Source organism: Robertmurraya beringensis (assembly GCF_042433785.1).
Classification (GTDB): Bacteria; Bacillota; Bacilli; order Bacillales; family Cytobacillaceae; genus Robertmurraya_A; species Robertmurraya_A beringensis.
The window spans coordinates 1-41825 of sequence record NZ_JBHLUU010000106.1; the positions used below are offsets into that span (position 1 = coordinate 1).

Sequence of the window (41825 nt, forward strand, 5' to 3'; positions counted from 1 at the left end):
TATAGTGGATTTGGACGGGTTACCACCTGACTTATCCATTATAAAGGACTTTTTCTTTGCACAAAATAATAAAATTGAACATTTTAAGTATTTCCAATAGTCAAATTAAATTAACGCAACACTAGTGGAAAAATGTTATAATATTATTGTTATACAAATTTGTGAGGTGGCGAACATGCAACGAACTGCAGAAAATATATCAGAACAAAAAAAGGAAGAGACTATGGCTTATTCTAGAACAAATCCATTTCAAGCAAAGGTTCTTAAAAATATTAATATAAATGGACCTGCTTCTAATAAAGAAACAAGACATATAGAGTTGTCATTAGAAAATTCCGGCCTTTCATACGTACCGGGAGATTGCCTTGGGATTTTTCCGCAAAATGATCCTGATTTAGTTGCGTCTATCCTTGAAGAAATGAAGTGGGATGCAGAAACGCCTGTAATTGTTGATAAGATTGGTACAACTTTACCACTGAAAGCAGCTTTATCCACTCACTTTGAAATTACGTTATTAACAAAGAAAATTTTACAACAAGCTGCTGAACTAACTGAGAACACGGAGTTAAAAAGGCTAGTAGCAGCCGAAAATATTGCTGAATTAAAGGAATATGTGGATGGTCGTGATTTACTTGACTTGTTGCATGACTTTGGACCATGGACCGGATCAGCTCAAGAAATTGTATCTCTTTTAAGAAAATTGCCACCACGTCTGTATTCTATCGCAAGCAGCTTTGTTGCTCATCCTGGGCAAGTACATTTAACCATTGGTGCCGTACGATATACAGCCCATGGACGTGATCGTAAGGGAGTATGTTCAGTACAATGTTCAGAACGTCTTGAAGAGGGCGATAGCATTCCTGTATTTATTCAACAAAACAAGCATTTTAATCTTCCTGAATCTGACGAAGCAGATATCATTATGGTTGGACCTGGAACAGGTATCGCCCCATTCCGTTCATTCATTCAAGAACGTGCCGTGGGTAAAGCAGCAGGTAGATCTTGGTTGTTCTTTGGAGATCAGCATGCGGAAACAGATTTCTTATACAAAGAAGAGTTAGAGGGCTATGTAAAGGAAGGTTCTTTAACAAAATTAGAGACCGCGTTCTCTCGTGATTCAGAACAAAAAGTGTATGTCCAACACAAGATGCTTGAAAACAGTAAGGAAATTTATGAGTGGCTAGAAAAAGGTGGATATTTCTACGTTTGTGGAGATAAGACTTATATGGCTAAAGATGTGCATGAAGCACTGATCACGATTATCGAAACAGAAGGTTCGCTTTCACGTGAAGAGGCTGAAAGTTATTTAAATGATTTAAAAAAGCAGGGTCGATACCAGCGTGATGTATACTAATAGTAAGAGAGCTATTCGAACATTCGAATAGCTCTTTTTTTATATATTTTTTAAACGAGACAAAAGCTCTAATATTGGAATAATATCTTTAGGGTAACATTATCAAAATATACACAGTCCTTTTCTAAAAGAAAAACTTACTTGACACTACTCTGTAGTGACATTATAGTTACTTACATAAAGTAACTAAGTGATAATTATTGAGGAGAATATGGTAATGCAGGTGAAAAACGCAGGAATTGAAATTGGTCTATATACGCTTGGTGATATTATACCAGATCCTCATACAGGAAAAGTGATTAGTCCAGGTAAAAGATTGAAGGAAATACTCGAGGCAGCAAAGCTTGCTGATGAAGCAGGGCTTGATGTCTTTGGGGTTGGAGAGCATCACCGTTTAGATTACGCAATATCTTCTACGCCAGTTGTACTATCAGCAATGGCTCAACTAACCAAAAATATCAAATTAACGAGTGCAACTACTGTTCTAAGTACCGTTGACCCTGTTCGTTTGTTTGAGGATTTTGCAACATTGGATTTACTTTCTAATGGACGAGCAGAAATCATTGCTGGGCGAGGGGCTTTTTTAGAATCGTTCCCACTCTTTGGTTTTGATATTAATGAATATAATGATTTATTTTTAGAAAATATGGATCTATTTTTACAGTTAAATCAACAAGAGAAGATCACTTGGAAAGGCCAATTTCGATCATCATTATGGAACGCAGAAATTTCTCCAAGACCGCTCCAAGATAAGCTACCCATTTGGGTTGGTGTTGGTGGTTCACCAGAAAGTGCTGAACGTGCAGGTATGCTTGGGGTTGGAATGGCTGTAGCGATTTTAAGTGGAGATTCGATGAGGTTTAAGCCATTAGTTGATTTGTACCGACAAGCTGGTAGTAAGGCAGGACACTCATCGGATAAACTAAGAGTAGGAGTTACTGGCCATGGGTATTTTGCAAGTACCAGCCAAAAAGCAAGAGATGAATTTTACCCTTATTATTCTGTATACAAGTCATATGTCAATCAGCAATTAGGCAAAACAGGAAAATTATCAAGAGAAGAATTTGATCAATTGACAGATCCTGACACAGCCCTTTTTGTGGGTAGTCCGCAACAAATCGTGGAGAAAATTCTCCGTCAACATGAGCTTTTTGGCCATCAGCGCTTTATAGCGCAAATTGATATTGGTGGGTTACCGTTCGAAAAAGTAGCGGAAGGGATCGAGATATTAGCCACAAAGATAGCTCCAATCGTGAGGAGAGAAATAAGTAAGTAGAAGTGAAAATAATAATGAAAAGAGGTTACCTTTTTGACACAGACAAAATTTGATTCAAAAGTTCTTTCTGTTTTAGAAGACAAAATTCAATTAATTAAAACAGGTAAAGGAGCCATCTATTTAGTTGGTCCAATTAAACTACCTGTTAACCTTTACGGTGAAACAGTTGTTTTTCAATGGTATTGTTGGTTAAATTGTGATGAAGTAACAGAAGACTTTGAAAAAATTATCAACAAATTATCTTCTGTTAACTTAGCCGAACTACAACAATCCAGCGTTCTAGCATATGGAGATTTTTCTTATGGGGAAGATGCCATTATTCGAATGCATTCTATCTGTCATACAGGTGATATTTTTGGAAGTAAGAGATGTGATTGTGGATATCAATTAAAACAATCGATGAAGATGATTGTTGACCATGGAACAGGTGCATTATTTTACTTGGCTAATCATGAAGGGAGAGGGATTGGTTTATTTAGTAAAGCAATGGCCTATATTCTCCAGGAAAATGGCTACGATACAGTCGATGCAAACGAAAGTCTAGGTTTTGTAGATGATTCTAGAAATTATTCAGATGCGATTCAAGTACTAAAGGCACTTCGCTCAAAACCAGTTACCCTTATGACAAATAATCCAAAAAAGCTTGAGGCATTAAAAAATGCAGGGCTAACAGTCTCAGATAGAAAACCATTATGGGGAGATATATCCGAATACAATGAAAATTATCTTCAAACAAAAATTAAACGTTCTGGCCATTTAGAAGAAGAAGGGAATTGTCCAAATGACTAATGATGAATTTTATATGGACTTGGCATTGAATAATGCCTTAGCCATGAAAGGACAGACAGATCCAAATCCATTAGTCGGGTCTGTAATCGTCAATAATAATCGGGTAGTAGGAATTGGGGCGCATTTAAAAGCGGGCGAACCACATGCGGAAATTCACGCCATACGGATGGCTGGTGATCAGGCGAGAGAGGGAACCATCTATGTAACCCTTGAACCTTGCTCTCATCACGGGAGAACGGGTCCTTGTGCAGTAGCGATTGTAGAAGCAGGTATTAAGAAGGTAGTTATTGCGACACTCGATCCAAACCCCGTAGTTTCAGGAAACGGTGTAAAAATCCTTAAGGATGCGGGTATTGAAGTAGTTGTTGGGGTAGGAATGGAAAAATCTCAACGAATGAACGAAGTGTTCAATAAATTTATTGTTCAGAAAAAGCCGTTTGTCACATTAAAATCAGGTATTACACTTGATGGAAAGATCGCCACACACACTTCCGATAGCAAATGGATTACTTCTGCAGAGGCTAGAGAAGACGTTCACCATCTCAGAAATCAAAATATGGGTATATTAGTAGGAGTAAATACAGTGATTAAGGATGATCCGGAATTAACTGCTCGTATTCCTAATGGAAGGAATCCAATTCGAGTGATAATGGATTCAACTTTAAAACTTCCACTTGATTCAAAGGTTGTAACAGATAAAAAGGCAGAAACATGGATTTTTACTAGTGACACCTACGATAGAGAAAAGAAACAAACATTAGAGAGTATGGGAATCAATGTATTTCATACATCTGGAAAAAAACAAGTAGACCCTACCGAAGTGGTAAGTATATTAGGTGAAAAGCTTGTATCTTCTCTACTAATTGAAGGTGGAGGAGGAATTAATGCGTCCTTCTTTGAAAATCAGCTGATAGACAAAGTTGTTCTCTATATGGCTCCAAAGTTAATCGGTGGGAGTATGTCTCCATCGTTTCTTGGAGGGAGCGGTGTAGAAAAAATGAAGGATGCTGTGGAACTTTCAGATGCATCGATTACCCAAATTGGGAAAGATTTTAAATTTGTTGGTTACCCAATTTATAAATGAGGTTGATTTGCTCGTAACTCATGAAATATAGTAAAATGAATGGAGTTCATTCATTTGAGGTGGTAATGATGAGTCACACCAATGAAAAATATGATAAAATTTTACAAGCTGCCATTGAAGTTATTTCTGAAAAAGGTCTAGACAAAACATCTATTTCCGATATTGTAAAGAAAGCTGGCGTTGCACAGGGGACTTTTTATCTCTATTTTCGATCAAAAAATGCACTAATTCCAGCCATTGCTGAAAACTTACTTATGTATTCACTCAGCAATATAAAAAAGAGAGTAGTAGAAACGACAACTTTTTGGGAAAAAATAAAGGTGTTTATTGACGAAACCTATCGTATAACGGATGAATACAAAGATGTGCTTGTTCTTTGCTATTCGGGTCTTGCATTAGAGTATTCTTTAGAAACCTGGGAAACGATTTATACACCTTATTATCATTGGTTCGAGGAGATCTTACAAAATGCGATCGTACATGAAGAAATTATTAGTAATTTCCATGTAGAGTGGACATCAAAAATGATTATTAATCTTGTCGAAAATGCAGCTGAGCGTTTTTACATAGCTAAAGATCAAGACATGGAATTAGAAGACTCGAAAGAAGAACTATTCCGATTCCTAGAGAGGTCATTATCAATAAAATAAGAAAATGATTCTATCAAAAACGACAAACAACACACTGTGTTTGTCGTTTTTTATTTACCTTAAAAAATAGATTCTTGTTTAAAAATATCTTGCATTCTCTTCCATCATGAAATAAGATAGTCTCAGTTGAAAGCGATTTCATTAAATATCTGTTCGATTTATGTCAGATCATCTAACGAGGAAGTGGAAAGAATAGAAAAGTATGAGTATATTAACTAAGAAGGAAGGTTTCTGAATTTACAGTTATATGAATGACGATCAGTCATTTTTAGTAAATAGAAGGGAGGTTATTAATTTTTTACATGTAGAGAAGAGCACATGTAAAAAATTATCTAAATATTGAAAAAATATTCTGTTTGGGGGAAGATACATGCCGGCTGAAAGAATTGAATTAAGAAGGTCACTTAAGCTATCGCATATTGTGTTAATGGGTATTGGGTATATGACACCTATGGTTGTTTTCGATACCTTTGGTATTGCTTCCGAAGCTACAGCAGGTCATGTTCCTACAGCATATATCCTAGCCTTGGTTGCAATGTTGTTAACGGCACTTAGTTATAAACAGATGATTCAAGTTTATCCAACCGCTGGATCTGCTTATACGTACACTCAAAAGTCAATTAATCCACATTTAGGATTTTTAGTTGGATGGGCAGCGCTAATGGACTATTTATTTTTACCGATGGTCAATGCCCTTATTTTTCAAATCTATTTATCTTCTATCTTTCCAGAGGTACCTGAGTGGATATGGGTGGCAGGATTTGTTATTGTGGTGACCTTCTTTAACTTAATGAGTATCAATTCAACGGCAAATTTTAATACTTTCTTAGTTATTCTACAAGGAACGATTATTTTATTGTTTATTGGTGTCGCTATTAAATATTTATTAAGTGACGGCGGTGTAGAACAAGCATTCTCCATTCAGCCATTTTTTGAACAAGGGTTAGATTCATCACTTCTAATAGCCGGTGCGACGTTAATGTGTTTTTCATACTTAGGATTTGATGCGGTGGCAATGCTAGCAGAAGAGACACCACACCCAAAAAAGACTATTCCAAAGGCCATTTTTCTTACTGCGTTACTAGGTGGATTGATGTTTATTGTCACCTCCTATTTTATTCAGCTCCTTTTTCCTAATCCTCAAAACTTTACTGACCTAGAAGCATCATCTCCAGAAATCGCTGCCTCAATCGGAGGAGCTATATTTCAGATTATCTTTATTGCTGGGGGAATAGCTGGCACACTTTCGTCTGGTATTGCTTCACATGCGAGCGTATCGAGACTGTTATATGTTATGGGGAGAGATAAAATCCTACCGGAGAGAATCTTTGGATATGTACATCCCAAGCTTAGGACTCCAGCTTTAAACATTATTATAGTAGGAATTGCTTCTCTATCTGCGATCTTTTTCAGCCTGGCGACGGCTGCTTCATTTATTAATTTTGGAGCATTAATTGCTTTTACATTTGTAAATTTATCAGTCATTGCACATTATGCCTTTAAAAACAAACAATACACAACATTAAAGGGCTTGTTTTCATATGTCATTATGCCATTGCTAGGTGCGGGAGCAATTTTTGTTTTGTGGTTAAACCTTGAAAAGAGTTCTATTATTCTTGGTGCCACATGGCTTGCCTTCGGACTTTTGTACCTAATATATCTTACGAGAATGTTTACTAGAAAGATTAGTAATATCGAATTTAATGAAATGGAAGAGCTTGAACCAACTACGTTAATAAAGATGTAAGTCTTTTATAAAAAATAGAAGGGGTGCGAGAAGAACAACATGCACCTACACGGAATAACAACCCCCCTTCCTAATTGGAAAAAAGATGGAGATATTCACTTGATCTTTTTTTGTTTTTCACTTATATTCAGATTATTAAAATAATTTTGTGTTATTTTATTTTTTAGGATTAATAATGAATGACAGTCATTCATAACATTTAACAGAAAGTTGAGGCGATAAAATGAACATGTTACATTTTTTGATTCCAGTACTCCTTTCAATGGATTTATTTTTGAATGTGACTCAACCATTCAAAATAAATTACAGGAGGAAAATAAAAAATGAAATATCCATTATCGCCCGAGGTCAAACCTGAATTTTGTACAACAGGATCTTTTGTGAGACTACCAGAACAAAGAGAGAATGCCAAACTAGCCATAATTGGCATGCCTTTTGATACAGCTGCTTCCTTTCGGGTAGGAGCGCGTTTTGCTCCTCAGGCTATTCGACAAGCATCTATGACTTTGTTTCCGTACCATCCTATTCACAAGGTGTATCCTTTTGATGAAACAAATGCCATTGATATCGGAGACGTTTCTGTCATCCCTCATAATATTCATAAAAGCTACGAACTTATGGAAGAAGCAGTTAAAGGACTTATGGAAAAGGGGATCATCCCTATTGGACTAGGAGGAGATCATTCAATTACTCTTGCAAGTTTACGTGCCGCAGCAAAAGTCCATGGACCCGTAGCGTTGATTCACTTTGATTCCCACACGGATACTTGGGATACGTATTACGAAGAAAAGTATTGGCATGGTTCTCCTTTTATACGTGCACATGAGGAAGGTTTGGTTGATCCGTCCAAGGTCTTTCAAATCGGGATAAGAGGTACGCTCAACCATCCTGGCGACGTTCAAGAGAGCTATGAATTAGGATATAACGTCATAACTACTCACGATCTAGAACAAATGGGATTTGAGAGCGTGCTTACAAAAATGCGAAATGTCATTGGTGATACTCCCGTCTTTTTAACCTTTGATATCGACTTTGTTGACCCCTCCTGTGCCCCAGGGACAGGTACGTTAGAGGTAGGTGGGTTCAGTAGTAGAGAAACATTACAAATGATTCGATCTCTTACTGGATTCAACTATATTGGATTTGATGTAGTAGAAGTGCTGCCTCAGTATGATCAAACGCAAATCACCGCTTTATTAGCAGCTACTATTGTGCATGATTTTGCTAGTTTGGCTGCGTTGAAGATAAAAGAGCAGAAGGAATAGAATGTGAGAGAGGGAGTTGAAGTACTTCCTCTTTTTTTGTTGTTTGAAATAATAATTTGCTTGTTTATAAAAAAATCTCTTGCAATAATTGCTAATTTATATAAAAATTAAGTAAGCGCTTAACTAAATAAATTAGTGCATCTCAGATTTAAATTTAGGAGTGGAACGATGAAAGTAACTATATATGATGTTGCCAGGGAGGCAAACGTATCAATCGCAACTGTCTCTAAAGTAATTAACAATACAGGTAGAATAGGAGAAAAAACAAAAAGAAAAGTAGAAGAAGTGATGAAGAGGTTGGATTATCAACCCAATATGATGGCTTCTGCTTTAATGGGGAAACAAACGAAAACAATTGGACTTCTTATTCCTGATTTAGCAAATCCATTTTTTTCTGAGCTTGCACGAAGTATAGAGGACCGTGCCCATGAGTTTGGATACAATTTAGTGATCTGTAGTACAGATTATTTGCCAGAAAAAGAAAATAAATACCTTAATCTGCTTAAAAGAAAGAATGTAGATGGATTTATTTTAGCGTCGGGCTTTGAAAACTTAGAAAAAGTAGAAGAAATGGTGAGGGAACACGTGCCTGTGGCCATTGTTGCTAGAGACTTCCCCATGTTTTCAATCAATACAGTTGCCCTAGACGATTTTATGGGGGGGTATTTGGCAGCTTCTCATTTGATGAAGCTTGGGCATCAAAAGATTGCTGTTATTGCTAGGGATGTATGGAGTAATAGGGAAAGACTTCGTGGGTTTAAACAAGCATTAGAAGAGAAAAACATCAAGTTTATGGGGAATTTTGAATATATTGATGGTCCGAGCCATGTGGAGCCAGGTAAGAAAATGGCACTTAAATACCTTACAGATGATGATGCTCCTACGGCTATTTTTGCTTGCAATGATTTATTGGCGATCGGTGCTATCCAGGCTGTAAAAGAACTTGGAAAAAGCGTTCCTGATGATGTTTCTATTATGGGGTTTGATAATACACTTATTGCAACTATTGTGGAGCCACCATTAACTACCATTGCACAACCCATTCAGAACATGGGAAAAGAGGTTTTGGATCTAATTATATCTATGATCAATGGGGAAAAAAAGGAGGTAATGCGCTTAACATTATTGCCTTCGCTTGTAGAAAGAAACTCAACGTCACCATTGTAGCAAGCTAATGGTATAGTAATATAATAGTATAAAATATTCAAAATTTTTTAATAAAACGGTTGATTTTTTATAAAGTATTGAATACAATTTAACCATCGAGAATTTGATAAAGCGCTTAACTAAAAATGAGTATCTTTGTTAGCTTAATAAACTAATAGAATAAAAGAATTATTTTTGACTCTAAAAGTAAGCGCTTAACACACTTGATTTAGCAACTATACATATCAGCATATTACGTATTTTTTTTGAAAATTAGAGTAAGCGCTTTCTGGAAGAAAAGAAAGGAGCCGATCAGTTTGAAAGCATTAGTAAAAGTAAAAGCAGGCGTAGGTAATGTTTCTTTATTAGACATCGATGATCCACCATGTCAAGCAGATAAAGTTAAAGTAGAGGTGAAATACACCGGAATTTGTGGAACGGATCTACATATCTACCATGAAACGTTTAAAAACTATCCTCCTGTCATTATGGGCCATGAGTTCTCTGGTATTGTTTCCGAGGTAGGTACCAACATTACCAAGGTAAAGGTTGGAGATCGAGTCACAGTTCTTGGTTCCACTGCCTTAACCTGTGGAGATTGTCACTATTGTAAAACTGGCCATTATATGTTTTGCTCCAATCGAAGAGGGATGGGACATGGGGTCGACGGAAGTTTCACGAAATATGCAGTTGTTCGGGAAGATATGATTTACAAGTTACCTGACCATGTGAGTCTTGTGGAAGCTGCGATGTCTGAACCACTTGCTTGTGCCGTGCAGGCTATTGAAGAATTAACTACGATTCAAGTGGGTGATACCGTTTTACTATCTGGCCCAGGTCCAATAGGATTGATTTGCTTATCTCTTCTAGCAGTTAAAGGGTGCAAGGTGATTGTAGCAGGTACATCATCGGATGCATTGCGATTGAAGATTGCAAAAGAATTAGGTGCTGATGTCGTCGTCAATATTGATGAACAGAATCTTGACAAAATTATTGAGGACGAAACCAAGGGTTTAGGAGTAGATGTAACAGTTGAGTGTGCTGGTGCTGGTCCATCCATAAAGAGTTGTTTGAAGTCACTAAAAAAGTTAGGAAAACATATACAAGTTGGCATAGCTGGTAGAGAAATTACTTTAGATTTTGACTTAATTCTTTATAAGCAAATCAAGGTATACGGATCACTCGCACATTCGATGAAAACGTGGGATCGTGTCATCCAAATCTTAGAACAGAGGAAGGTCAACTTAACCCCAATTATTACTCATAAGCTTCCACTGTCTGAATGGGAAGAGGCATTTCAATTATGTGAGGATAAACAATGTGGAAAAGTATTACTAAGCCATGATTAAGTGGCAATTAATCCTATGATTCAATATGGAATAAAGGAGGAGAGTTGGGATGTCTAGTATAAAAGTAGAGTCTTCAGATAATCTAGACTTGGCTATTCCTAAAATTATGAGTGTAGCTTATCTACAAAAACCATTGGAAGTGAGTATTGAACAAGAGGATGTTCCGTCCGTCTCTGGGAGAGAAGTGCTTGTCAAGGTGATGGCTGTAGGGATTTGCGGATCTGATGTGCATTACTATGCTCACGGCAGGATTGGAAATAGACTTGTTACCTATCCGCATATTCAAGGACATGAATGTGCTGGAATTGTCGTTGCAACAGGAGACAAAGTGACTCGGTTTAAAGTCGGCGACCGTGTTGCGGTTGAACCAGGTGTTGCCTGCATGTCTTGTTCGTGGTGTAAGGAGGGGAGGTATAATCTCTGCCCGGATGTACAGTTTTTATCTACACCACCAGTAAAAGGGGCATTTGTTCAGTTTTTAAAGCATCCTGAAGAATTTCTATTTCCTATTCCAGAGTCACTTTCATTTGAACATGCGTCCTTAGCAGAACCTCTTTCGGTAGCCATTCATGCAGTCAACAGAGGGAAGTTAAAACCCGGATCAACTGTAGTCATTACAGGAATGGGGCCCGTTGGGTTAATGACGGTAGTAGCTGCTAAAGCTTATGGTGCAAAAGAGATTATTGTAACGGATATGGAGCCCTTACGACTAGAGACCGCTCAAAAGCTTGGTGCTACCCAAGTCATTGATATATCAAGTACAGATACAATTAAAGAGATAATGCAAGTAACCTCAGGGTTAGGGGCTGACCTAGTCTTTGAAACTTCTGGTAATGTAAGAGCCTTGCAATCTACTATAGAGATGGTCAAGCGAGGTGGTTCAGTTGTAACAATAGGCTTTCCAAATACAGAGGAAGTCCCATTGAATGTGACACTTATGCTGCAGAAGGAAATAGATCTTTTCTCTGTGTACCGATATACCAACACGTATCCATTAGCCATTAATATATTGGTAGACTTAGGCAGTCAAATCGAGCCCATTATTACGGATCGATATTCTTTAGAACAAATAAACGAGGCAATGTATCAAGCTTATGCGAATAGAAGTAATAGCTTGAAGGTAATTGTTTTTCCAAACTAATTTTTTAACTAATAGATAGTGGGCACAAGGGGAGAAGAGAAAATTTCAATAAATATTACTTATTAAAATAAAGGGGGAAATAGAAATGAAGAAACTGGTAAAAGGGACTACACTGGCAGCTGTACTAGCAATGACGTTAGCAGGATGTGGGGGTGGGGCAGAAACTCAGTCTGCCAATGCTGATGCTTCAGAAAAAAAACAAATCGTATTGGATTTAAGTATACCTGAGCCAGAAGGCGCAAAGTTCGATGTGGCAGCAAAGGCTTTCAAAGATGAATTAGAAGAATTAACCGACGATCAATTAACCGTAAAAATTCACTATAATAACTCGCTTGGTGGAGAACGAGAAGTGTTTGAATTAATGGGTATGGGCTCGTTGGATATGGCTGTTCAATCTGCTGGGCCAATGGGTAACTGGGTTTCAGAATTTAATATGTTTGATCTTCCTTTCCTTTTTGATAATCTTGAACACGCTCGAGCTGTATTAGATGGTGAAATAGGGGATGAACTTGCTCAAAAATTTGAAACAGAAACAAATGTAAAAGTACTTGGTTGGGTTGAAAATGGTTTTGTTGCAACATCTTCAAATAAACCTATTAATAGTGTGGAAGACGTAAAAGGTTTAAAAGTTCGTGTGCAGGAAAATGAGTTGCAGATTGATGCATGGAAAGCATATGGAGCGGATGCTACACCAATGGCATGGACTGAGGTGTTTACCGGATTACAACAAGGGGTTATTGATGGTCATTCTAACTCATTAGCAACCATTCAAACATCAAAGATCTTCGAAGTTCAAAGCCATGTCGCTTTATTAGGAGACCGCTATTCTCCAGGTCCGATTTCTATTAGTAAGAAAACGTTTGATAGTCTTACACCAGAGCAACAAGAGGCTGTTATTAAGGCAGCTGAGCATGCAGAACCAATTGGAAGACAAGCAAACGATGACAAAATTAATGCAGCAGCTGATTTCCTTAAAGAACAGGGCTTGGAGTTAACAGAACCTGATAAGGAATCGTTTAAAGCAAAGACCGATTCTGTATATAAGAAATGGGCACCTAAAATTGGTGAGGAAATGATTGAAAAGGTAAAGAATTTTAAGTATTAAGATCCTCTTGAGGGCAATATGAACGGTGAAAATATTGTCCTCCCCTTTAAGGAGTTGAAAAAATGAAGAGCATAAGTGGAATGTATATTCGAACCATCGATAAGTTAAACAAATTTTTTGGCTATGCCTTAGCCTGCATATTGGCATTTATGACGATTATTATCTTCTGGCAAGTAGTTGCAAGATACGTAGTAGGCTCCTCGCTGGCTTGGTCAGAGGAACTGTCACGATTCTTGATGATTTTAATGATTTTAATTGGCTCTTCCTTAGCTCTTAGAGATAACGAGTTAATATCCGTGGAAATTCTTCCGGAAGTTCTAAAAGGAAAAGCTAAAAAATGGCTAATTATCTTAGTGCATTCCATATCGACTTTCTTTTATATCGTCTTAATGTTCTATGGGTGGAAAGTAGCGCAAAGTTTCGGAAATCAAATCGCCCCTGGAACAGGAATTTCAATGTTTTTTATTTACCTTTCCTTACCTCTTGGAGGCTTACTGCTTCTATTAAATACGATTACATGTATCTTAGAACAGTTTCTAGGAAGAAAGGAGTGATGGGATGTTACCAGTATTTTTTGTGTCTCTATTTGTCTTCATATTTTTAAGCGTACCGATCGCGTTTTCTTTGGGTCTGTCAACTGTATTAGGCGTGTGGATGCATGATACCCTTCCTTTGGAGATTGTTCCTCAAAGAATATTTGTTTCTATGAATTCCTTTCCTTTGATGGCGATCCCTTTCTTTATTCTTGCTGGAAATTTAATGGGTGCAGGGAGTATGTCAAAGAGACTAGTTAATTTCGCTAGTTCACTAGTTGGCCATTTTACCGGTGGATTAGCCATGGTGGCAATTGTTACATCCATGTTTTTTGCAGCTATTTCTGGTTCGGGAGCAGCAACTACGGCGGCTATTGGATCCATACTGATTCCTGCCATGGTAGCCAGAGGTTATAAAATTGAATATGCAGCTGCCAACCAGGCGGTAGCTGGTGCTCTAGGTATTATTATTCCACCGAGTATCGCGATGATATTATATGGAGTAGCAGCTGAGGTTTCAATTGGCGATCTTTTCATAGCTGGAATTCTTCCAGGATTATTGATTACTTTTTCTCTACTGATAAGTGCCTTAATAATTGCAAAGCGAAGAGGTTACGTTGGAGAAGAACGTAAAACTTTTCCGGATATAATTAAATCGTTTAAGGAATCTATTTTAGCCTTGTTAATGCCTATTATCGTCTTAGGAGGAATCTATTCAGGAATATTCACACCAACAGAAGCATCGGTCGTTGCGGTTGTATATTCTTTTGTAGTCGGGTATTTTGTTTACCGAGATCTGACCATACAACAAGTGGCTGATACATTAAAGAAATCCGCTATAAGCAGTTCTGTCATTATGATTGTAATTGGGACTGCTGGATTATTTGGGTTCTTTATTGAAATGAATGGTGTACCGGGTATGATTTATAGTTCTATATCTGATGTCATAACAAATAAATATATCTTCTTAATTATCGTTAATATCATTTTATTTGTGGCTGGGATGTTCCTAGAGGGTGGAGCAGCAATACTAATATTTGTGCCATTATTATTAGGTACTGCAGTTAATTTAGGAATTGATCCTGTTCACTTTGGGGTCATAATGGTGTGTAACTTAGCGATTGGCCTAGTAACACCACCGGTTGGCATTGATTTATTTGTGGTATCACAGCTAACGAAGTTATCGATTGTAAGAATTGCCAAAGCAGTCATTCCATTAATTTTTATATTAATCGTAGACGTGCTAGTGATTTCTTTCTTCCCGCCACTTTCTACTTGGCTGCCATCTTTATTAAAATAGCATGATTGTTTGATTAAAAAGCAAGATAAGTTCATCTTCTTATCTTGTTTATTTTTCTCTATTTGGTAAAGCGCTTAACTAAATATAATCATTTGAACTAAAGGAGGATTTTATTATGAATTCATCGTTAAGTAAGGAAAAAATAATGCTTCTAAAAGAGAAAGCATCTGAGGCTAGGAAACTGATTATCGAGACCGTTCATCATGCAGGTGCAGGTCATATTGGTGGTCCAATGTCAGCAACCGATATTCTAACCAATTTATATTTTCATGAAATGAATATCGATCCAGATGATCCAAAAAGTGAGGAAAGAGATCGATTTGTATTGTCAAAAGGACATTCAGCGATTGGTCTCTATGCAGTTTTAGCATTGAGAGGCTATTTACCAGTTGAGGAACTCCAAACCTTTGATTCATTAAATTCCCGTCTACAGGCTCATCCAGATATGAACACTCTACCTGGTCTTGACATGTCTACTGGTTCTTTAGGTCAAGGAATCTCTGCGGCTGTTGGAATTGCGTTAGGGGCAAAGCTTCAAGGTAAAAGGTACCGAACGTTCTGCATGATTGGAGATGGAGAATCTCAAGAAGGGCAAGTATGGGAGGCTGCGGATATCGCTTCAAAATATGAACTCGATAATTTAGTTGGCATCCTTGATTATAACAAGTTGCAGCAATTTGGTTGGTGTGGAGAAGAGAAGTCTAGAAAGAGTCCAATTCATGACCCAAAAGAAAGATGGGAATCCTTTGGCTGGCACGTGATTGAAATTGACGGACATAACCAAGAGGAAATAGAGAAAGCATTCAATGAAGCAAGAGAGGTAAAGACAAAACCAGTTATGATCATTGCTAACACAGTAAAAGGTAAGGGTGTTTCATTTATGGAAAACCAATATCTATGGCATTCGCGTATCCCGACAGATGCTGAGCTAAAACAGGCGAAAAAAGAACTTGAAATGGGGGCATTGTAATGAAAAGTGTAGTTCCACAAAAAAATGTATCAATGAGAGACGTGTTTGGCGATACACTGCTTAAATTTTCATTGGAATCCAGTCGAGTGTATGCGATAGATGGTGACTTAGCGAACTCTACCAAACTAGATACAGTGGCTAATGGCAATCCAAAGAAGTTTCTACAAATGGGAATTGCTGAACAGAATATGATGAGTGTTGCTGCTGGCCTTGCGACAACGGGCTTACAGCCATGGGCATGTACATTCGCTGCCTTTTTGTCCAAACGGGCAATTGACCAAATACAAGTTCAAATTGCACAGCCAAAGCTAGATGTAAAAATGATTGGTGCTTATAGCGGTTTATTAACTGGTGTTACAGGAAAAACACACCAGGCACTTGAAGATATTGCGATCTTCCGCGCTCTTGCCAATATGGTTGTTCTTGCACCTGCAGATGCCATAGAAATGAAGCAAATGATGGAGTTTGCACATAAGTACGAAGGGCCTGTCTATATACGAATCGCACGTGATCCGTATCCTGTAATTGTTGATGGTAAATATCAATTTGAATTCGGGAAAGCTGCTACCTTAAAAGATGGAAAGGATGTAACGATTATTTCGACGGGGACACAAACATGTCGTTCATTAGCTGCTGCGGAACAATTAGATACAGAAGGGATTTCAGTCGCGGTTGTTCATATGCCTACGATCAAACCTTTGGATACTGCTGCAATTATTAAAGCAGCAAAAAGCACAGGAGTTATTGTAACCGCTGAGGAACATAGTATTTATGGTGGATTAGGAAGTGCAGTGGCAGAGGTACTAGTTGAAGAATGTCCAGTACCGATGTTACGTGTAGGTGTAAGAGATGTAAACTCTGAATCTGCGAATAATGACGACTTGCTTGAAAAGTATGGGCTTTCTGAAGGACATATTGTAAGAACAGTGAAAGAAGCATTGAAGAAGAAACAAAAATAAACAAATGAGAGGGGACTGGAAAGGATGCAAACGAGTATCGTAACGGAAAAGCTTTTTATAGATGGAAAGTGGATCGAAACGTCAAACACACACAAAGTGTATAACAAATTCACGGGTGAGCTTTTTTCAGAAATTTGTGTAGCTGATGAATTGAGAATAAATCAGGCAGTTGAAGCAGCGGTCCATGCACATAAACATACGCAGTTTCCAGCCGATTTCCGCTACCAAGTATTGATGAAAACGGCTGAACTATTGTTACAGGATGTTGATGCTTTAGCAGAGATTATTGCGAAGGAAGGGGGAAAGCCGATCACTGATGCTAAGGCAGAAGTGAGACGTTCAGCCTCTACCCTACAGATCGCTGCAGATGAAGCAAAAAAGCTAGTGGGTGAAATCATCCCGAACTACAATGTACAAGGCCGCTTTCTTTATACAATTAAAAAACCGGTCGGAGTAGTCGCAGCGATTACACCGTTTAATTTCCCACTGAATTTAGTAGTTCATAAAGTTGCACCTGCACTTGCAGCAGGTAATCCAGTGATTCTAAAACCAGCATCCGACACAGCCACCATTGCTATTAAACTATGTGAATTGTTAGAACAAGCCGGTGTTCCTAAAGGTTACTTACACTGTGTAATAGGAAGCGGTGGAACTGTAGGGGAACAGCTTTTAAACGATGAAAGAATTTCTCATTATACATTTACTGGATCACCAGCAGTAGGAAAGCATATACAAAAAACGATTGGTTTAAGAAAAGCGACATTGGAGCTTGGGTCAAACTCTGCTACGATCGTTCATGGAGATGCGGACATTTCGAAAGCAGCCGCAAAACTTGCTAAGATGGCATTTGCACATGCTGGACAAATATGTATTTCAGTACAGAGAATATTTGTTCAAAACTCAGTAAAGGAAAAGTTTCTTGAACTATTTTTAAACGAAGTATCTCGCCTAAAGGTAGGAGATCCTCTCGACCCAGAAACCGTTGTTGGTCCGATGATAAGTGTAAAAGAAGCGAAGCGAATTGAGCAGTGGGTAGAGGAAGCTGCATCTGCTGGTGCAGAAATACTAACAGGCGGAAAACGTGAGGGAAGTATTTATTATCCGACAGTCATTACAAATATAAAAAAGGGAATGAAAGTGGCAGACGAAGAAGCATTCGCTCCAGTAGTAACTGTGACCACGTACGAAACCTTAGAAGAGGCGATTGAATTGGTGAATGATTCAAAATATGGCCTTCAAGCTGGTATTTACACATCTGATTTAAGTCTTTCTTATAAAATTCCATACCTTCTTGAAGTTGGTGGAGTTGTAATCAACGATACTTGCTGTTTCCGGACAGATCAGATGCCATATGGTGGAGTAAAAGAAAGTGGGAATGGCAAGGAAGGTCCAGCTTACGCCATTCAGGAACTTGTTGAAACAGTAACTGTCGTAGTAAACCTCGAAGATTAATATAATCTATAAATAAATATTTTAGAAGGGTTGGTTAAAAATGAAAACCTTTAAGATTGCCGTCATCCCAGGTGATGGAATCGGTCCCGAAGTGATTAATGAAGGAATCAAGCTGATGACTCGAATCGCTGAATTGGACGGACGAATGAAATTCCAATTTACACATTTCTCATGGGGATGCGAATATTATTTGAAGCATGGGAGGATGATGGATGAGGATGGTATTGAACAGTTGAAAAGCTTTGATGCCATCTATCTTGGGGCAGTTGGCTATCCAGGTGTTCCAGATCATATTTCACTTTGGGATCTCCTTTTAAGAATCCGTAAAGAGTTTGATCAATACGTAAATATTCGCCCTATTACTCTTTTAAACGGTGCACCTTGTCCCATAGTAGGAGGAAGTAAAGATACGATTGATATGCTCTTCATCAGAGAGAATAGTGAGGGAGAGTATGCAGGAGCTGGAGACTGGCTTTTCAAAGGAAAGCCTCAGGAAGTGGTTCTCCAGACAGGTGTCTTTTCAAGAGTAGGTACCGAGCGAATTATTCGTTATGCATTTGAAACAGCATCTAGAGAAGGAAAGACTCTAACTAGTATTAGTAAAGGAAATGCCCTGAACTATTCAATGGTATTCTGGGATCAAGTGTTTGAGGAAGTGGGTAAGGAATACCCAAATGTTCAAACCTACTCCTATTTAGTGGATGCAGCAGCTATGTTTATGATTAAGGATCCAAAGAGATTTGAAGTAGTAGTAACTTCGAACTTATTCGGTGATATACTAACCGATTTGGGAGCGGCACTGGCAGGAGGATTAGGATTGGCGGCTGGAGCTAATATTAATCCAGAAAGAAAGTACCCTTCCATGTTTGAACCGATTCATGGATCAGCACCAGATATTGCTGGAAAGGGCATGGCAAACCCACTAGCAGCTATTTGGTCTGCCAGTCAAATGTTTGACTTCTTTGGTTTCGAGGATATTGGGAAGCAGATCCTCCATTCCATGGAGAAAACACTAGAAGAGGGTTCAATACTTACTCCAGATTTGGGTGGTTATGCTTCTACTTCAGAGGTTGGGGCAAGTGTGGGTGAAATATATACGGAAATGATAAAATCACGGACATCAGTATGAAACATAACCTAAACAACAGATAAAAGTGATAGTTAGACCTCGAATTTAGTTCTATTGAAGTAGATGATAATTTAGAATAGTACAAGTAAATTAAAGGGGGTTGGTAGTTAAAGAATTACCAACCCCCTTTTTCTGTTTAAAAAGGAAGAAAATCCATTTAAGGAAAGTGGATGGTGTGATCTTATTGAAATAGGATGGGTAAGAATCATGCATTGTATGGTATTATTCGAATATAAAAAACCAACATACAATTATTATATTAAACCACCTATGGAGATGATAAGCATGGTCTGGACTATTTTGTTTTTAATTCTTATAAGTCTAGTAAAAGTATTACCAACCGTTCTTCCACTAGGAGCAGTGGAATGGATTATGAGTAAGTTTGCAACTCATGCGAAGCTTGATGATCAAAAGGTTTCAGTAACTATAGATAATTTTTCTTTAGATCATGAAGAGAAGATGGTATTTATTAAGTACTTTAATGAAGCGATCTTTATGGAGAAATATTATATTTATCCAGGAACAGAACAGTCATTTTTACCACCAGAAAAGAATGGAAAACACATCATTATTGACGCGAAAATGGGGAACATCGATGTAAGACTATATCTATATAATGAAAGAAACTCAATCGATGTAGTCAAACAGTTCAAGAAAAAGGTAATAGTATATAATATCCATTCAGAAAATTTACAAGAGTACTTTATAGCAAAAGGTGAGAGAGTCATTTAATCTTTAACAAAAACGAAAGGAATCACCAATGTAGGTGCCTTTCGTTTTTTTATTATTTTTTTAGCTTTACAAACGCTCGTTTTAATCTTTGTACCCCTTCAGAAATGAGATGGGAGTCTACTCGACCAAAGGTAAGCCGAATATAGCCTTTTTCTGATCCAAAAAGAGAACCAGGAACGAAAGCCACCCCATTACGTAACGATTCTTCAAGCAGATGAAATTCATTTACATCTCCATGCAAGCTACACCAAATATGGATTCCACCCTCAGGAACATGGAAAGATAATTCGCTGGTAAGCTCTTCTTTTAAGGAAGAAATAAGAATATTTCTTTTCTCTGTTAGTAGTGCTTTTAAAGATTTTAGGTTTTGATCAAAGTAATGTGACTGTATATATTCACTTGCCAACCATTGTGGGAAAATACTATGTCCAAAATCAATCTGTTGTTTGGCATCTGCTAGACGCTGAATAATTTTATCCGGACCAATAATCCAACCAATTCTTAATCCAGAAGCTGCAATCTTAGAAAAAGAACTGATATATAAAACACTTCCTGTTTCGTCAATAGACTTCAGGGAAGAGGTATCGATTTCTTCTGAAAAGGATATAAGACTATAAGGATCGTCCTCCACCACTGGAATCCCTAGTTCATTTGTAATTTCTAGTACTCTTTTTCTTTTTTCAATAGGCAGAATGGTACCAGTTGGATTTTGAAAAATGGGATTTAAAAATAGCATTTTAATATTATGCTTTTGATGCAATTTTATAATATCCTCTGGATTCATCCCATCTTCATTGACAGGAAGTTTAAAGGTTTTTAACCCCATTGTTCGAAAGATAGGGAGGGAGTGGGCATAAGAAGGATCCTCATACGCGATAGCATCTCCCTTTTCTAATAAACATTGAGCAACTAAATACAATGCCTGTTGTGCTCCTGACGTAATAAGAATAGATTGACTCGAGCAATCGATATGTTTATGTGTTTTTAAATGAGCAACCAAGCTATTGCGAAGCTCAAGGTTTCCTTGTGGATGGTCATATCCTAATGATTGTTGGAAATCATTCTTTGATAAGATTTCTTTGAACATCTTGGTCGGCATTAAATCACTTGCTAATTCCCCGCTAGCAAAGTTAATTAAATTTTTTTCTAACACTTCATCCCTGATCTGTTGAAACAAAGGTAGATTAGGTAAAAAAGAGCCGCGTTCAACATAGAGATCCCAGTTTGGGACCCTTGATCGAGTTAACCCCCAAACATCTGAGTGTACCCTTGTTCCACTCCCTTTGATCCGTTCAATCATGCCATTCGAATATAATACATCATAGGCTGTTACAATAGTCGCTCGATTCACTTCTAATTCTTTTGCTAACTTTCGTTCAGAAGGCAGAATGGTTCCAGGGGGATACTCTCCGTAGGCAATTCTCTTTTGAATATAATTAGCTATTTGTTGATAAATAGGGATATCTAATTGTTTGTCTGGTCTCCATTCCATTGTCTTCACCATCATTGAATTTAAGATACTTTATTATATCGAAGGAAGGAAGAATAAGAAAATATTTACCCTTTATTTCAAAGTTTCTTCTGATTGGATGGCCAGTAATTTGGAAAATTGGATGGGTTAAATGAGTGGGTTGATCTGTATAATTGAGATAAGAGTATTTTTGATTAATTTGTCAACAAGAGGTGTATGATGTTATTTCTTATTATTTTAGTATTTTTAGTCCTGATAATCTCAGTCATACTTACGTTAGTAATAACAGGGAAGAGCGACGAAAACTATAGGAGTTCTGTCAAGAGGAATACTATAAACCTCTCCCTTATCTATATAGTTATTATTGTCTTGTCATTAATTGCCCTTGGTGGCTATATATGGTGGCAAACGTAAATTTTATAAAAACTAATACTGAACTACCAATGACTTTTTGGTGGTTTTTCTATTTCACTTGACAATAGAGGTCTAACTGGAGTAATTTATCTAATAGGGTTAGATAAATTAGAAGGGAGCTTACGATGGATTATAAAGAGTTGGCGGAAGAACTGTTACGTAATATGACGAGAACAGCTAAGATGCCATTTCAGAAAAAAGTAGAAGATATTTCACATGGAGAGAAGAAAATTTTAGGATTCCTTACGTTTGCCAAGAGCAGTGCTACTTCAGGTGAACTGAGTGAGGCATTATATCTTACGACTCCTCGTGTGGCATCGGCACTGAATAGCTTGTCCAAAAAGGGATTTATTCAGCGAAGCAGAGACGCTAATGATAAACGCATTGTCATTGTCACCATTACTGAAGAGGGAACTCACTTTATGGAGGAAGAACGCAAAGAGGCGTTAATGATGATTGAGCAAACACTTGAAAAGCTTGGAGAACATGATGCGAAAGAATTTGTTCGTATCTTAAAAAGAATAACCGACATTACTATTGAAAGTGAGTAAAACATGATGCAGGCACAAAGTATTCGTCTGCTTTTTATTAATAAAGTATCTAACACTATTAGATTTATAGAGAGATCTACTGTTAGGGGGTATATGAATGATAAAAATATTTAAGCATCTTCAGGGCAAAGACTGGTTATTAATTATGTGTAGTTTGGTGTTTATTATTGCACAGGTTTGGCTTGATTTAAAGCTCCCTGACTATATGTATGAAATAACCATGCTCGTCCAGACAGAAGAAAGTAAAATGAGTGAGGTTCTCGTTCAAGGGGGATACATGCTTCTTTGTGCAGTGGGCAGTATGATAGCGGCAATGATTACTGGCTTTTTTGCCGCAAAAGTTGCAGCGGGATTTTCTGTTCGTCTCCGAGGAATGGTATTTGAAAAAACCATGTCTTTTTCGATGGAAGAAATCAATGGTTTTTCTACATCTAGTTTGATCACTCGATCAACCAACGATATTACACAAATTCAATTGTTGATCGCTACTGGACTTCAAGTACTGGTCAAAGCTCCAATTTTAGCGGTTTGGGCTGTTTTTAAAATTATGGGTAAAAGCTGGGAGTGGACAGCTGCCACAGGGTTCGCCGTTTTATTTCTTATAGTGATGCTTTCAATCATAATTATTGTCGCCTTGCCGAAATTTAAAGTGATTCAGACTTTAACTGATAACCTTAATCGTGTAACAAGGGAACACTTGACCGGGATTCGCGTTGTTCATGCCTACAACGCTGGAGCCTATCAGGAAGAGAAATTTGAACAAGCGAACAATGATCTCACGAATACGAATTTATTTACAAGCCGAGTGATGGCAATATTGATGCCAACGATGGGACTCATCATGTCTGGTCTCGGTCTAGTCATTTATTGGATTGGAGCCTTTTTAATCAACCAGGCTGCCATACCTGATCGATTATCCTTGTTCTCAGAAATGGTTGTATTCTCGTCATATGCAGTGCAGGTAATCATGGCCTTTATGATGCTTTCGTTTGTGTTTATTATGCTTCCTCGGGCATCTGTCTCTGCTAAACGTATTAACGAAGTACTAAATACAAAGGCAAAAATTATAGATGGAAACTTGACGGATGGAAAGGAAGGTCTTTCCGGAGAAATTGAATTCCGTAATGTTAGTTTTAAATACCCAGACGCAAAAGACTATATTCTTCGTAACATCAGTTTTTCAGCTCATAAAGGAGAAACGGTGGCAATTATTGGGTCAACCGGTAGTGGGAAAACTTCATTAGTAAATTTGATCCCACGATTTTATGATGCTATGGAGGGAGAAATTTTCATTAATGGAGTGAACGTAAAAAATTATTCTCAGGAAGCATTACACGATAAGCTAGGGTATGTATCTCAAAAAGCTGTTTTATTCAGAGGTACCGTGTCTTCCAATGTAGCATACGGCCACAACATAGACATCGTATCAGAAGAAACAAGTATTAAAAAAGCGATAGAAATTGCACAAGCAACAGAGTTTGTTGAAAAAATGGAGAATCAGTACGAAGGTGAGATTGCTCAAGGTGGTACAAATATTTCTGGAGGACAGAAACAAAGATTGTCTATCGCACGCGCGATTTTCAAACAACCTGAAATTTATTTGTTCGATGATTCATTTTCTGCATTAGATTATAAGACAGATCGAATATTGCGTTCGTTACTGAAAAAAGAAATTAAGGATGCCACAACGATCATCGTTGCACAACGAATAGGTACGATTAAAGATGCAGACCGAATTGTTGTTTTAGACGATGGGGAAGTCGTCGGCATGGGAACGCATCAAGAGCTTATGATCAATTGCGAGGTATATCAAGAAATTGCGTATTCTCAGTTGTCAAAGGAGGAGCTTGAAATTGGGTAAGAAAAATCATAAAACTAATGCAATGAAGCATCCTCAACACGGGGGAGCACCCTCTTCAAATGGGATCAATAAGGCCTCCTTAAAGCAACTCATATCGTATTGTAGAGCATATATACCAATCATAACTGTTGCCTTAGTCCTTGCTATGCTAGGGTCAGTTTTCAATATCGTTGGACCAGAACTGCTTAGTCAAATTACCGATTTCATTACAGAGGGCTTGATGACCAAAATTGATCTTGATGCTGTGGTTAAAATCGCAACGATTCTTGCTTTTCTATATGGGTTAGGGTTTATTTTTAACTACATCCAAGGGTATATTATGGCCACTGTCACACAGAGAGTGTCCAAAAAATTACGTACAGAGATTTCAACGAAAATCAATCGATTACCACTCAAGTATTTTGACTCAACAAGTACAGGTGATGTCCTTAGCCGTGTAACAAATGATGTTGACATGATTGGACAGACGATGAATCAGAGTTTAAGTACATTGGTATCAGCTATTACTATGTTTGTTGGCTCACTGATCATGATGTTTTACACGAACTGGATTATGGCTCTTTCAGCTGTACTTTCTACCATTTTAGGGTTTGCACTCATGACGTTCATCATTTCAAAATCTCAAAAATACTTCGCCCAGCAGCAAAAAGAACTAGGGAAATTGAATGGTCATATTGAAGAGATTTATACGGGACATCATGTTGTGAAGGTATATAACGGAGAGAAAGAAGCAAAGGAAACGTTCCGTGAAATTAACACACGCCTATACAATAGTGCATGGAAATCTCAATTCATGTCTGGTCTAATGATGCCGCTCATGATGTTTGTTGGTAACTTCGGATATGTGGTGGTTTGTTTAGTCGGAGCTGTGCTTGCTGTTAATGGTAGTATCTCATTTGGGGTGATTGTTGCCTTTATGATTTACATTCGTCTCTTTACACAGCCATTATCACAGCTTGCACAAGCAGCTACAAATCTTCAGTCCACAACCGCTGCGAGTGAACGTGTATTCGAATTTCTTGGAGAAGAAGAACTGGCAAATGAAAGTGGCAAAACACTCAGACTCGAAAGTGCAAAAGGTGATGTGGAGTTTAAGCATGTGAACTTTGGATATAATCGAGACAATATGGTTATTAAGGATTTTTCCACAAAGGCAAAGGCAGGACAAAAAGTGGCAATTGTCGGCCCAACAGGTGCTGGTAAGACCACTTTGATTAATCTATTGATGCGTTTTTATGAAGTGAATGGTGGAGAAATTTTAATCGACGGTGTTCCAACAAGTAATCTTACACGACAAAATATTCATCAACTATTCTGTATGGTACTTCAAGATACATGGTTGTTTGAAGGAACGATAAGAGAAAATATTGTTTACTCTCGAAAAGGAGTTTCAAATGAACAGGTAGAGGAAGCCTGTAAAGCAGTGGGTTTACATCATTTTATTACAACTCTTCCTCATGGGTATGACACTGTATTAGACGATAAAGCCAATCTTTCAGCGGGGCAAAAACAGTTAATTACCATCGCTCGTGCCATGGTGGAGGATGCTCCGTTGCTAATCCTTGATGAAGCAACAAGTTCCGTTGATACTCGTACAGAATTATTGATTCAGGAGGCAATGGATAAGCTGACAGTGGGCAAAACTTCATTTGTTATTGCACATAGACTTTCGACAATCAAGAATGCAGACTTGATTCTAGTAATGAAGGATGGAGACATTATCGAAAGTGGGAAGCATCAAGAATTGCTTCTGAAAAACGGATTTTATGCAGATTTATATAATAGTCAGTTTGAAGATGCATCATAATAATATAATAAACACCCTGGAAGATCCATTTCTCCAGGGTGTTTATTATTTATTGAAGCATATGCTTTCTCTGATTTTCTTCCATTAAAAATTGAATAAAATGATTGATCGCACGAGCGTTTGGCTGTTCTTTTATAAGATTAATATATTCTTTCTTATGGTAATCAGTGGCGACTTCACTATTCTTAATTCGATCAATAATGTATGCCGAACTTTGCTTCTGAATTTCTTTTTGGTGGAATCTTAGCTCCCGAAATAAAGCGAATCCGAGTGCACCGATTGCAGCGTAGATAAGGATGGTAGGAAGGGTATCCTGAGTAATCTCACCGAAAAATAATACATATCCAAGATTAAATAGTGATACCCAAATTAAGGGCATGGTCCATAAAGCGTATCTAGATACTTTCTTCATTAATGGAGAAAGTTTTTCCTGCATGAGTTCGATTTCTTTTTTAATATAATTGGGCATATCCTTCGTGAAAAGGTTCATTTTTTTCTTCCTTTCCCTTTTTTAATGGATAAAAACAAAAAAGACCTTTACCAAAATAAATTGGTAAAGGTCTTGCTAACAACAGTAGTTGCCAACAAAGCCGAGAGCTAGATGCTCCGTAATGACGACCTTGCTGTTAAAGCTACTCCCCTTTAGGAGTATGAAATTAATAATTTTATTATAGGGAAATTTGGTGTTTCTGTCAATTTGGAAACGTGATTAGTTTTGTATAAAAATGGTATAATGATTGAAATGAAATAACTGAGAAGGGTGGGGGAACGATGTCTATAGAGATTCATACATTTCCAAATCTTGAAACGGATAGATTAGTTTTGAGAAAAATTACAAAAGACGATGCTAGTAATATACTTAGCTATCTTTCTGATAACGAAGTAATGAAATATTATGGATTGGAACCCTTTAAATCTATCAACGAGGCATTGGACGAGATATCATGGTATCAATCCCTTGAAAAGAACAATAAAGGATTAAGATGGGGAATTACGTTAAAAGAAGAGGGAATTGTTATTGGTAGTTGTGGTTTTCATAACTTTGTTTCTCAACATTTCCGTACAGAGATTGGATTTGAGTTAAGCAGAGATTACTGGGGAAAAGGAATAGCTGGAGAGGCATTAAAAACAATCATTGCCTATGGTTTTCAACAATTTGGGTTTCAAAGGATAGAAGCGTTAATTGAACCTCCTAACCTTTCATCCCAAAGGTTAGTGGAGAAACAGGGATTTATTAGAGAAGGTTTACTTAGAAAATATGAGTATACTCGCGGGAAATTTGATGATTTATATATGTATTCATTGTTAAGGGAGGATTTTTCTAAATTGGAATGAGGATTAATCCGACCTTTGTTGAGTGGACTGCCATCCAGGTAGTCCTATTTTTTTATTTAAATATCAATCTAGTTGAAAAATATTCTCAATTACTGTTGACATTATTTGTGTATCCATATAACATAAGGATATGAAAATGATAATCATTATCAATACATAAAAAGGAGATATGAAAAAATGAAAAAATTAGGTTTATCTTCTCTTATTTTCACCATGCTGTTTCTACTAGCGGCTTGTGGAAGTAAGGAGGAAGCGAGTACAACCACTAACGGAAGCACGGAAGCAGTAGAAGAATCAAAGGAAGTTACGTTCACACATGAATACGGTGAAGTAACACTTGAGAAAAATCCTGAGAAAGTAGTTGTTTTTGACTTTGGAATACTAGATGCATTAGATGCGTTAGGTGTAGAAGTAGCTGGACTTCCGCAAGCGATTGTACCTGAAAGTCTAGAAAAGTACAAAGGCTCAGAATATACAAATGTAGGTAGTTTAAAAGAACCTGACTTTGAAGCGATCCATGAATTACAGCCAGATGTGATTTTTATTTCAGGAAGACAAGCTGAGTTATATGATCAATTTGCTGAGATTGCCCCAACCATATTTGTTGCTGTTGATTATGCGAATTACATTCCTTCTCTAGAAGAAAACTTCAACCTTTTAGCTGAACTGTTTGAAAAAGAGGCTGTACTAAAATCTAAGATGGAAGAGCTACAATCAAGTATTGATGAGGTAAATAAAGAAGCATCTGCGTCTGAAAGTAAAGCTCTGATTTTACTAGCTAATGAAGGAAAAGTAAGTGCGTACGGACCTGGTTCACGTTACGGTTTCGTTCATGATGTGTTTGGCTTTAAGGCAGTAGATGAAAATATAGAGGTTTCTCAGCACGGTCAAAGTATAACGTTTGAATACATTCTCGAGAAAAATCCAGATGTTATTTTTGTTATTGACCGCTCTGCTGCTGTCGGTGGAGAAGTAGGAGCGAAAGAAACAATTGAAAACGAACTTGTTATGAAAACAAACGCCTATAAAAATGGGAAGATTATATACCTAGATGCAGTTAACTGGTATATTGCTGGGAATGGTATTAGTTCTACACAAGCAATGACGGAAGAAGTAAAAGCAGCACTAGAATAATGAGGAAAGCCGGGACAAATGTTCCGGTTTTTTGTTAGGATTAGATTAATAGTAATTGACAGCCCTTTTATCATAGATGACAGCGGTTTTATAAAAATGAGTTTTTCTAGGCCTGCTTTTATAGTTAGGGCCTTTACCAATTGCATTGAACCTTTAAGGAGAACCCGTCAACAAATTGCAAATGAAAAATAAACGGAGAAATTCCGGTTAATTAGGGAAATACCGATATTTCCCTAAAAATAAAGGGAGTTTTTCCGGTTAAACTATCAAAATCTTTGGATTTTGTCATATTCAGAGCAGTTAGTCGGAATATCTCCGCTTATATCTGCTTTCTAAGCCTCCTCAATAGACATTAGCCGGAAATTCTCCGCCTATGAATTCCTGTTTTTTCACTTTTTACACTTCAAAAGTGAACCCGTAATAGGTAGGTCCACACGCTTTTATCATGATTTCTTCATAGTGTCGTCATTTTTCTGACATAATGTTTTGTTATGATTTAAAAAACAATAAGACATACACTTATGGGGGATTAAAATGCAAAGAGATTTATTATTAGTAGATCAATTGTTGTCACAAATTAAGATAACTTCAAATAGAGAGAACAAACCTGTAACCATTCACGGTAGCGCCAAGGATCTACGATGTATCGGAGTGGGGACAGATGCCGCGGTATTTCAGTATATTCATAACCCAACATACGCATTTAAACTGTTTGCTGATGATAAAAAAGGAAAAATTCAAATCGAAGCTTCTGTATATGAAGTTTCAGCGGGGGCATCGTACTTTCCTAAATGTTATGCCGCAAATGATCGATATTTAGTCTTAAGCTTTGAATCTGGCATTACACTGTATGATTGTCTCATTCAGGGAATTCGTATTCCATCACAAGTCATACAAGATGTTGAAAAGGCAAGAGAATACGCTAGGAAAAATAATTTAAATCCTCGTGATATTCATTTGAAAAATATTTTACTTCAAAATGGTCGAGCAAAAGTCATTGATGTGTCTGAGTATATGAACAAAGGAAATGATCATCGATGGGAGGATCTGAAAAAAGCTCATGATGAATACTATCCTTTGATTGAAGGTAAAGCAGTACCGTCTTTACTTTTGGAAACCATTCAAAGTTGCTATAACAATAGACAATCATCTTCAATGGAAGAGTTTATGAAGGAAATATTTAAGACGAAAGTGTTAAGTCCTTTTCGTGTACCTGAGGAGGTGTAGCAAGTGTTTTAATTGACAGTTATTTAGGGTCGCTATATTATATAAATGTGAGGTGACTAAATAATGGAATCACAGGAAAAACAATTAGAGCAATTTGTAGATTGTGTTCAAGCGATTGGTCGACACATGAAGAGGAGTCAAAGGAATAGTCAAGACGGAACGGAGATTACGAAGACACAATGGCTTATTTTACGTTTTCTAGCGAAACAGAATGGATGTACAATTGGTCAGCTTGCGGAACGGCTAGAAGTTCGTTCAAGTTCCATGTCTCAAATGATTGATCGATTAGAGCTAGCTGGAACAGTTTACCGTGAACCGGATAAAAATGATGCAAGAACACGCATCGTAAAATTAACTGAGGCTGGAAAAGAAATGATTTCTAAAATGAAACATTCCCGAATGGAGATGATAGCTGGTCCATTTAATCAGCTTACCCAGGAGGAACAGAACACGCTGGTTGAAATTATGATGAAAATGACAACAAATCTCAAGCTACATGGTTCACGTTGTAAAGAATGATAATAACATTATTACAGGGCTATATAGCCGGCAACTTAGTTAAGTTCGCTATATAATATAAGAAAGAAACTAAGTAATCTCAACCATATTGTCACCTTTATTTAGGGTCCCTGTAGTATCTATGGATTTACGTAATTAGTAGATAACAAAGGATATTATTATGAGCTTTATACTAGTCAGTTTAAACGTGTAAGTTAAATGTAAAGAACATAGGGGAGGAAACTAAATTGAACATTTTAGAAAATATTTATTCTAGACGAAATATTAAAAAATTTAAACCAGATATGGTTGAACCAGAACAAATCAACAAATGGTTAGAAGCTGGAACGATGGCTCCTAATCATAAGATGACCCAGCCATGGGAAGTGTATATGATTGGATCAGAAACAAGAACAAAATTAAATCATAAAACAAATTTTTGTCAGGCACCTGTTGTACTAGCGATCCTATCCAAACATGGATCAACGGAAATAGAGACGTATGAAAATGTTCTTGCCACCGCTTGTTTTGTCCAAAACGTTAATTTAGCTGCTTGGGCAGAAGGTGTTGGAACTTTCTGGTCTTCCATGGGTAATGCAGCTAAAAATCGTGAAATCATGGGCATTCCAGATGGGTACGATGTGATTGGGGTGTTTGGGTTTGGTTATCCAGAAGAGATTAGTCAACCAAAAGAAAGAACGTCTATACAGGAAAAAATGAAGTATCTTCCATAAAAAATAGTGACTTGAAAGCAGTGTCTCCTAGAGGGAGGTCACTGCTTTTTTATTGAAGAATATGGTTGACTTTAAAATATAGTATTTCCTCTAAATCTATTAAAGTGTAAAATAATGTTGAATAATGAAAGGGGATACATACCTTGAATCCAAAATACCTAGATTTACTGGCCCAAAAATATGATAGTGAAGAAAAAGTAGTAACGGAAATTATTAATCTTGAAGCGATCCTTAATCTTCCAAAGGGAACAGAACATTTTGTCAGTGATTTACATGGGGAGTATCAAGCTTTTCAACATGTGTTAAGAAATGGATCGGGAAATGTCAAGGAAAAAATAAAAGATCTGTTTCAAGATGTTTTAACTGAAAAAGAGATGAATGAGTTTGCTACATTAATCTATTATCCTGAAGAAAAATTACAGTTAGTAAAAAATACTTTTATAAGTGATCAAGAAGTTAACCAGTGGTATATAGTCATCATCTATCGTATGATAAAGCTCATATCTTATGCCTCTTCCAAATATACACGTTCGAAATTACGTAAAGCATTGCCCAATCAATTTGTTTACATAATTGAAGAGTTACTTTATAAAGCAGATGATTCCAACAATAAGGAACAATATTATACGAAGATTGTTCAACAAATTATTTCCTTAGGACAGGCAGAAAAGCTCATAACTGGTCTAGCTTATACGACTCAAAGATTGGTCGTTGACCATCTCCATGTAGTTGGGGATATTTATGACCGTGGACCTGAACCAGATAAAATTATGGAAACTCTCATCAATTATCATTCTGTTGATATTCAATGGGGAAATCATGATGTTCTATGGCTAGGTGCATTTGCTGGTTCAAAGGTTTGTCTCGCTAATATTATTCGTATCTGTGCCAGGTATGATAATTTGGATATTATTGAAGATGTATATGGAATCAATCTTAGGCCGCTTCTTAATCTGGCTGAGAAATACTATAATGACAATCCCGCTTTTAGACCAAAGGCGCATTCAGATAAGAAACTGACAGATCATGAACGACTACAAATTACAAAAATTCATCAAGCCATTTCCATGATTCAGTTTAAACTAGAGATGCCGATCATAAAGAGACGCCCGAACTTTAATATGGCAGAGAGACTTCTGCTTGAGAAAATTGATTATGACAAAAATGAAATTACAATCAATGGGAAAACATACCAACTGGAAAACAGCTGCTTTGCTACAGTGAATCCAGAACAACCCGATCAATTACTAGAGGAAGAAGCTCAAGTGATTGAAAGACTGCTATTTTCTGTCCAGCATTCCGAAAAGTTAGCAAGGCATATGAATTTTCTAATGAAAAAAGGCAGTCTTTATTTGAGATATAACGGAAACTTATTAATCCATGGCTGTATTCCTTTAGATGAAGAAGGAAATATGGAGAAAATGGTGATTGAAAATACAACCTATGCCGGTCGGGAATTACTTGATAAATTTGAACATTATTTACGTCATGCTTTTGCTCATCCTGAAAAGACAGATGACCTGGCGACAGATATGGTCTGGTATTTATGGACAGGAGAGTATTCCTCTCTCTTTGGAAAAAGGGCCATGACCACCTTTGAGCGCTACTTTATTAAAGAAAAGGAAACCCATAAAGAGAAAAAGAACCCTTACTACCATTTACGGGAAAACGAGGACCTCTGCCGTAGAATTTTAGAGGAGTTTGATTTGAATCCAGAACAAGGTCACATTATTAATGGTCATACACCAGTAAAAGAAATTGAAGGAGAAAATCCTATTAAAGCCAACGGTAAGATGCTTGTCATCGATGGAGGATTCTCCAAAGCATATCAATCAACAACAGGGATAGCGGGTTACACGTTATTATATAATTCCTACGGTATGCAGCTTGTTGCACACAAGCAATTTAATTCAAAACAAGATGTACTTTGTAATGGAACAGATGTTTTATCAGTAAAAAGATTGGTAGATAAAGAACTAGAGAGAAAAAAGGTTATAGAAACAAATGTTGGAGAAGAGTTATTACAGGAAATATCTATTTTAAATAGTTTGCGTGAATACCGTTATATGAAATAAGCAGGAACAGTGCTCACTGTCCTGTTTTTTTTTACATGAACTTGTACTCTTTAAGGTTTTGTTAAGGTTAATACAACATAATAGGCTCAACAAGTAAAAAAGGAGCCGAATAATGAAAAAAAATAATAGATTTACAAAGTGGATGGCACCATTAGTATGTGCTGGCATGTTAGTTGCATGCAGCAATAGTGAGGAGTCAGTTACTTTAACTAGTACCTCTTCTGGAGTAAATATTGACACGTTAAGTACAATTGGTAACGGAAATATTCAAACGGTTGTAAGTGAGCTTGCAACCTACAGCGATGATGACCTTTATACAGAGTGGGAAAATGAGGATCCAACGTATATTCAATTGAATGAGGGGACAGCCACTTATGAAGGATCAGGAGCTGTCGTTGTGTCTGAAAGCACTATTTATATCCGTACGGGTGGGGTATATGTTATAAGTGGAACATTAGATGATGGACAAATCGTTGTAGAAGCGGAGGATAAAAGTACCGTTCGACTCGTCTTAAGTGGAGTAGACATTCATAGCAGTACTTCCGCTCCTATTTATGTGAAGGATGCTGAAAAGACGGTGATATCCTTACCGGAGGGGACAGAGAATACCATTTCTGATGGAACGCAGTATGTATACGATGATAAAGAAGAAGAGGAGCCCAATTCCGCCATTTTTAGTAAAGATCATTTAACCATTAATGGTCAAGGAAAGCTTACTGTAGAGGGTAACTTTAATGATGGAATTATTGGAAAAGATGAGCTAAGAATTACAGGTGGAAATATTGTAGTAACAGCTAAAGATGATGCTATTGTTGGACGAGACCTAGTAGCTGTCCAGGATGGGATTTTAACGCTTACAGCAGGCGGTGATGGAATCAAATCAACTAATGATGAAAATGCTGAAAAAGGAAATATTGCCCTTGAAGGTGGAACATTTACCATTGTAGCAGACAATGATGGTATACAAGCGGAAACTTCCCTGTATGTATTAGAAGGAGATTATAACATTGTAACTGGTGGTGGAAGTCCTGAAACCATTGGAATAAATGAGTATGCTAATGGAGGACACTCCGAGGACTCCACAACCTCTACAGAAACAAGCAGTGCAAAAGGTCTGAAGGCGACAACGGAGCTTGCGATTGGTGGAGGGACATTTGTAATTGATTCATATGATGATGCCATTCACAGTAGCAATAGTGTTTTATTAGAAGCCGGGGAAATGACAATTGCATCAGGAGATGATGGGATTCACGCCGATTCATCGGTAGTAACTAAGGGTGGAAATCTTACAATTACCAAGACTTATGAAGGAATCGAAAGTAAAATTGTGGCCATTGCTGGTGGTACGATCGACATTACCTCTGCTGATGATGGACTAAATGTGGGTGGCGGAGCGGATTCCTCAGGTGACAACATAGAAGAAAGCGCAGCTGGGGATCATCTTATTCAGATTACAGGAGGATATGTATCTGTAAATTCACTGGGTGATGGCCTGGATTCTAACGGTTCATTTGTTATGACAGATGGGACAATCGTTGTGAATGGACCAACAGATGATGGAAATGGTCAAATTGACTATGTGGAGACATTTGAAATATCTGGAGGAGTACTAGTTGCAGCTGGGAGTACGAAAACACAAACTAGCTCCGAGATGTCTGGACAATATGCCATTATGATGACATTCCCAGAAACACAGGCGGCAGGAACGCTTGTTCATTTAGAAGATAGTGAAGGAAATACGATCGCCACTTTTGCACCAGAAAAAGAATATCAGTCACTTTATATAAGTTCACCGGACTTATCGAAAGATTCTAGCTATACGTTATATTCAGGAGGTTCTTCTACAGGAACTGAAACGAATGGTTTATACACAGACAGTGATTATAGTGGTGGAACACTCGAAGTAGATTTTACAATCTCAGATGTGATGACAAGGCTGAATGGGTAAAAAAAGAGGGTGCTTCACCCTCTTTTATCATTTATATTCCCTATGTAAAAATGAAACTATTCTTAAACTCGTTCGTCTATATACTGTATGATTTACTTTTTGAAAGGAAAGGCAGCCATGAAAAGATTTTGGATGTTCGTTTGCATGATTCTTATAGTAACTATTATATACTACCAATATATTAAAAAAGAGGATGTGCCGTTGCCTACCGCTCTTCATCCAGTAGTAGAGGAGCGTACCAATCAACTCATTCAAAATATGGCCGATCAGGGAATTACAGTTGTTATTACAGATGGCTTTCGTAGTGTAGAGGAACAAAATATTCTATATGAGCAAGGTCGTACAACAGAAGGAAGTATTGTTACGTATGCTAGAGGAGGAGAATCACTTCATAATTTTGGACTTGCAGTGGACTTTGCCCTAAAGACCGAAGCAGGTCAGGTTATTTGGGATATGGAATTTGATGGGAATGGAAATGGATCTCCTGATTGGATGGAAGTGGTTGAGAGAGCTAAGGAACTCGGGTTTGAATGGGGAGGAGATTGGATGGGATTCGAAGATTATCCGCACCTACAACTTGATTTTGGGCTAAGTCTTAGTGAATTACAAAGAGGGGAACGACCAACAGAAGAGGCGTTGACAGCCTATTAATCTATTATATGAAATGAGAAAAACCGGTATATTTGTTTTTATTTATCATTTTGTTGTGTTAAAAAATGAAAAAAAGTGACCTATTCATAGCAAATGATTGCCTAATCCTATCATAACCATTTACGTATTTGACCACTATGCATTACAATCAAACTACAAAGATATGAGGAATGAGGGGAATCATGAATGTCTGAGCAAATTTACCAACAACAGTCCGAACTGACGAAACTCATTAAACGGTATGCAACGCAAAATGGTGTACACACAACCGCTATCCCGTCGTTATTTTTTATTAGAGAATCGGATGTTACGGAACCTCGGTATGGAGTTTACAAGCCCTCCTTTTGTATGATCGTTCAGGGGGAGAAGGAAGTATTACTGGCAGAAGAGCGTTTTCAATACAGTCCTGCTGATTACCTGGTTGCCTCTGTTAACTTGCCGGTCACAGGGCAAGTAATTAAAGCATCAACGGACTCTCCTTATTTAGCTCTAAAACTTGAATTTACACCGAATCAAATCTTAGAGGTCTTAAGTGACTTTAAGGCAACCGTCGAACCGAAGAAAAAGGTAAATCGGGGAATGTTTGTAAGTAAAATTGAGACATCTCTTTTAGATGCAGTTCGCAGGCTAGTTAGTTTACTAGATAATCCTAAAGATATTCCTGTTCTTGCACCTCTTTTTACAAAGGAAATTCTTTATAAGGTTCTTCAAGGGCCGTACGGGGGAATGCTAGAACAAATGGCAATAGAGGGAAGCACCACTTATCAAATTAGGGATGTTATTCAAGAAATCTTTAATAACTTTGAAAGATCCCTTCGAGTGGAGGAACTTGCAGAATTAGCGAATATGAGTGTATCTTCCCTTCATAGACTCTTTAAAGAAGTAACCGGTTTGAGTCCGATTCAATTCCAAAAGCAACTAAGATTACAGGAAGCTCGACGATTGTTGTTATCAGAGTCAAATGATGCCGCGGATGTTGCTTTTCGTGTGGGATACGAAAGTCCTTCACAATTCAGTCGTGAATATTCACGTATGTTTGGCTTCCCACCCAAGGAAGATATTAAGCGTCTAAGAGAAACCTATAACCAAAAAATCCACGCATAAGTTCTTGATTTAATAGAAGAACAGCTCAGTAATAAGAATCCTTTAATGTGTTAACACACCCTGTTATAAGGATCCAGGGTGTGTTATTTGTTTGGATCAAAAAACTAAATTTCTTTAGATGATAGGGGTAAAAACATCTTCACTCCTCGTTTATTGAATGGAAGTATTTTTAGGTCTCCAATCAAATGACTAATATATCCGCCTAGACAAGCATAGAACACACCATCCATTCCAAGAGAGGATTCAAAAAGGAAAGCAATATAGCCAAAGAACGCTATTCCTACTAATGAATGGGTATAGCTCCGATGCGAGGATACAGAAGCTATCATAATATAAATCCCCAGTAGAATGATCCAAAGCTCCTCTACAGATAATCCACCTACTAAAACAGCTACTCCCGTAATAGTTAACATATGCTTTTGCTTTATTAATGATGCGATTAACATAATCATTAAACCGATTCCTACTCCTAGCCATCTTTCCATCTCTGATTTTTCAAAGAAACTATAGATCACCATCATTATTCCAATGATTAGAGCAGATAGCCGAATTACTTTATGTGAAAGGGTTATTTTTCCACGAAGCTTTCCGTCAATATCTATGTCTGGGATTAAACCTGAGATTCCTCCCAAACCGACTAACAAAAGTGTTGTTGTTGGTGATGTTTGTAATGAATTTGCAACGACAAATCCTGTTGCTGCACCTACTGCTGCATGTGATGTACCATTCAATTATTTTCCACCTCTATAAATCTATTATGTAGTAAATCAAAACACTTTGTTTATTCTACTACAAAACATCTGTTCTGTTTAGAAGAAAAATGATTATTGGTATCAAAATACTAAGCCTTTCTTTTTGTGAGTGAGTCTTTTAGTATAGAATTTATACATATCAGACAAGAAAGAAGAGGGAATGAAAATGATTACAGTCGAAAATGAATGGTTGAAAGTAAATATAGAAAGTCATGGAGCAGAATTGCGTAAAGTAAAGCATAAGAAAAATGGCTTGAATTATATGTGGTCAGGGGACAACAAATATTGGGGAAGAGTGTCTCCAGTATTGTTTCCGATAGTAGGACGATTAAAAGATGATCAATATCAAATCGATGGTAAAACGTATCAGATGTCACAACATGGTTTTTTGCGTGATGTTGAATTCAAAGTACTAGAGCAGACAGCAACAAATGCTGCTTTTGTTTTTGACTCTGCTGGACGTTTTAGTGATGTGTATCCTTATGAATTTAAAGCAATTATCCGGTATATGCTTCAAGAAGACTCACTGATTGTACATTGGGAAATTGTGAATGAAAATGAGAAGGAGATGCATTTTTCTATTGGTGCTCATCCTGCTTTTAAGATTCCACTTTTAGAAAGTGAAACCATTGAGGATTACCATATACACTTTACTCCTGCAGAAGATATGAGTGTAATGGAGTACGAGCTTCAGAACTCTTTGCTTCACGAGAAAGGGAAAGTTGATGATATTGGAATGCTTCCACTAACACATTCACTTTTTGCGAATGATGCTCTCGTTTACAGCAATATCGATAAGATTACATTGGTTTCAAATAAATCCAGTTATGGAGTAGAAGTTATGTTTAAAAATTTCCCGTTTGTTGGAATATGGTCGAAATATATAGAGGAAGATGGGAGTATTGCGCCGTTTGTATGCATTGAGCCATGGTACGGGGTGGCTGATACTTATGATACGGTAGGAGATTTTAAAGAGAAATTTGGCGTGAATACACTTAAACCTAGGGAAACATTCCAGACAGAGTACAATATCAAGTTTATTTAATTTTAAAAAAAGTATTTAAAAATTCATAGTATTCCTATAAGATATATAGCATGATAATCTTAGAAACCTTATTTGATAATTTTAGATTGTATAGGGGAATTCAATGAATACTTTACAAAAGTCAAATGACAATATAAAAAATCCATCGTTAGAACGATTAAATGTATACTTTAATAAAATGAAAGGTGAAGCGAGAAAAGAGTCTAAGTTTGATTATTTAGATTCTATAATAAGTGTTGTAGGAGTCTTTCTCGCTGTTACTATCATTTGTATTTTAGCTTTTTCCTCAAATTATTCTATGGTAATAGGCCCTTTAGGGGCAAGCAGTATTTTAGTATTCGCGGCGCATAACGGTCCTTTATCTCAACCGAGGCAAGTGATTGGGGGGTACATACTTTCTACTGTTACAGGAATTCTCATATGGAGTATATTTGGGAAGAGTCTATTTATTATTATAATTACCCTAGTAATTGTGCTAATTTTAATGGCTCTTACAAAAACCATTCACCCACCCGCTGCAGCTAGTGCTCTAGTTGCGATCAATTTTGAAACAGGATGGGGTTATCTTATTCCCGTTTTGTTAGGCATCTTTTTGCTAGTGTTTGTTTCCATGTTATATAATAATCTATTTCCTAAGAGACAATACCCAAAATATTGGTTGTAAATAAACGATATTATTATTGAAAGTGTAGGTACGTCCGTAGATTTAATTCTACGGTTTTTTTATACAACTATTAGTGTCACTTTGTTTTAGATAGTCTTTGCATTTATCCATTGATATAATATTATATATTCTTTCATAGAACGTAATTAGAAATGAGAGGGAGATAGATGTGAAAATTTTAACAGTTGAAGATTTGGTTCGGAAATTTTCATTAAAAGTACTAACTGGGGAAAATAAGTTAAAGCAACAAATAAAACAATCAAGATCTCATCGTCCAGGCTTGGAATTTGTTGGTCACTTTGACTTTTTTCCAACGGAACGTGTTCAAATTCTGGGGAGAAAAGAAATTACATATTTGCACAAATTGAGTATTGAGGAACGCCAGATGCGTATAGGAAATATTGTAAAATACCATCCACCTTGCTTTATCGTTACTGCTGGACAGGAGGGGCTAACCTATTTAACTCAGTATTGCCTAGAAGAGGGAATTCCATTGTTGTGTACAAACGAGCCTCAACCTACATCTGAATTTATCACAAATCTTGATGATTATATGCTAAAAACATTAGCTCCTGCTATCGCTGTACACGGGGTTTGTATCAATGTATATGGAATGGGCATTTTACTTCGGGGAAATTCAGGTGTCGGTAAAAGTGAAACAGCTCACACGATGATTGGTAGGGGTCACAGGCTTGTGGCTGATGATATAGTTGTATTGAAAAAACTCAGTCCTCGAACCATTCTTGGAACCCATGATGGGAAAACAAAAGAGTTTCTAGCCTTACGTAGTATTGGTCTACTGAATGTAGTCCGCTTATATGGGCGAAAAGCTTTTCAGGATGAGACGAGGATTGCGCTAGATATTGAATTGACAAAATGGCAGAAAAATTCACTCAATAATGAGTTGGATCACGAAGCCAAATATACCGAATATATGGGAGTACAAATCCCCCATATAGAAATTCAGCTTCAACCGGGTCGCGATGTGGCGGGTTTAATTGAAGCAGCGGCAAATAACTGGCTTCTGAAGCAGCAAGGTTACAGTGCAGCGGAGGAGTTTATGCAACGGTTAGAGTCTGATATATAATCTTGAGCAATCAATGGCATTAATCATTAGATTAATGTCCTTTTTAGTTTTTGTATAAGAATTTTACGTAACTGCTTCACTTAATAAATAATTTTACAGAAGTACTATATTTTAGTGAAATTAGGTCGATAAAGATAATATAAATATCTCAAATTCAAAATGCTTATACATACGAAAGGTACACAGATGAGTATAATTAAAGATTTTTTGTTTCAACTAACGCTAGTGGTTATCCCTATATTTATTTACTATACATTTATTACAGAAAAGGTAAAAAGCCAGAAAAATAAAAACATCATTATGACCATTTTATGGGGAATATCAATCATATTTTGCATGTCCTTTCCAGTGAATTTTGGTGATAATTCTCGTTTGGAGTTAAGAATTATTCCTCTATTATTAGGCACGTTATATGGTGGATTTTGGCCGGGGATCTTCTTGTCTGTAATAATCATCCTTTTTCGCCTATCCTTTGGAATTAGTATAGGATTTTATAATACAGTTCTTGTCTTATTAACATCACTACCTTTTATATTGTTTTTTCAAAAATCGTTTTCACTCTCGAAAAAAGATAAAAGGGTAAAAATTGCGGTGAGTCTTTCCTTGTTTTACTGTCTAAGTGGCCTTACTATTTTCTGTATTTTGAGAGGTTTTTCCTTTGATTTTTTCAAAATACAAATGGTTCATCTTTTCTTAGCAGTAGTTGTTACTTGGTTATTTACCATTCTGATTGAAAAAATCAGGTAGATTCACCAGCTCCGTTTAGAGGTTCAAAATACGGAGAAATTACGAGTGATAGGTGAGTTAACAAGTGTTTTCGCTCATGAAATCAGAAATCCAATGCAAGTTACACGTGGTTTTTTACAACTTCTAAATGAACCCGATTTGCCAAAAGTAAAAAAAGAATATATAAAAATATCAATTGATGAACTGGATCGTGCAAATGAAATTATTGAAGATTTTTTATCCTTTGGAAAACCGTCCATTAATAACATCGCAAAAATCGAAGTAGGTTATCAGATAGAACGTGTAGTAAATATCATACGAAGTTACAGCCTCAATCAAAATGTTGAGATTAGAACGGATATTCAGGATAACTGTTGGATATTTGCTAACCCCCAAAAATTGAACCAGTCGTTAATTAATATTTTGAAAAATGCTGTAGAGTCTATGCCGACTGGAGGAAGGGTTTGGGTTAGTTGTACTGCAACAGATGATGGATTCATAAAAATTATCATTAAGGACCAAGGAATTGGCATGACCAAAAAACAAATAGACAGACTTGGCTCTCCGTTTTATTCTTTAAAGGAAAAAGGAACAGGATTAGGAATGATGGTAAGTTTTCAAATTATCCATTCTTGTTTTTGACATCTTTAAATTTCCTAAAGTTGACGGTATTGCCTGTCCAGAATTAGTCGATTATAATGTCCGTATATAATTCGAAACATTTCGACATTTATTTTGGGGAAAGGAAAAGACGTCCCCC

General features: G+C 37.0%; 38 protein-coding genes. 35 read left to right on the plus strand and 3 right to left on the minus strand.

The features are described from left to right. Positions 1 to 175: 175 nt before the first annotated feature. From ACFFHF_RS15025 to ACFFHF_RS15110, 18 genes are all read left to right on the plus strand, one after another. Positions 176 to 1354 carry a sulfite reductase subunit alpha gene (locus tag ACFFHF_RS15025; RefSeq protein WP_160547906.1) on the plus strand — a complete coding sequence of 393 codons (1179 nt, stop codon included), beginning with the start codon at positions 176 to 178 and terminating at the stop codon, positions 1352 to 1354. Between the two features lie 217 nt (positions 1355 to 1571). After that, a complete protein-coding gene (locus ACFFHF_RS15030; protein WP_160547907.1) occupies positions 1572 to 2630 on the plus strand; it encodes an LLM class flavin-dependent oxidoreductase in 1059 nt (352 codons plus the stop codon). Between the two features lie 33 nt (positions 2631 to 2663). Then, positions 2664 to 3419, plus strand: coding sequence for a GTP cyclohydrolase II RibA (locus ACFFHF_RS15035; RefSeq protein WP_160547908.1), 756 nt, complete (start codon positions 2664 to 2666; stop codon positions 3417 to 3419). Then, on the plus strand, positions 3412 to 4503 hold the full coding sequence (ribD, locus tag ACFFHF_RS15040) for a bifunctional diaminohydroxyphosphoribosylaminopyrimidine deaminase/5-amino-6-(5-phosphoribosylamino)uracil reductase RibD (protein WP_160547909.1): 1092 nt from the start codon (positions 3412 to 3414) through the stop codon (positions 4501 to 4503). The genes ACFFHF_RS15035 and ribD overlap by 8 nt, the downstream gene beginning before the upstream one ends. Before the next feature lie 65 nt (positions 4504 to 4568). Next, complete coding sequence (locus tag ACFFHF_RS15045; protein ID WP_160547910.1) at positions 4569 to 5153, plus strand: TetR family transcriptional regulator; 585 nt, start codon at positions 4569 to 4571, stop codon at positions 5151 to 5153. A 370-nt stretch (positions 5154 to 5523) separates the two neighbouring features. After that, positions 5524 to 6900 (plus strand): amino acid permease, encoded by a 1377-nt coding sequence (locus ACFFHF_RS15050; protein WP_160547911.1) that lies wholly within the window; start codon positions 5524 to 5526, stop codon positions 6898 to 6900. A 323-nt stretch (positions 6901 to 7223) separates the two neighbouring features. Next, the gene (speB, locus tag ACFFHF_RS15055; protein ID WP_160547912.1) at positions 7224 to 8165 is read left to right on the plus strand and encodes an agmatinase; all 942 of its coding nucleotides are present in this window, start codon (positions 7224 to 7226) and stop codon (positions 8163 to 8165) included. A gap of 168 nt (positions 8166 to 8333) precedes the next feature. Beyond that, the gene (locus ACFFHF_RS15060; protein ID WP_160547913.1) at positions 8334 to 9332 is read left to right on the plus strand and encodes a substrate-binding domain-containing protein; all 999 of its coding nucleotides are present in this window, start codon (positions 8334 to 8336) and stop codon (positions 9330 to 9332) included. Positions 9333 to 9628: 296 nt separating this feature from the next. Further along, positions 9629 to 10660 (plus strand): alcohol dehydrogenase catalytic domain-containing protein, encoded by a 1032-nt coding sequence (locus tag ACFFHF_RS15065; RefSeq protein ID WP_160547914.1) that lies wholly within the window; start codon positions 9629 to 9631, stop codon positions 10658 to 10660. Positions 10661 to 10709: 49 nt separating this feature from the next. Next, positions 10710 to 11801, plus strand: a complete 1092-nt coding sequence (locus tag ACFFHF_RS15070) for an NAD(P)-dependent alcohol dehydrogenase (RefSeq protein ID WP_160547915.1) — start codon at positions 10710 to 10712, stop codon at positions 11799 to 11801. 85 nt (positions 11802 to 11886) lie between these two features. Beyond that, on the plus strand, positions 11887 to 12906 hold the full coding sequence (locus ACFFHF_RS15075) for a TRAP transporter substrate-binding protein DctP (RefSeq protein ID WP_160547916.1): 1020 nt from the start codon (positions 11887 to 11889) through the stop codon (positions 12904 to 12906). A 62-nt stretch (positions 12907 to 12968) separates the two neighbouring features. Beyond that, the gene (locus ACFFHF_RS15080; protein WP_160547917.1) at positions 12969 to 13460 is read left to right on the plus strand and encodes a TRAP transporter small permease subunit; all 492 of its coding nucleotides are present in this window, start codon (positions 12969 to 12971) and stop codon (positions 13458 to 13460) included. 4 nt (positions 13461 to 13464) lie between these two features. Continuing rightward, a complete protein-coding gene (locus tag ACFFHF_RS15085) occupies positions 13465 to 14739 on the plus strand; it encodes a TRAP transporter large permease subunit (protein WP_160547918.1) in 1275 nt (424 codons plus the stop codon). Positions 14740 to 14854: 115 nt separating this feature from the next. Then, a complete protein-coding gene (locus ACFFHF_RS15090; RefSeq protein ID WP_160547919.1) occupies positions 14855 to 15709 on the plus strand; it encodes a thiamine pyrophosphate-binding protein in 855 nt (284 codons plus the stop codon). Beyond that, positions 15709 to 16668: a transketolase C-terminal domain-containing protein gene (locus ACFFHF_RS15095; protein ID WP_160547920.1), complete on the plus strand. Its 960-nt coding sequence runs from the start codon at positions 15709 to 15711 to the stop codon at positions 16666 to 16668. Before ACFFHF_RS15090 ends, ACFFHF_RS15095 begins: the two co-directional genes overlap by 1 nt. 24 nt (positions 16669 to 16692) lie before the next feature. Further along, positions 16693 to 18120: an aldehyde dehydrogenase family protein gene (locus ACFFHF_RS15100; protein WP_160547921.1), complete on the plus strand. Its 1428-nt coding sequence runs from the start codon at positions 16693 to 16695 to the stop codon at positions 18118 to 18120. 40 nt (positions 18121 to 18160) lie between these two features. Further along, positions 18161 to 19249, plus strand: a complete 1089-nt coding sequence (locus ACFFHF_RS15105; protein WP_160547922.1) for a tartrate dehydrogenase — start codon at positions 18161 to 18163, stop codon at positions 19247 to 19249. A 285-nt stretch (positions 19250 to 19534) separates the two neighbouring features. Continuing rightward, positions 19535 to 19981: a YfmQ family protein gene (locus ACFFHF_RS15110; RefSeq protein WP_160547923.1), complete on the plus strand. Its 447-nt coding sequence runs from the start codon at positions 19535 to 19537 to the stop codon at positions 19979 to 19981. Between the two features lie 52 nt (positions 19982 to 20033). On the opposite strand, the gene pdxR is transcribed toward ACFFHF_RS15110, so the two are convergent. Next, positions 20034 to 21473, minus strand: coding sequence for a MocR-like pyridoxine biosynthesis transcription factor PdxR (pdxR, locus tag ACFFHF_RS15115; RefSeq protein ID WP_160547924.1), 1440 nt, complete (start codon positions 21471 to 21473; stop codon positions 20034 to 20036). A gap of 518 nt (positions 21474 to 21991) precedes the next feature. On the opposite strand from pdxR, the gene ACFFHF_RS15120 reads away from it, so the two are divergent. The 3 genes from ACFFHF_RS15120 (at position 21992) to ACFFHF_RS15130 (ending at position 26085) form a co-directional block, all read left to right on the plus strand. Beyond that, positions 21992 to 22417, plus strand: coding sequence for a MarR family winged helix-turn-helix transcriptional regulator (locus tag ACFFHF_RS15120; protein ID WP_160547925.1), 426 nt, complete (start codon positions 21992 to 21994; stop codon positions 22415 to 22417). Between the two features lie 97 nt (positions 22418 to 22514). Then, positions 22515 to 24278 (plus strand): ABC transporter ATP-binding protein, encoded by a 1764-nt coding sequence (locus ACFFHF_RS15125; RefSeq protein ID WP_160547926.1) that lies wholly within the window; start codon positions 22515 to 22517, stop codon positions 24276 to 24278. 22 nt (positions 24279 to 24300) lie between these two features. Then, positions 24301 to 26085 carry an ABC transporter transmembrane domain-containing protein gene (locus ACFFHF_RS15130; protein WP_160547943.1) on the plus strand — a complete coding sequence of 595 codons (1785 nt, stop codon included), beginning with the start codon at positions 24301 to 24303 and terminating at the stop codon, positions 26083 to 26085. Positions 26086 to 26134: 49 nt separating this feature from the next. Here the strand turns inward: ACFFHF_RS15130 and ACFFHF_RS15135 are convergent, their stop codons facing one another. Continuing rightward, on the minus strand, positions 26135 to 26575 hold the full coding sequence (locus ACFFHF_RS15135) for a DUF5392 family protein (protein ID WP_160547927.1): 441 nt from the start codon (positions 26573 to 26575) through the stop codon (positions 26135 to 26137). 281 nt (positions 26576 to 26856) lie between these two features. Between ACFFHF_RS15135 and ACFFHF_RS15140 the strand changes: the two genes are divergently transcribed. From ACFFHF_RS15140 to ACFFHF_RS15180, 9 genes are all read left to right on the plus strand, one after another. Beyond that, positions 26857 to 27420: a GNAT family N-acetyltransferase gene (locus ACFFHF_RS15140; protein ID WP_160547928.1), complete on the plus strand. Its 564-nt coding sequence runs from the start codon at positions 26857 to 26859 to the stop codon at positions 27418 to 27420. Between the two features lie 177 nt (positions 27421 to 27597). Next, entirely contained in the window at positions 27598 to 28554 is a 957-nt protein-coding gene (locus ACFFHF_RS15145; RefSeq protein ID WP_160547929.1) for an ABC transporter substrate-binding protein, read from the plus strand. Between the two features lie 534 nt (positions 28555 to 29088). Beyond that, positions 29089 to 29781: a serine/threonine protein kinase gene (locus ACFFHF_RS15150; protein WP_160547930.1), complete on the plus strand. Its 693-nt coding sequence runs from the start codon at positions 29089 to 29091 to the stop codon at positions 29779 to 29781. Positions 29782 to 29844: 63 nt separating this feature from the next. Then, on the plus strand, positions 29845 to 30300 hold the full coding sequence (locus ACFFHF_RS15155) for a MarR family transcriptional regulator (protein ID WP_160547931.1): 456 nt from the start codon (positions 29845 to 29847) through the stop codon (positions 30298 to 30300). Between the two features lie 227 nt (positions 30301 to 30527). Further along, the gene (locus tag ACFFHF_RS15160) at positions 30528 to 31013 is read left to right on the plus strand and encodes a nitroreductase family protein (protein ID WP_377058502.1); all 486 of its coding nucleotides are present in this window, start codon (positions 30528 to 30530) and stop codon (positions 31011 to 31013) included. A gap of 143 nt (positions 31014 to 31156) precedes the next feature. Continuing rightward, on the plus strand, positions 31157 to 33088 hold the full coding sequence (fbp, locus tag ACFFHF_RS15165) for a fructose-1,6-bisphosphatase (RefSeq protein ID WP_160547933.1): 1932 nt from the start codon (positions 31157 to 31159) through the stop codon (positions 33086 to 33088). A gap of 112 nt (positions 33089 to 33200) precedes the next feature. Further along, complete coding sequence (locus ACFFHF_RS15170) at positions 33201 to 35036, plus strand: carbohydrate-binding domain-containing protein (protein ID WP_377058503.1); 1836 nt, start codon at positions 33201 to 33203, stop codon at positions 35034 to 35036. 144 nt (positions 35037 to 35180) lie between these two features. Then, a complete protein-coding gene (locus tag ACFFHF_RS15175; protein ID WP_340906204.1) occupies positions 35181 to 35687 on the plus strand; it encodes a M15 family metallopeptidase in 507 nt (168 codons plus the stop codon). Positions 35688 to 35873: 186 nt separating this feature from the next. Then, on the plus strand, positions 35874 to 36791 hold the full coding sequence (locus tag ACFFHF_RS15180) for an AraC family transcriptional regulator (protein WP_377058504.1): 918 nt from the start codon (positions 35874 to 35876) through the stop codon (positions 36789 to 36791). A 104-nt stretch (positions 36792 to 36895) separates the two neighbouring features. On the opposite strand, the gene ACFFHF_RS15185 is transcribed toward ACFFHF_RS15180, so the two are convergent. Next, a complete protein-coding gene (locus ACFFHF_RS15185) occupies positions 36896 to 37522 on the minus strand; it encodes a metal-dependent hydrolase (protein WP_377058505.1) in 627 nt (208 codons plus the stop codon). A 187-nt stretch (positions 37523 to 37709) separates the two neighbouring features. Between ACFFHF_RS15185 and ACFFHF_RS15190 the strand changes: the two genes are divergently transcribed. The 5 genes from ACFFHF_RS15190 to ACFFHF_RS15210 all read left to right on the plus strand — a co-directional run bounded on the left by ACFFHF_RS15190 (position 37710) and on the right by ACFFHF_RS15210 (position 41707). Continuing rightward, on the plus strand, positions 37710 to 38588 hold the full coding sequence (locus tag ACFFHF_RS15190; RefSeq protein ID WP_377058506.1) for an aldose 1-epimerase family protein: 879 nt from the start codon (positions 37710 to 37712) through the stop codon (positions 38586 to 38588). 103 nt (positions 38589 to 38691) lie between these two features. Then, positions 38692 to 39252, plus strand: coding sequence for an HPP family protein (locus ACFFHF_RS15195; RefSeq protein ID WP_377058507.1), 561 nt, complete (start codon positions 38692 to 38694; stop codon positions 39250 to 39252). A gap of 169 nt (positions 39253 to 39421) precedes the next feature. Further along, complete coding sequence (gene hprK, locus ACFFHF_RS15200) at positions 39422 to 40339, plus strand: HPr(Ser) kinase/phosphatase (RefSeq protein WP_377058508.1); 918 nt, start codon at positions 39422 to 39424, stop codon at positions 40337 to 40339. A 186-nt stretch (positions 40340 to 40525) separates the two neighbouring features. Then, the gene (locus ACFFHF_RS15205; RefSeq protein WP_377058509.1) at positions 40526 to 41086 is read left to right on the plus strand and encodes a LytS/YhcK type 5TM receptor domain-containing protein; all 561 of its coding nucleotides are present in this window, start codon (positions 40526 to 40528) and stop codon (positions 41084 to 41086) included. Between the two features lie 45 nt (positions 41087 to 41131). Beyond that, the gene (locus tag ACFFHF_RS15210; protein WP_377058510.1) at positions 41132 to 41707 is read left to right on the plus strand and encodes an ATP-binding protein; all 576 of its coding nucleotides are present in this window, start codon (positions 41132 to 41134) and stop codon (positions 41705 to 41707) included. The last annotated feature ends 118 nt before the right edge of the window (positions 41708 to 41825 follow it).

What these genes read in the sequence shown, in the direction of transcription:
- ACFFHF_RS15025 (WP_160547906.1), top strand. Translation starts at nt 176, where the DNA reads ATGCAACGAACTGCAGAAAATATATCAGAACAAAAAAAGGAAGAGACT.
- ACFFHF_RS15030 (WP_160547907.1), top strand. Translation starts at nt 1,572, where the DNA reads ATGCAGGTGAAAAACGCAGGAATTGAAATTGGTCTATATACGCTTGGT.
- ribD (WP_160547909.1), top strand. Translation starts at nt 3,412, where the DNA reads ATGACTAATGATGAATTTTATATGGACTTGGCATTGAATAATGCCTTA.
- ACFFHF_RS15045 (WP_160547910.1), top strand. Translation starts at nt 4,569, where the DNA reads ATGATGAGTCACACCAATGAAAAATATGATAAAATTTTACAAGCTGCC.
- ACFFHF_RS15050 (WP_160547911.1), top strand. Translation starts at nt 5,524, where the DNA reads ATGCCGGCTGAAAGAATTGAATTAAGAAGGTCACTTAAGCTATCGCAT.
- speB (WP_160547912.1), top strand. Translation starts at nt 7,224, where the DNA reads ATGAAATATCCATTATCGCCCGAGGTCAAACCTGAATTTTGTACAACA.
- ACFFHF_RS15060 (WP_160547913.1), top strand. Translation starts at nt 8,334, where the DNA reads ATGAAAGTAACTATATATGATGTTGCCAGGGAGGCAAACGTATCAATC.
- ACFFHF_RS15070 (WP_160547915.1), top strand. Translation starts at nt 10,710, where the DNA reads ATGTCTAGTATAAAAGTAGAGTCTTCAGATAATCTAGACTTGGCTATT.
- ACFFHF_RS15075 (WP_160547916.1), top strand. Translation starts at nt 11,887, where the DNA reads ATGAAGAAACTGGTAAAAGGGACTACACTGGCAGCTGTACTAGCAATG.
- ACFFHF_RS15080 (WP_160547917.1), top strand. Translation starts at nt 12,969, where the DNA reads ATGAAGAGCATAAGTGGAATGTATATTCGAACCATCGATAAGTTAAAC.
- ACFFHF_RS15085 (WP_160547918.1), top strand. Translation starts at nt 13,465, where the DNA reads ATGTTACCAGTATTTTTTGTGTCTCTATTTGTCTTCATATTTTTAAGC.
- ACFFHF_RS15090 (WP_160547919.1), top strand. Translation starts at nt 14,855, where the DNA reads ATGAATTCATCGTTAAGTAAGGAAAAAATAATGCTTCTAAAAGAGAAA.
- ACFFHF_RS15095 (WP_160547920.1), top strand. Translation starts at nt 15,709, where the DNA reads ATGAAAAGTGTAGTTCCACAAAAAAATGTATCAATGAGAGACGTGTTT.
- ACFFHF_RS15100 (WP_160547921.1), top strand. Translation starts at nt 16,693, where the DNA reads ATGCAAACGAGTATCGTAACGGAAAAGCTTTTTATAGATGGAAAGTGG.
- ACFFHF_RS15105 (WP_160547922.1), top strand. Translation starts at nt 18,161, where the DNA reads ATGAAAACCTTTAAGATTGCCGTCATCCCAGGTGATGGAATCGGTCCC.
- ACFFHF_RS15110 (WP_160547923.1), top strand. Translation starts at nt 19,535, where the DNA reads ATGGTCTGGACTATTTTGTTTTTAATTCTTATAAGTCTAGTAAAAGTA.
- pdxR (WP_160547924.1), bottom strand. Translation starts at nt 21,473, where the DNA reads ATGGAATGGAGACCAGACAAACAATTAGATATCCCTATTTATCAACAA.
- ACFFHF_RS15120 (WP_160547925.1), top strand. Translation starts at nt 21,992, where the DNA reads ATGGATTATAAAGAGTTGGCGGAAGAACTGTTACGTAATATGACGAGA.
- ACFFHF_RS15125 (WP_160547926.1), top strand. Translation starts at nt 22,515, where the DNA reads ATGATAAAAATATTTAAGCATCTTCAGGGCAAAGACTGGTTATTAATT.
- ACFFHF_RS15130 (WP_160547943.1), top strand. Translation starts at nt 24,301, where the DNA reads ATGAAGCATCCTCAACACGGGGGAGCACCCTCTTCAAATGGGATCAAT.
- ACFFHF_RS15135 (WP_160547927.1), bottom strand. Translation starts at nt 26,575, where the DNA reads ATGAACCTTTTCACGAAGGATATGCCCAATTATATTAAAAAAGAAATC.
- ACFFHF_RS15140 (WP_160547928.1), top strand. Translation starts at nt 26,857, where the DNA reads ATGTCTATAGAGATTCATACATTTCCAAATCTTGAAACGGATAGATTA.
- ACFFHF_RS15145 (WP_160547929.1), top strand. Translation starts at nt 27,598, where the DNA reads ATGAAAAAATTAGGTTTATCTTCTCTTATTTTCACCATGCTGTTTCTA.
- ACFFHF_RS15150 (WP_160547930.1), top strand. Translation starts at nt 29,089, where the DNA reads ATGCAAAGAGATTTATTATTAGTAGATCAATTGTTGTCACAAATTAAG.
- ACFFHF_RS15155 (WP_160547931.1), top strand. Translation starts at nt 29,845, where the DNA reads ATGGAATCACAGGAAAAACAATTAGAGCAATTTGTAGATTGTGTTCAA.
- ACFFHF_RS15170 (WP_377058503.1), top strand. Translation starts at nt 33,201, where the DNA reads ATGAAAAAAAATAATAGATTTACAAAGTGGATGGCACCATTAGTATGT.
- ACFFHF_RS15175 (WP_340906204.1), top strand. Translation starts at nt 35,181, where the DNA reads ATGATTCTTATAGTAACTATTATATACTACCAATATATTAAAAAAGAG.
- ACFFHF_RS15180 (WP_377058504.1), top strand. Translation starts at nt 35,874, where the DNA reads ATGTCTGAGCAAATTTACCAACAACAGTCCGAACTGACGAAACTCATT.
- ACFFHF_RS15190 (WP_377058506.1), top strand. Translation starts at nt 37,710, where the DNA reads ATGATTACAGTCGAAAATGAATGGTTGAAAGTAAATATAGAAAGTCAT.
- ACFFHF_RS15195 (WP_377058507.1), top strand. Translation starts at nt 38,692, where the DNA reads ATGAATACTTTACAAAAGTCAAATGACAATATAAAAAATCCATCGTTA.
- ACFFHF_RS15205 (WP_377058509.1), top strand. Translation starts at nt 40,526, where the DNA reads ATGAGTATAATTAAAGATTTTTTGTTTCAACTAACGCTAGTGGTTATC.